A 56101-nucleotide genomic window follows, 5' to 3' on the forward strand; every position below is an offset into this window, starting at 1 on the left:
GCTGTGCGCCGATTTGTGGACGAGTTGCGCGGGAACGTCGTGATTCCCGGCGGTGCCCACCGGCATGTCAGGGGGCGCGCGGACCGCCGTACACTCCCCAGGGTGACCGTCACCGCAACTTCCGTGGACCAGCCGGACCGGCTCCAGCCGCCCCCGGCACAGAGCGCGCGCGCCCGTCTGCCGCGCCGCCTGGTCCCGGCCCTCGTGTCCGCGCTGAGCGGCGTGCTCCTCTACGTCAGCTTCCCGCCCCGCACCCTGTGGTGGCTGGCCCTGCCCGCCTTCGCGGGCTTCGCCTGGGCGCTGCGTGGCCGGACCTGGAAGACGGCGCTCGGCCTCGGCTACCTCTTCGGCCTCGGGTTCCTGCTGCCGCTGCTGGTGTGGACCGGCGTGGAGGTGGGCCCCGGCCCCTGGCTCGCTCTGGTCGTCATCGAGGCGGTCTACGTCGCCCTGGTCGGCGTGGGCGTCAACGCCGTGTCGCGGCTGCCCGCGTGGCCGGTGTGGGCCGCGGCGGTGTGGATCGCCGGAGAGGCGGTACGCGCGCGCATGCCCTTCGGCGGCTTCCCCTGGGGCAAGGTCGCCTTCGGACAGGCGGACGGCGTCTTCCTGCCGCTCGCCGCGGTGGGCGGCACCCCGGTGCTCGGCTTCGGCGTCGTCCTGTGCGGCTTCGGCCTCTACGAGGCCGTCCGGCTGATCCTGCGCCGCCGCGACGGCGAGGTACGGCGGTCCGCCGCAGCCGTAGCGCTGCTCAGCGTGGCGGTGCCCGTGGCGGGCGCGGTCGGCGCGCGTGCGCTGGTCAGCGACAAGGCCGAGGCGGGGACGGCGACGGTCGCCGTGATCCAGGGCAACGTGCCCCGTTCCGGGCTCGAGTTCAACGCTCAGCGGCGCGCCGTGCTCGACTACCACGCCCGCGAAACCCTGAAGCTCGCCGCCGATGTCGCGGCGGGCAAGGCGCCGCGCCCCGACTTCGTGCTCTGGCCGGAGAACTCCTCCGACATCGACCCCTTCGCCGCCCCCGACGCGGCCGCCGTCATCCAGGGCGCCGCCGAGGCGATCGACGCGCCCATCTCGGTCGGGTCGGTCGTCGAGCGGGACGGGAAGCTGCTCAACGAGCAGATCCTGTGGGACCCGGTCAAGGGCCCCCTCCAGACCTACGACAAGCGCCAGGTGCAGCCCTTCGGGGAGTACCTCCCGATGCGCCCGCTCATCGGCGCGATCAACGGCGAGTGGACCAGCATGGTCCGCCAGGACTTCAGCCGGGGCGACAAGCCGGGCGTCTTCGGCTTCGGCCGCGTCAAGGTCGGCCTCGCCACCTGCTACGAGGCCGCCTTCGACTGGGCCGTGCGGGACACCGTCACCCACGGCGCCCAGATGATCTCCGTGCCGAGCAACAACGCCACCTTCGACCGCAGCGAGATGACCTACCAGCAGCTCGCCATGTCCCGCGTCCGCGCCGTCGAGCACAGCCGGACCGTGACCGTGCCCGTGACCAGCGGCGTCAGCGCGGTGATCATGCCGGACGGGCGGGTCGCGCGGCACACCGGAATGTTCGTCCCCGCCCACATCGACATGAAGGTGCCGCTGCGCACCTCCGAGACACCCGCGACCCGGCTCGGCATCCTGCCCGAGCTGGCGCTGCTGCTGGTCGCGGCGGGCGGCCTCGGCTGGGCCGGTACGGCCGTGGTGCGCGGTCGGCGCGCCGGTGGCGCGTAGCCGTACGACCGGCCGTACGCCCCTGACCCCGGCGAACGGCCCGCACGCGGCCCCTTAGGGTCGGGTCCATGGCTACACCTGAATTCATCACCGAGCTCCGGGCCACGGCGGGCACCCAGCTGCTCTGGCTCCCCGGCGTCACCGCGATCGTCTTCGACGACGAGGGCCGGGTGCTCCTGGGCCGCCGTACCGACACCCGCAAGTGGTCGGTGGTCGGTGGCATCCCGGAGCCGGGGGAGCAGCCGGCCGCGTGCGCGGTGCGGGAGGTCTTCGAGGAGACTGCCGTGCACTGCGTGCCCGAGCGGGTCGTCCTGGTCCAGGCTCTGCAGCCCGTCACCTACGGCAATGGTGACGTGTGCCAGTACATGGACATCACCTTCCGCTGCCGGGCCGTGGGCGGCGAGGCGCGGGTCAACGACGACGAGTCGCTGGACGTGGACTGGTTCACGGTGGACGCGCTGCCGGAGCTGAACGAGTTCTCGCTGCTCCGGATCAAGCAGGCACTGTCCGAGACACCCACATGGTTCGACCCTATGACTCTCGGCTGAAGTATGGGTTCTCGCCCTATGTGGTGAGCTGGGGGCGCGTCACTAGGGTCGGGACATGATCTCGCCCAGCCCTCAGCCCAGCACCCCGTCAGCCCTGGACCTCGCCGGCCGGGTCGCCCTCGTCACCGGGGCCGCCGGAGGCATCGGCAGCGCCTGCGCGCTCCGGCTGGCGGCGGCCGGGGCCGAGGTGCGTGCCGTCGACCTGGACGGGCCGGGCCTGGCCGAGCTGGCCCGGCGGGCCGAGGGCCTCGCGGGCAGCGTCGTACCGCATGAGCTGGACCTCACCGACCTCGACGCCGCCGAGCGCGCCGCCGCCGGGACCGACGTACTGGTGAACAACGCCGGGCTGCAACTGGTGCGGCCGCTGGAGGAGTTCCCGCCCGAGGTCTTCCACACCGTGCTGACCGTGATGCTGGAGGCGCCCTTCCGGCTCATCCGTGGCGCGCTTCCACATATGTACGCGCAGGGCTGGGGGCGCATCGTCAATGTGTCCTCCGTCCATGGTCTGCGCGCCTCCGCTTATAAGTCGGCCTATGTGGCTGCCAAACATGGGCTGGAGGGCCTGTCCAAGACGGCCGCGTTGGAGGGCGCCCCACATGGTGTGACGTCCAACTGCGTCAACCCGGCCTATGTGCGCACCCCACTGGTGGAGAAGCAGATCGCCGACCAGGCCGAGGCGCACGGCATCCCCGAGGAACGCGTCCTCTCCGAGGTCCTGCTCAAGGACAGCGCCCTGCGCCGGCTCATCGAACCCGAGGAGGTCGCCGAGGCCGTCGCCTATCTGTGCGGACCGCAGGCGTCCTTCGTCACCGGCACCTCGCTGGTGCTGGACGGCGGATGGACGGCCCATTGAACCGGCGTCCGACCGGCCCTCGTGGAGTTGTCCACAGGGCTGACGGGCCGGGCCCGCGATGAGCGATCCTGTGGCCATGTCTCCCGATCAACTCCAGTCGGCCGCGCGCCCCGCCACCGGGGCCGCCGCGGCGGGGGCCGTCGCCTGTGCGGAGGCCCCGTACCTCGAACTCCTCGCCCGCGACGCCTCTCCGGAGGCGTACGAGCGTCCTGTCCTCCTCGCCCGGGCCGAGCGCGAGTCCGTCGAACGCGTCGCGGCGCTCGAACACGCCAAGTTCCTCGCGCTGCGCGTCCGCGCGGAGCTGGAGGGGCGGCGCCGCAGGGAGGCCGAGCTGTCCGCCCTCTTCGAGACCGCCCACGACCTGGCCGGGCTCAGGGATGTGGACGCGGTCCTCCGGGCCATCGTGCAGCGCGCCCGTTCCCTGCTCGCCACCGACATCGCCTACCTCAGCCTCAACGACCCGGCGCGCGGCGACACCTACATGCTGGTCACCGAGGGCTCCGTCTCGGCCCGCTTCCAGCAACTGCGCCTCGGCATGGGCGAGGGGCTCGGCGGACTCGTCGCCCAGACGGCCCGGCCGTACGTCACCGACGACTACTTCCAGGACGCCCGCTTCCAGCACACCGACACCATCGATGTCGCGGTGCGCGACGAGGGCCTGTTCGCCATCGTCGGCGTTCCGCTGACGCTCGGGCCGCAGGTCATCGGCGTGCTGTTCGCCGCCGACCGGCGCGCACGGGTCTTCGAACGCGAACAGATCGCCCTGCTCGGCTCCTTCGCCGCCCTCGCCGCGGCCGCCATCGACACCACCAACCTGCTCACCGAGACCCGGTCCGCCCTCGCCGGACTCGAGCGCGCCAGCGAGGTCATCCAGGACCGCAGCGCCGTCATAGAGCGCGCCTCCGAGGTGCACGACCGGCTCGCCGAACTCGTCCTGCGCGGCGGCGGAGTGCACGACGTGGCCGACGCCGTCTCCGAAGTCCTCGACGGTGCGGTCCAGTTCACCGAGACCGGCACCACCCCGGCCGAGGCGCTGAAGGCGTCCCGCGCCGAGGGGCACGCCGTGCGCCACGGACCCGACTGGATCGCGGCCGTGGCCGCGGGGGAGGAGGTGTTCGGCGCGCTGGTCCTGCACGGCCACCCCGACCTCGACCCGGTCGACCAGCGCACCCTGGAACGCGCCGCGATGGTCACCTCCCTCCTCCTGCTCGCCCGCCGCTCCGCCGCCGAGGCCGAACGGCGCGTGCGCGGCGAACTGCTGGACGACCTCCTCGACGCCCACGACCGCGACCCGCGCCTGCTCCGCGAACGCGCCGTCAGGCTGGACGCCGACCTGGACGCCACCCACACCGTCCTCGCCACCCGCCTCGACGCGGCCTCGGCCGACGCCGACGAGGAGGCCGCCGCCCGGCGCCGTCTCTGGTCCGCCGCGTCCCACCTCGCCGCCACCCGGCACGGCCTGGCCGCCACCCGCGACGGCGGCACCGTCCTGCTGCTCCCGCTCGACAGCGGCGACACCGCCACGGAACTGGCCCGCCGCACCGCCCGCGAACTCGGCATCGCCGTCCATCAGCCGGTCACCGTCGGCGCCTCCGCCCCCGTCACCGGGCTGGCCGCCCGCCCCGACAAGGTGGCCGCCGCCTACACCGAGGGCCGCCGCTGCCTGGACGCGCTGCAACTGCTCGGCCGGGCCGGGGACGGCGCGGCCGCCGAGGACTTCGGCTTCCTCGGGCTGCTGCTCGCCGGCGACCGGGACATCGCCGGCTTCGTGGAACGCACCATCGGCCCCGTCGTGGCATACGACGCGCAGCGCGGCACCGACCTGCTGCGCACCCTTGACGCCTACTTCGCGGCCGCGATGAGCCCGGCCCGCACCAAGGACGTGCTCCATGTCCATGTGAACACCGTCGCCCAGCGGCTGGAGCGGGTGGCCCGCCTGCTGGGCGCGGACTGGCAGACACCGTCCCGCGTACTGGAGATCCAACTCGCCCTGCGCCTGCACGGGCTGGCGGCACCGGGACGCCGCTGACCGGCACCCGCGCGGGTGCCGGTCAGCGCACCGGGCCGGTCAGCGCACCGGGCCGGTCAGCGCACCGGGCCGGTCAGCGCACCGGGCCGGTCAGCGCACCGGGCCGGTCAGCGCACCGAGCCGGTCAGGGAGCCGGGGCCTTGGCCACCGTGTCCACCGGGCCGGACGGGGTGCCGTCCGCCGTCACATCGGCGAGGTCCCGGTTCCGGGTCTCGCGGGCGACGCCCACGGCGACCAGGGTCAGCAGGACGGCGGCGATGACGTACAGGGCGATCGGGGTGGCGCTGTCGTACTTCGCGAGCAGAGCGGTGGCGATCAGCGGAGCGGGCGCACCGGCCGCCACGGAGGAGAACTGGGCGCCGATCGAGGCACCCGAGTAGCGCATCCGGGTGGCGAACATCTCCGCGAAGAACGCCGCCTGGGGTGCGTACATGGCGCCGTTGAGGATCAGCCCGACGCTGACGGCCAGCACCAGGCTGCCGAAGGAGCCGGCGTCCACCAGCGCGAAGAAGGGGAAGATCCACAGGCCCATCCCGGCCGCCCCGAACAGGTACACCGGCCGCCGCCCCACCCGGTCCGACAGCGCGCCCCAGGCCGGGATCACCACGAAGTGGACGGCGGAGCCGATGAGTACGGCGTTGAGCGCGGTCTGCTTGGAGATATCGGCGGCGGTGGTGGCGTAGACGAGGATGAAGGCGGTGATGACGTAGTAGCTGATGTTCTCCGCCATGCGGGCGCCCATGGCGATGAGCACCTCGCGCCAGTGGTGGCGCAGCACGGACACCAGTGGCAGCTTCTCCGGCGCCTCGCCCCGCCGGGCCTCGGCCCGCGCCAACGCCTGCTTGAACACGGGCGATTCATCGACGGAGAGGCGTATCCACAACCCCACGACGACCAGCACCCCGGAGAGCAGGAAGGGGATGCGCCAGCCCCAGGCGACGAACGCGTCGTCCGAGAGCACTGCGGTCAGCAGGGACAGCACCCCTGTGGCGAGCAACTGCCCGGCGGGCGCGCCGGTCTGCGGCCACGAGGCCCAGAAGCCCCGCCTGCGTGCGTCCCCGTGCTCGGACACCAGCAGCACGGCGCCGCCCCACTCACCGCCCAGGGCGAACCCCTGCACCAGCCGCAGCACGGTGAGCAGCACCGGCGCGGCGGTGCCGATCGTGGCGTGGGTGGGCAGCAGACCGATGGCGAAGGTCGCGCTCCCCATCAGCAGCAGGCTCAGCACCAGCAGCTTCTTGCGCCCCAGCCGGTCACCGAAGTGTCCGAACACCAGCGCCCCGAGCGGCCGCGCCGCGAACCCCGCCGCGTACGTCACGAACGCCAGCAGCGTCCCCACCAGCGGATCGGAGTCCGGAAAGAACAGCTTGTTGAACACCAGGGCCGCCGCCGACCCGTACAGAAAGAAGTCGTACCACTCGATGGTGGTGCCGATGAGGCTGGCGGCGACGATGCGGGGGAGCTTCGCCGGGGGTGGGGGAGCGGTGGACTCGGGTGCCATGTGCGCCACTTCCTTGTGTGCGGTGGGGACGGGTGTCGGCACACCGTAGGAAGGGGCAGGTCAGGGGCACATGTGGTGGGGCAACATAGTTCGGCACGGGAGTGTGGGTCTCCGTGGCATCCGGCCATGGAGACTGCGCGAAAACCCGTTGGCATACGAGGGCGACCCCCTGCTACGTTTCCGGAGGCCGTGCGAGAGATCGAGGAGGTGGTACCCGTGAACGCAGTATCGACATGGGTGCTCCCCTCCTCCGGGGTCACGGTCGGGCGGTAGACAGGTCGTCCGGGAGCGCCGTCTCAGTGCACTCCCGAAAGGCACGACCATGCATTTCACTTCCGAGCAGCGCCTCGACGACAACCTCCTCGAACGCGAATTCGCCCTCGGTGACATCCCTGGCATCCTGTGGACACCGGCATCGGTCTCCGCGTCCGCACCCGCGCCGCTGATCCTGCTCGGCCACCCTCCCCTGGGTCTCCGCGGGATGTACCCCCGACTGGTGGCCCGGGCCCGGAGTTCCGCGGCGGAGGGCTTCGCCACAGCCACCATCGAACTCCCCGGCAGCGGCGACCGGCCCCGCCTGCCCGCCGTCGAGCAGGCCCGTGCCGACCTGCGCCGTGCGATGGAGGCCGGCGAGGCGGTCAGTGACGAGATCGTCGACGCACTCGTCCTCCCGCTGGTCGACAAGGCGGTCCCCGAATGGCAGGCCGCCCTGGACTCCCTGCTGTCGCTGCCCGAGATCGGCGGCCCGGTCGGTTACTCGGGCGGAGTGATGTCCATCGGCATCCGGCTGGCGGTGGTCGAGCCTCGTGTCGCGGCCGCTGTCCTGTTCGCCGGGAGTCTCGTGCCTCGCGCCATGTTCGAAGAGGCCCGGCAGGTCACCGTTCCCCTGCACGTCCTGCTGCAGTGGGACGACGAGGGGAACGACCGGCAGGCGGCCCTGGACCTCTTCGACGCCTTCGGCTCCAAGGAGAAGACACTGCACGCCAATATGGGCGGGCACACCGGAGTCCCCCAGTTCGCGGGGGACGCGGCCGCGCAGTTCTTCACCCGCCATCTGAAGTGAGGCCGGGCCGTCAGACCGGCAGCGGACGGTAGCCGAGGTCGGTCGGCAAGCCGCTCACCCAGGACAGGGCCCCGCCCTCCACATCACGTGACCCTGCCGGGAATCCGGCAGGGTCACGTGATGCCTGAAGCAGAACATGGTTCATCAGCATGGCGTGGCGGCTTCGAAGTGCCGTAGTACCGGGTCACACTCTGTTCGCGCCTACTCTGCGTGACCATCGCGCTCCCGGCGCACACCGCATGTCGCCAAAGGGCTCAGCCGCGCGTGGGCGCCGTCCATCCCGTACTTGTCCGTACCGAGAGGAGCCGTCTGGTGTTCATCGACAAAGAGACAGCTGCGTGTCCGTTTGATTTCAGTGACGCACTTGAGTTCGATCCCGCGCTCACCGACCTGATGGGGCGGGATTCCCCTGTCCGTGTCAGGCTTCCCTACGGCGATACCGAGGCGTGGATCGTCACCGGCTTCGACGCCGTCAAACGGGTGACCACCGATCCCCGGCTCAGCCGGGCTGCGATCATCGGCCACGACTACCCCCGGCTGACGCCGGAGCCCATCGTCTCGCCCGAGTCGATCAACGTCATGGACCCGCCGCACAGCAGCCGCGTCCGCCAACTTGCCTCGCAGGCGTTCACCCAGCAGCAGGCCGATGAGATGCGGCCCCGTATCGTCCGGCTCGCGGACCGTCTTCTGGACCAGATGGAAGAACAGGGGCCGCCGGCCGACGTGGTGGGGCTGCTGGCCGATCCGCTTCCCCAGCACACCGTCCTGGACCTTCTCGGCGTCCCGCGCGAGGACTGGCCGCGCCTGCAGGAGTCCGTGCTCCGGCTGCTGGTCGTCGGTGCCGGCAACAAGGAGGCCGCCGCGGAAGCGAAGGCAGACCTCACGGTCTACTTCGGCGAACTCGTCGAACTGCGCCGGAAGTCGCCGGGCGAGGACCTCATCAGTCTGATGGCCGAGGCCCGGTACGGCGACGACTGTCTCAGCGACAGGGAACTGGCGGTCACCGCCCTGACGCTGGCACTCAGCGGTCAGGACACGGCGACCTGTCAGATCAGCAACATCATCTATCTCCTCCTCACTCGTCCCGAGCTGGCGGACCACCTCAGGCGCCGGCCCGCGGACCTGACCGGGGTTCTGAACGAGATGCTCCGCTACATCCCGTTCCGCAACGGGGTCGGAATCCCCCGGCTGGCTCTGGAGGACGTGGAGCTGGACGGTGCCCGAATCCGGGCAGGGGACTTCGTTCATGTGTCCTACCTGGCGGCCAACCGTGACCCGGAGCGCTACCCGAACCCGGACGTCATCGATGTCGGCCGGCCGAACCGTCCCCACATGACGTTCGGCTGGGGCGGGCACAGGTGCATCGCGGTACCCCTGGCCATGACGGAACTCGAAGTCGCCGTCGGGCGACTCCTGGAGCGTTTCCCCGGACTGCGGCTGGCCGTGCCGCCGGAGGAAGTGCGCTGGGACACCGAGACGATCCGTCGGTTTCCCCTGAAGCTGCCCGTGGCTTGGTGACCCACCCGCCTCAGCAGGAACCGCCGCCGGGAGCGTCAAACCCCCTGTCGGCGCGGAGGACTTGGGTCCGCAAGAGGGGTGGGCAGGGTCCTTGCATCGATGTAGAAGACCGGCATGAAACCATTTCGCGGCATCCATGCCGCCCTCGTGCTCACGGTGCTGGGCGTTCTCGCCTCGCTGCTGTCGCTCTCCTCCGCCGGGCCGGCCACGGCGGAGCAGACTTCTATGCGGGCGGCCGACCCGAGTGTCATCCGGGTCGGCGGCACCTACATCTCGGTGCAGTCCACCGGCGGCGGGATCGCGGTGCGGCAGGCGTCCTCCACCGCCGGGCTCGCCTCCGCGCCGGCCCGGCAGGTGTGGTCGGACACTCAGGGGCGCGGGGAGGTGTGGGCGCCGGAGCTGACCACGGACGGCGGGCGCTACTACATCTACTTCACCGCCGGACGGGGCGCCGCCCACCGGATGTTCGTCATCAGCTCCGCGAGCCCGGACAGCGGCTACGGCGGTGAGACCCGGCTGGCGCTCCCGGACGACAAGTGGGCCATCGACGGCACCCTGTTCACCTTCAACGGGCAGCGCTGGTTCGTCTGGTCGGGCTGGGCCGGCGACACCAACGTCGAGCAGAACCTCTACATCGCCCGGATGAGCAGCCCGACCACGCCGACCGGGGCCCGCTCCATCATCTCCCAGCCACGGGAGAGCTGGGAGCGCGTGGTCGGCAACCCGTTCATCAACGAGGCGCCCGAGGCGATCCGGGACCCGGGCGGCCAACTGCACATCGTCTACTCGGCGAACGGTAGCTGGAGCGACCAGTACTGCCTGGCCGACCTGCGCCTGCGGGCCGGCGGCGACCCGACGTACGTGTGGGACTGGTACAAGTCCAACGGCTGCCTCTTCGGCTCCAACCGCTCGACGATGATGGCCGGCTGGGACCCCACGCTGTACGTCAACGGCCCCGGACACCACACCTTCGTACTGCTGAACGGGGACATCGGCACCAGCCCGCCGGCCGGGCCGCGCTTCCCGTCGATGTTCCACGCCGTACCCAAGGGCACGCCGTACTCCTGGGACAACCGCTACTGGTACACCGGATCGTTCGCCTGGTGGGGCGACACCACATATCGCCGCGCCAACGTTCCCGGACCCACCGCGGACACCGGCTGGGGCCTGAAGTTCTTCGAGTAGACCGATCCCGAGCTCCGGGACCCGGCGACGCCGGGCCCCGGACCCGTTCAGCTCACCGACGCGGTGGCCCGCTCAGTGGCCTCGGCCGTACCCCCGCGGTGCAGCAGGTCCCGCTCGATCTGCTCAAGCGTCCGCCCCCGCGTCTCCGGCAGGAGCTTCTTGACGAAGACGCCGGATGCGAGGGTCGTGACGGCGAAGATCACGAAGTTGGCCCCCGCTCCCCAGGCATGGAGGAGGGACGGGAAGACCAGCGCCACGGTCATGTTGAAGAGCCAGTTGAACACGACGCACACACCGACCGCCCCCGCGCGGATGCGGGTGGGGAACAGCTCGGGCAGCATCACCCACTGCACCGGCCCCCAGGAGGTGGCGAACGCGGCCACATAGAGGGCGACACCGAAGAGCGTGAGCGGGGCGAGCAGTGACCCGTGGCCCAGCGGCGTGAGGTTCACCGCGGCCAGGACGACCATGCCCGCGCACATGCCGGCCGAGCCCCACAGCAGCAGGGGCCGACGCCCGCGGCGGTCGATCAGGCGCATCGCCGGGAGGGTCATCAGCATGTTGACCACGCCGATGCCGACGTTGGCGAGGATCGCGCCGTCGTCGCCGAACCCGATGCTCGTCAGCAGCGTCGGGGCGTAATAGATGATCGTGTTGATGCCGCCGAAGTTCTGGAAGAACACCAGCAGGAGACCGACGACGAGCATGGGACGCAGCCGGGAGGAGAGCAGGTCACGCAGTGTCAGCCGCCGCGTATCGGCGCGCTCCTCGGCCAGCGTCTTCTCGATGTCGAGCAGCTCGTCGCGGGCGGCCTCGCCGTCGCCGCGCAGGCGGGTCAGCACCTCGCGGGCGTCGTCCCGGCGGCCCCGCCCCACCAGCCACCGCGGACTCTCCGGCTGCGTGAGGATGCCGAGGGCGAGGACCGCCGCCGGCAGCACACCGAGCCCGATCATCCAGCGCCACGCGTGCGCGGGAGCCAGGGCGTAGTCGGTGAGGTAGGCCAGGAAGATGCCCACGGTCACCAGGAGCTGCATGAGGGACGCGAGACCGCCGCGCACCTCCACCGGCGCCAGCTCGGTCAGATAGAGCGGGACGACGACCGAGGCGATGCCGACGCCGACGCCGATGACCACCCGCGCGCCGATGAGGAGCGACGCCTCCGAGGCGAAGGCCGCGCCGACCGTGCCCACGATGAAGACGAGCGCGGCGCCCAGGATCAGCCGGCGCCTGCCCCAGGCGTCGGAGAGCTTTCCGGCCAGCGCTGCGCCCGCCATCGCGCCCACCAGGAGGCCCGACACGACCAGGCCCTCCAGCAGCGGCGTGAGGGCGATGTCCTGGCGGATGAAGAGCATCGCACCGGAGATCACCCCCGTGTCGTACCCCCACAGGATGCCGCCGAGGGCGCCGAACACCCAGATCAGGGCGTTCCGCAGCCGTGGCCGCCGCTTCGGTGCCGCCTCGGGCTCCGGCGCGCGGCTCATGACGCCGCGTCCGCGGCCGTCGCGGCCGACGGGACCGCCGCGATGCGCGGGTCCTCCGGCTGCGGGGCGAGGTGGATCTTCTGTCCGGTGCCGGCGCGGAAGAGGCGCACGGCCTCGTCGAAGTCCTCCAGCGGCAGGACGTCGCTGACGAGCGGGTCCAGGTCCAGTCCGCCGGCGAGGATCTCCACGGCGGGCTGGAAGCCGTTGTGCACCGCCATGGAACCGATGATGTCGATCTCGCGGTTGTAGACCATGTACGGCGAGAAGGAGGCGCGCCTTGCCGGGTCGGCGACGCCGAACTGGAGGAAGGTGCCGCCCTTGCGGACTCGGCCGAGACCGTCCTCGATGGCCGCTATGACGCCGGTCGCGTCGATGACGACCTCGAAACCGTCCTCCCGGCCCAGCTCGTCGGCGCCGGCGGCCGTGGCGTCGGCGCCCATGCGCCGGGCCAGCTCCAGGCGGCGGACATTGGGGTCGACTACGGACACGGAGGCCGCGCCGGCGTTGCCCACCAGGGCGGCCATCATCAGGCCCATGGTCCCGGCGCCGTAGACGAGGTAGTGCTCACCGGGGCGCCGAGGCAGTCGGCTCAGGCCGTGCACGGCGCAGGAGAGCGGCTCGACGAGCCCGGCCGCCGCCTCGGACAGTCCGTCGGGCAGGACGTGGCAGCGGGCCGCGGGGACGGCCACGTACTCGGCGAAACCGCCGTTGCGGGTCACGCCGACGGCCGTGTAGTGCTCGCAGAGGTTGCCGCGGCCGATCCGGCAGTAGTGGCAGGCGCCGCAAGGGGTGTTGGGGTCGACGGCGACCCGCTGGCCGACGGCCGGGAAGAGCACGTCCTTGCCGACCTCCACCACGACGCCCGTCAGCTCGTGGCCGGGGATGAGCGGGTAGGGGACGGACGGCAGCTCACCGCCCAGGATGTGCATGTCCGTCCCGCAGAGGCCGCAGGAGCTGACGCGGACGACCACCTCCGAGGAGCCGGGACTCGGATCGGGTATGACGGCAAGCTCGGCGCTTCCCGGCTGGGTGACCACGACAGCGCGCATGGCGCCTCCTCACAGCGGTGTGCGGACGGATGTCCGAAGACGCCGCGAAACCTAATCGCCACGTAAGCGTTTGCGCAAACGCTTACGTGTGACTTTTCATAGGTCACTGACGTCTCATGGACGGGCGAGCCGGACGGAGGAGCCGGACGGACGAGCACGCGGCGTGGGGCACACGAAGGAGAAACGATGCGGACGATGGCGGACGTGGCGAGACACGCGGGTGTCTCGGTGGCCACGGTCTCCCACGTGCTGAACGCCACCCGTCCGGTACGGCAGGAGACTCGTGACGCGGTGCTGCGCGCCATCGACGAACTGGGCTACATCCACAACACCCTGGCGAGATCCCTGGTCACCTCCCGCACCCGCTCCGTCGGCCTGGCCGTCTCGGCGATCAGCAACCCCTACTTCACCGAGATCCTCCAGGGAGTCGAGGCCGAAGCACTCGCCTCCGGCTACGGCCTGCTCATCGCCGACCCGCACGACGACCCCGCACACGAGCTGAGCGTGGTCCGCATGCTCCACGAACGCCGGGTGGACGGCGTGATCATCGCGCCCTCGGCCGAACCGTCGGCGCTGCTCGCGTACCTGGACCGGGCCGATGTCCCCGCCGTCTTCCTCGACCGGCTCGTCGACGAGGCCGAGGAACCGGCGTACGACCAGGTCTGCGCCGAGGGCACCGCGCCCGTGCGGGAACTGGTCGGGCACCTCGCCGCGCTCGGGCACCGCCGGATCGCCATGGTGGCGGGGCTCGCCGGGCTGAGCACCACGACCGAGCGGATCGAGGGGTACCGGCAGGGGCTCGGCGCGGCCGGTATCCCGTTCGACCCCGACCTGCTCGCACACGGGAACTCCGCGTCCGAAGGCGCCCGCCACGCGACCGGGCGCCTGCTGGCCGGACCCGCACGCCCCACGGCCGTGATCGCGGCGAACAACGCGATGACCATCGGCGCGCTCCAGGCACTCCGCGAGGCGCGCCTGCGCATCCCGGAGGATGTCGCGCTCGCCGGTTTCGACGACTTCGAGTGGGCCGACCTCTTCTCGCCCAGCCTCACCGCCGTCCGCCAGCCGAGCCGTGACCTCGGCAAACTGGCGCTGCGCCTCCTCCTGGACCGGCTGGACGCGCCGGACCGTCCCACGCGGACCGTCCGGCTGCCCTGCACCCTCGTCCACCGCACGTCCTGCGGCTGCCCGCCGGGCGCCGTCGCCCTTCCCGGCTGACGTACTCACCACCACGTCGCCCCGCCGCACCACGGCTCACCGAAAGGAAACAGCACAGTGATCGTCGTCGCCGGCGAGGCACTCATCGACCTCGTGCCCGCCCCCGTCACCTCCGACCCGGCGCCCGCCCTGCCGCCGCTCCTCCCGCAGCGCGGCGGCGGACCGTACAACGTCGCCGTCGCGCTGGGACGCCTCGGTTCGCCGACGTCGTTCTGCTCGCGCGTATCCACGGACGCGTTCGGTACCGCCCTGCTCGCGGGGCTGCGGGACGCCGGTGCCGGCACGGAGCTGGTCCAGCGGGGCCCCGAGCCCACCACGCTGGCCGTCGCCGACGTGGGCAGCGACGGGTCGGCCGGCTACGGCTTCTACACCGAGGGCACGGCCGACCGGTTGTTCGCCCTCCCGCCCGCGCTGCCGGACGGCGTCACCGCCCTCTCCGTCGGCACCTGCTCGCTGGTGCTGGAGCCGGGCGCGAGCGCGTACGAGGCGCTGCTGCGGCGGGAGTCGGCGGGCGGGGTCTTCACCGCCCTCGACCCCAACATCAGGGCCGGTCTGATCACGGACGCCGACGCCTACCGCAAGCGGTTCCTGTCCTGGCTGCCGTACGTCGCCCTGCTGAAACTGTCGGTGGAGGACGCCCGGTGGCTCGCGGACACCGGCTCCGACGAGGACCTCGACGTCCACCTCTCCGCGTGGCTGGAGCAAGGTCCGGCGGCGATCGTCCTGACCCGGGGCGGCGACGGACTGAGCGTGTGGAGCCGGGGCGCCGGCCGGGTGAGCGTGCCGGGCACGCCGGTCACGGTGGTCGACACGATCGGGGCGGGCGACACGGTCAACGCGGCGCTGCTGCACCGGCTGCGGGAGATCGACGCGCTGAGCCACGAGACCGTCGCGGGTCTGGGCGCCGAGGTCTGGCGTGACGTGCTCGGATTCGCGGCCCGTGCGGCGGCCCTGACCTGTTCCCGGTCCGGCGCCGAACCTCCGTACGCGTGGGAGCTGTCGGCCTGACGGGAGCGGACGCGCGGGACCTCGAACAAGGCTGCGCCGAAGCGCAGTTGCCGATTTCATGTCCGGCCGCGGGTCTGTTTATGATCTTGGTTGTGACTGTGCAGAGCCCCGGCAAGACGCCGTCCCGTAAGCAGCGACTCCAGGAGAAGCAGCGTCGTCAGCTGGCCGTGGTCGACACCGTCGACAAGGCCGAGGTGAAGGTGCGCAAGGCGGAGGCCGAGCTGGCCGTGGCCGTGGTGGAGGCGGTGGAGGTCTTCGGCGACGAGGACGCTGCCTCCCAGGGGCTCGACATGCCCGTGGAGACCATCCGCCGGTTCGTCGATCTCGCGGTGACCGCGAAGGCGGCGGCCGACGAGGCCGACGTGTAACTCCCCTGGTCGCACGACGAGGTGGGCGCCGCGTGATGTGCGGCGCCCACCTCGTCATTGTCTACGGCGGGGCTCCTCAGTCGCCCTTGTGACCGCGCCTGCGGTCCTGGGAGAGGTCGCTGCCGGCGACGGACCGGTCGTCCTCGCTGATGTTCTTGTCGTCCAGCAGCTGGCCCGCCTCGGAGCCGACACGCTTGCTCGTGTGGTGGCCGCGTTCGACGTCGGACAGGGCACTCGCTGCGACCGAGCGCTCTTCCGGCGTGGCGTTCGGGTCGCTCATGATGCGTGCGGCCTCTGATGCGTCCATCTTGCCCGTCATGATCGCTCACCTTCCGTGTCGGGGAGCGTCCTGCCCGCACCCCTCGGTTGGCAGCCTCACGGGCACGCGTCGGTGCTCGCGCGACTACGGCCGTATCCATGCTACCGAGAATCATCGGATATGCCGACAAATATGGACAGCGCGGGAGCTTGCTGATCAGGGCATCAGGCGGCGGGCCAGGTGGTCGGCGGTCGGGGCGCCGCCCGCCGAGGCGATGTCCCGCGGGCGGCCCTCGGCGACGATGCGGCCGCCGTCGTCACCCGCTCCCGGACCGAGGTCCATGACCCAGTCCGCGGCGGCGACCGTGCGCAGGTCGTGCTCCACCACGACGACCGTGTTCCCGGCGTCGACGAGGCGCTGGAGCTGTCCGATCAGCAGGTCCACGTCCGCCGGGTGCAGTCCCGTGGTCGGCTCGTCCAGCAGGTACAGGCTGTGGCCGCGCGGCGCCCGGTGCAGTTCGCTGACCAGCTTGATGCGCTGGGCCTCGCCGCCGGACAGCGTCGTGGCGCTCTGGCCCAGCGTCAGGTAGCCGAGGCCGATGTCGGAGAGCAGCTTGAGGATACGGGCGGCGGGCTGCACGTCGGCGAGGAACTCGTGCGCCTCCTCCACGCTCATCGCCAGCACGTCCGCGATGGTCCTGTCGCGGTAACGCACCATCAGCGTGCCGGGGTTGTAGCGGGCGCCCTCGCAGACCGGGCAGGGGGAGGTCTCCGTGGGCAGGAAGAGGAGTTCGATGCTGACGACTCCGTCGCCCAGGCAGTGCGGGCAGCGTCCCTGGGTCACGTTGAACGAGAACCGGCTCGCTGTGTAACCGAGTTCGCGCGCGGTCGGCTGGGCCGCGAACAGTTTGCGGACGCTGTCGAACAGACCGGTGTAGGTGGCGAGGTTCGAGCGCGGGGTGCGCCCGATGGGCTTCTGGTCCACGACCACCAGTCGGTCGATGTGCTCAAGTCCCGTACTGGACCGCACCGTCACCCGGTCCTCCGCCAGGTCCCAGGCCGGCACCCCGGCCTCCTCCTCGTCGGTGGTCTCCACCGAGGCGGGGTTGCGGGCGGCGTCCTCCGCGGTCTCATCGGCGTGCAGATGGTCGCGGACCGTCTCCGCGAGGGCGCGCCGGACCAGGGTCGACTTCCCGGACCCGGAGACGCCGGTGACCGCGGTCAGCGTGCCGAGCGGGAAACTCGCGTCCAGGTCACGGAGGTTGTGGCCGGTGACGCCGTTCAGGCGCAGCCACCCCTCCGGCCGGCGCGGCTCCTTTGGACCGGGGACGGCGGGTGCGTCCAGCGGGAGGTACCGGGCGGTGACCGAGTCCGGCGCCTCGTGCAGCCCTTCGGTGGGCCCGTTGTAGAGGACCTGCCCGCCGTGTCGCCCGGCCCCCGGTCCCATGTCCACGATCCAGTCGGCCGAACCGAGTACCTGCGCGTTGTGCTCCACCACGAACACGCTGTTCCCGGCACCCCGGAGCCGTCGCAGGGCGCTGAGCAGCAGCTCCGTGTCGGCGGCGTGCAGACCGGCGGAGGGCTCGTCCAGCACGTACAGCACCCCGAACAGACCGCTGCGGAGCTGGGTGGCCATGTGCAGCCGTTGCAGCTCGCCGCTGGAGAGGGTGGAGGTCGCGCGTGCGGTGGCGAGGTAGCCGAGGCCCAGGTCGGTCAGCGTGCCCAGCTGGTCCTGGAGCCCGCCGATCAGGGCGTGCGCGGCCTGCCTGCGCTCGGCCGGCAGCGCCAGGGTGTCGGGGTGGTCGCGCGCCGTCTCCAGGAAGGCCGAGAGCTGGCTCAGGGGCATCGAGGTGGCGACCGAGATGTCCTGCCCGGCGACGGTCACCGCCAGCGCCTCCGGATTGAGCCGCTTGCCGTGGCAGGTGGGGCAGATCTCCTCGGCCATGAAAGAGGCGGCTTTCGCCCGCAGATGGGCCGCCTTCGAGGTGGCGAATGTGTGCATCACCCATTTGCGAGGGCTCATATATGTGCCCTGGTATGAGCGCGCGACCCGGTGCGCGTCACGGATCGGGTGCACCGTGACCGTCGGTTGCTCGTCGGTGGTCAGCAGCCACTCGCGGCGGGCGGCGGGCAGCTCACGGAAGGGTACGTCGATGTCCACGCCCAGCTCGGCGAGGATGTCCCGGTAGTTCTTGCCCTGCCAGGCGCCCGGCCACGCGGCGATCGCGCCCTCCCGGATGCTCAGGGAGTCGTCGCCGACGAGTTTGCCCTCGTCGACGCTGTGCAGGCGGCCCAGACCGGAGCAGGTCGGGCACGCGCCCACCGCGGTGTTCGGCGAGAAGCTGTCGGAGTCCAGCGGCGCGGCATCACGCGGGAACGTTCCGGCGAGGTCCTCCGGGGTCCGGCCGGCCGGGTACGTACCGGCGCGGGAGTAGAGCATGCGCAGCACGTTCGAGACCCGGCTGACGGTGCCCACCGTCGAGCGGGTGCTGCCACCGCTGTGCTGCTGCCGGAGCGCCACGGCCGGCGGGAGGCCCGTGATCGAGCCCACCCTGGGTGCCGAGCCCTGGTCGATCAGCCTTCTGGCGTACGGCGCGACGGATTCCAGGTAGCGCTGCTGGGCCTCGGCGTAGATGGTGGCGAACGCGAGCGAGGATTTGCCGGACCCCGACACCCCGGTGAAGGCCACGACCTGGTCGCGGGGTACGTCCACATCGACGTGCCGCAGATTGTGTTCGTCGGCACCACGGACCCTGATCAGCCCGTCCTGACCGGCGTCCGGTGGTGCGGTGGGCGACGGTGCGGACGTCTGTCGTTGGGGTGGAGCCATGGGCAAAACCTAGCCTGACCGGCCCATCCGTGCCGCGAGGGCCTGGTGATCGGGTGACAGCGGGATGCCCGCGCCGGGCCCTCGGGGCATCCCGCCGTGCTGGTTGCACAACCGAGTTCAATGCCCATACGGTTCGAACGCCGGTGATCCGTAAGGGATTTGATGCTCGAAACGAAACACGGCAATGCAATGGTGAATGCTTTTTTACTCTTTCCTGGTTGTTATGGAGCGCGGAAACACGTGAAGACCAAAAGAACAACGGAACACGCGTCCGGGAAGCCTGTCGCGCGGCATCGGCTGCTCGGTCTGGCCGCCGCGGGCGTACTGACAGCGGGAGCCCTGACCGGCCTGGTGCCCACGACCGCACAGGCCGCGCCCGCCGAGCCGTCGGGGCCGGGCGCGCGACAGCACGCCTTCGCGGCCGCCGCCGCCAAGTACCACGTCCCCGCACAGGTGTTGCTCGCCGTGGCCTACCAGGAGTCGGCGTGGGACGCCCACGCCGGCCGGATGAGCACCAGCGGCGGATACGGCCCGATGCACCTCACCGACGTCACTGCGGCGATGCTGGCCTCCGGACCCGCCGGTGCGGTCGGCCGGGCCGACCTCGCCGCGATGGCGAAGGACCCCGCCCTGCACACCCTGCGGGCGGCGGCCAGGCTCACCGGGCTGTCCCCGGCCGAGCTGCGTGAGGACCCCGCCGCCAACATCGCGGGCGGCGCCGCACTGCTCGCCTCCTACCAGAAGACCGTCAGCGGCGGCCTGCCGTCGGACCCCGGCCAGTGGTACGGCGCGGTGGCCCGTTACAGCGGCTCCTCGCAGAAGCGGACCGCCACGGCCTTCGCCGACCGCGTCTACACCACCATCCGTACCGGGGCCGCGCGCACCACCCTCGACGGACAGCGCGTGTCCATGGGCGCCGACGGCAACGTCCGCCCCGTGAAGGGGCAGTCGACCGGCGCCGCGACGACCACCGCCACCGAGTGCCCGTCGGACGTCACCTGCACCTTCGTACCGGCGGCGGCGTCCAACGGCCAGGTCTCCAACCGGCCCGCCAATGGCATCCGGATCGACACGATCGTCATCCACGACACCGAGTCGTCGTACCAGTCCGCCATCTCGACGTTCCAGAATCCGGGCGGCAGTTCCGCGCACTACGTCATGCGGTCCTCGGACGGCGCGGTGACGCAGATGGTGCCCACCAAGGACGTCGCCTACCACGCGGGCAACTACTCGACGAACCTGCACTCCATCGGCATCGAGCACGAGGGCTACGCCGCGCACGGCGGCACCTGGTACACCGAGGCGCAGTACCAGGCCACCGCCTCCCTGGTGCGGTACCTCGCCGGCCGCTTCGGCATACCGCTGGACCGTGAGCACATCATCGGCCACGACGATGTCGCCGGCCCCAGCTCCAGCCTGATCGCGGGCATGCACTGGGACCCGGGCACCGCCTGGGACTGGGAGTACTTCATGAGCCTGCTCGGCGCCCCGGTGACGGGGGAGCACGGGGTCGGCCCGGTCGGCTCGGCGGTGACGATCACCCCCGGATTCACCGGCAACCAGCAGACCGTGCAGATCTGCCCCGGCGACGACCCCACCGGCGCCACCCCCTCCTGCGTCCGGCAGCAGCAGGCGGCCAACTTCGTCTATCTGCGCACCGCGCCCGGCGACACCGCCCCGCTCTTCGGCGACCAGGCCATCCACAAGGGCGCGGCCGGCACCGACCGGATCAGCGACTGGGGCTCCACCGCCCAGGCGGGCCAGCAGTTCGTGGTGGCCGGCATCGACGGTGACTGGACCGCCATCTGGTTCAGCGGCACGAAGGTCTGGTTCCACAACCCGGCCGGCGCCAACACCACGCCCGCGCCCGGCGTGACCCTGGTATCCGCCGCGGGCACCACGCCTGTCGCCGTCTACGGCTCCAGCTACCCCGACCCGGCGGAGTACCCCGCCGGGCTGTCCCCCTCGACGCAGACGGCGCTCAGCTACTACACCGTCCCCGCCGGTCAGGCGTACGTGGCCACCCGGCCGCCGGTCAACACCGACGACTACTTCTCCTCCGGGGCGGTCGTCATCGGCGCCAAGAAGATGTACACCATCCAGTACAACCACCGTGTCGCACTGGTCTACTCCTCGGCCGTGACCGCGAGCGGAGTCTGACCTCAGCCCGTACCCAGCCGCTTTCCGGCCGCCCGCCACGCACGCGTCGTGCCCCGCGGTTCGTACCGTCTCAGCGGCTGGGTGCGGGCCACCAGGGCGCGCAGGCCGGTCAGGGAGTCGCCGGTGTCGCCGTGTGCGCGAGCCTGGACGAGTACGTTGCCGAGGGCGGCCGCCTCGGCGGGACCGGCGACGACCGGGAGTCCGCAGGCGTCGGCGGTGAGCCGGCACAGCAGCTCGTTGCGCGCACCGCCGCCGACGACGCGGACGACGTCCACCGTGCGTCCGGACAGCCGCTGGGCGTCCGCGATGGCCCGGTGGTGGGCCAGGGCGAGGGAGTCCAGGACACAGCGGACGGTCGCCGCCCGGTTCTCGGGCGCGGGCTGTCCGGTGCCCCGGCAGGCCGCCGCGATACGGTCCGGCATCCGGCCGGGGGCCAGGAACTCCGGGTCGCCCGCGTCCACGACCGACCGGAGCGGTTCCGCTGCCGCCGCCGCGTCGAGGAGCGGGCCGAGGTCCGGCTCACCCCATGCGCGCAGGCACTCCTGGAGGAGCCACAGGCCCATGATGTTGCGCAGAAAGCGGACGGTGGAGTCCACGCCCAGCTCGTTGGTGAAGTTCGCCAGCCTGCTCGCCTCGGTGAGGACGGGGGCGTCGAGTTCGAGCCCCGCCAGGGACCAGGTGCCGGTGCAGATGTACGCGAACCGCTCCCCGGCGGCGGCCGGGACCGCGGCGACGGCGGACGCCGTGTCATGAGAGGCGACCGTGGTCACGGGCACCGGGCCGGTCAGCCTCGTCTCCTCCAGTACGGCGGGCAGCAGCAGCCCGGCCGGGGTGCCCGGTCGGCGCAGCGGGGGAAAGAGCGCGAGGCCGATGCCGACCCGGCCCGCCACCTCGCGCGACCAGGTTCGGGTGCGCGGGTCGATCAGCTGGGTGGTGGAGGCGTTGGTCAGCTCGGTGCCGCGCGTGCCCGTCAGCCAGTACGCCAGCAGATCCGGGATCAGCAACACCTGTTTCGCGGACTGGAGTTGAGCGCTGTTCCGGGCCGCGACAAGCTGGTAGAGCGTGTTGAACGGGGCGTGCTGGAGCCCGGTGCGCGCGTACAGCTCCGGCGCCGGGACCTTGGCCCACACCTGCTCGGCGACGCCCTCGGTACGGGTGTCCCGGTAGTGCACCGGGTTGCCCAGGAGGGCGCCGTCGGCGTCCAGCAGGCCGTGGTCGACGGCCCAGGAGTCGATGCCGACCGAGGTGAGCCGTGCCTCGCGCCCCGCCGCTCGCAGTCCGTCGAGGACACCCGCGTACAGGCCGAGGATGTCCCAGTGCAGTCCGCCGGGCAGCCGTACCGGGCGGTTCGGGAAGCGGTGGACCTCCGTGAGGCGGAGGGTGCCCGGTCCGACCCGGCCGACCATGACACGCCCGCTGGAGGCGCCGAGGTCGACGGCGGCGTACGCGTTCCCGGCGGTCATCGCAGGAACGCGGCCGCCACACCCGCGTCGACCGGGATGTGGGTACCCGTCGTGTGGGTCAGGTCCCCGCCGGTCAGGGCGAACACGGCGTTGGCCACATGTGCGGGCAGCACCTCGCGCCCCAGCAGGGTGCGGCGGGCGTAGAACGCGCCCAGCTCGTCCTCCGGGATGCCGTAGGTCGCCGCGCGCTGCGCGCCCCAGCCGCCGGCGAAGATGCCGGAGCCGCGCACCACACCGTCCGGGTTGACCCCGTTCACCCGGATGCCGTGTTTACCCAGCTCCGCCGCCAGAAGGCGCACCTGATGAGCTTGGTCGGCCTTGGCGGCGGAGTAGGCGATGTTGTCCGGGCCCGCGAACACCGCGTTCTTGGAGGCGATGTAGACGATGTCGCCGCCGAGACCCTGCTCGGTCATCACCCGTGCCGCCTCGCGGGACACCAGGAAGGAGCCGCGGGCCATGATGGCGTGCTGGAGGTCCCAGTCCCGCGCCGTCGTCTCCAGCAGCGGCCTGGACACCGAGATCCCGGCGCAGTTGACGACCAGGTCCACCCCGCCGAAGGCCAGCACCGCACTGCGGAAGGCGTCGGCGATCTGCTCCTCGCTCGTCACGTCCACCGTGACCGGGACCGCCCTGTGCGGGCCGCCCAGCTCTTCGGCCACCGCCTCCGCGCCCCTGATGTCGGCCACCACCACACAGGCGCCCTCGGCGGCCAGCCGGTGCGCGATCGCCCGCCCGATGCCGGAGCCCGCGCCCGTCACCAGCGCGATCCGGGTGGCCAGCGGACGCGGCTCCGGCATCCGCCGCAGCTTGGCCTCCTCCAGCTCCCAGTACTCGATCCGGAACTTCTCCCGCTCCTCGATGGGCGCGTACGTCGACACGGCCTCGGCCCCGCGCATCACGTTCACGGCGTTGCGGTAGAACTCGCCCGCCACCCGCGCCGTCTGCTTGTCCCGGCCGAAGGAGAACATGCCGACACCCGGAATCAGCACGATCGCCGGGTCCGCGCCGCGCATCGTGGGGGAGTCGGGGCCCGCGTGGCGCGCGTAGTAGGCCGCGTACTCGTCGCGGTAGGCGGTGTGCGACTCCCGTAGGCGGGCACGTACTTCGTCCAGCGGGGCGGTCGGGGGCAGGTCGAGGACCAGGGGGCGCACCTTCGTGCGCAGGAAGTGGTCCGGGCATGAGGTGCCGAGCGCGGCCAGCCTCGGGTGCTCGGCGCGGGACAGGAACTCCAGGATCTCGGGGGAGTCGTCGAAGTGGCCCACCTGCGGCCGGTCCTGGGACGCGATGGCTCGGACGGTGGGGGCCAGCGCGGCCGCCCGCTCCCGGCGCGCGGCCGGTTCCAGCGGGGCGTGCTCCGCGAGGAGGTGTCCGAAGGGCTCCGCCTTGCCACGCGCGGCCAGGAACGCTTCGGCGGTGCGGATGATGTGCAGGCTGTTGCGCTCGCACTCCGCGGAGGTGTCGCCCCAGGCGGTGATGCCGTGCCCGCCGAGAATCACCCCGATCGCCCGCGGATTGGCCTCCTTGACGCGGGCGATGTCGAGCCCGAGCTGAAAACCGGGCCGCCGCCAGGGCACCCACACCACCTGCTCGCCGAAACACTCGGCGGTCAGCTTCTCCCCGTCCGCCGCGCAGGCGAGCGCGATACCGGAGTCCGGATGGAGATGGTCCACGTGAGCGGCGTCCACCAGGGCGTGCATGGCGGTGTCGATGGACGGCGCGGCACCGCCCTTGCCGTGCAGGCAGTAGTCGAAGGCCGCGACCATCCCGTCCTCGCCCGCCACCCCCGGATAGACGCCGGCGAGCGCCCGCAGCCGGTCCGGGCGCAGCACGGCGAGGCCCTCGGCCGTGAGGGTGCCGAGGTCGCCGCCCGAGCCCTTGACCCACATCAGGCCGATGTCGTCGCCGGTCACCGGGTCGACGGCCGTGCCCTTGGCGGAGGCGTTGCCGCCCGCGTAGTTGGTGTTGCGCGGATCGGCGCCCAAACGGTGCGCCCGCGCCAGGAGTTCGCCCACCACATCGGCCTGCCGCGTCATGCGCCCCACCCCGCCTGCTCGCCGCCGACCCGTTCCTTCACGATCCGTTCCGGCCAGCCCGAGCGCCGGTAGGCGGCCATCGGGTCGGGATCGAGGCCCGCCTCCGCGCGCACCTCGGCGAGCAGCGGCCGTACGTCCGTGTCGAACGCGTCCATCAGGACGCCGTTGGCGGCCAGTACGTCCCCGGACCGCTGGGCGTCGGCCAGGGCTTCGGCGTCGACCAACAGGGCCTTGGTGGTGGCCTCTTGGACGTTCATCACCGAGCGGATGATCGCGGGGATCTTCGGCTCGATGTTGTGGCACTGGTCGAGCATGAACGCCACGTCCGGGGTGAGACCGCCGCCGCGCACCACCTCGTACATGATGCGGAACAACTGGAAGGGATCGGCGGCGCCCGCCATCAGGTCGTCGTCCGCGTAGAAGCGGGAGTTGAAGTCGAAACCGCCGAGCCGACCCTCCCTCAGCAGCGTGGCGACGATGAACTCGATGTTGGTGCCGGGCGCGTGGTGCCCGGTGTCCACCACGACCTGTGCCTTCGGGCCGAGTTTGAGGCAGTGCGCGTAGGCGGTGCCCCAGTCGGGCACGTCGGTGGCGTAGAAGGCGGGCTCGAAGAGCTTGTACTCCAGCAGCATCCGGTGGCCGTCGCCCAGGCGGTCGTAGACCGTGCGCAGGGCCTCGGCGAGCCGGTCCTGACGGGTCCTGAGGTCGTCCTGGCCCGGGTAGTTGGTGCCGTCGGAGAACCAGAGCTTGAGGTCCCTCGACCCGGTCGCCTCCATGATCTCGACGCAGTCGAGCAGGTGCCGGACCGCCTTGCGGCGCACCGCCGGGTCCGGGTTGGTGACCGAGCCCAGCCTGTAGTCGTCGTCCTGGAACACGTTCGCGTTGATCGTCCCGATCCGCAGGCCCAACCGCGTGGCGTGGGCGGCCAGTTCGCCGTAGTCGGTCACGCGGTCCCACGGGATGTGCAGGGCGACGGCCGGCGCCACACCGGTGTGCGCGTGCACACGGGCGGCGTCGTCCAGCTTCTCGAAGGGGGTGCGGGGTACGCCGGGCTGCGCGAAGACCTTGAAACGCGTGCCGGAGTTGCCGTACGCCCAGGACGGGGTCTCGACGGCCTGGGTGCTCAGCGCCGCCTTCACTGCCTTCCGCGAGCGAGGCTCGTCCTTACTGGTCATTGCGCAGCCCTTCTGGAGGATGGTGGTTCAGCCGGCGAAGCGGTGGGTGCCCGAGCCCGCCGCGAAGACGGCGCAGCCGTCCTCCCGGCGCAGCAACGCGGCGCTGCCGCCGACGACTTGGGCCCTCTCACGGGCCTCGGGTATCCACACCTCGGCGGTGGTGTTGGGCGGTACGTCCACGGTGAGACGGAAACCTTGGGCGTCCGTCGTCCAGTCCGTGGAGATCGGGCCGTACACGGAGTCGAAACGGCCGTGTGCCTCGGTCACACCACCGCCCGGCCGGGGCCGCACCAGGATCTTGCGGAAGCCGGGCGCGGCGGGGGCGATCCCGGCGAGGTGGGCGTACATCCACTCGCCGACCGAGCCGTACGCGTAGTGGTTGAAGGAGTTCATCCCGGCGTCCTGGAAGCTGCCGTCCGGCTTGATGGAGTCCCAGCGCTCCCACATCGTGGTGGCACCTCGGTCGATCTGATAGCCCCAGCCGGGGTACGAGCGCTGGGCCAGCAGCCGGTGGGCGACCTCGGCGTGCCCGGTGTCGGTGAGGACGGGCAGCAGCCTCGGGGTGCCGAGGAAGCCCGTGGACAGATGCCAGTCCCGCGCCTCGATCAGCTCGACCAGGCGGGCGGCGGCGGGCGCGCGGTCGGCCTCGGCGAGCAGGTCCATGGACAGCGCCAGGACGTACGCCGTCTGCGTGTCGCCCTTCACCCGCCCGCCCCCGGTGACGTACGCGGCCCGGAACGCGTCCCGGACATGTCCGAAGAGCGCCCGGTACGGTTCCGGGTCCTTGCCCAGCGCCTCGGCCGCCCGCGCCACCAGGTCGGCACTGTGCGCGAAGTACGCGGTGCCGATGACGTCCTTCGGGGTCTCGTCCTGGAGGTTCAGCCAGTCCCCGTACCCCTCGTCGGGCCGCAGGTACCCGGTGCTGTGCGCCTTCAGGTAGTCGAGCCACTTGACCATCGACGCCCAGGCCCGCTCCAGCACCCGCACGTCCCCGTACATCCGGTACAGCGCCCACGGCACGGTCACCCCGGCGTCTCCCCAGCCCGCCGCGCCGGCGCCGACGTCCATGCGCGGGGCCACGTTCGGGAAGGCGCCGTCCGCCGACTGGCCGTCGCGCAGGTCGTCCAGCCACTTGGTGAGGAACCGCGCCGACTCCATGGTGTAGGCGGCCGTCGGCGCGAAGACGTTGATGTCACCGGTCCAGCCGAGCCGCTCGTCACGGGCCGGGGTGTCCGTGGGGATGGACAGGAAGTTGCCGCGCTGCCCCCAAGTGATGTTGCTGTGCAGCTGGTTGAGCATGGGGACATCGGTCTTGAAGGACATGGTGAACGGGGCCGAGGTATGCAGTACCCGGCCGGTGACCGCGTCGAGCGGCGGCCTGCCGGGAAAGCCGGTGACCTCGACGTACCGGAACCCGTGGAAGGTGAAGCGCGGTTCGAAGGTCTCGGTGCCGCCGCCCTTGAGTACGAACGTGTCCGTGGCCCGCGCCGTGCGCAGGTTCGCGGTGTACAGCGTGCCGTCGGGGTTCAGCACCTCCGCGTGCCGCAGCCGCACCGAGGTGCCCGCCTCGCCCCGGACGCGCAGACGGACCGCGCCCACCATGTTCTGGCCCAGGTCGAAGACGAACACGCCGGGCCGCGGCTCGGTCACCTTCTTGGCGGCCACCTCACGCTCCACCCTGACGGGACCGTCGACCTGGGCGACCAGACGGGCCGCCACCTTGGCGACCTCGTCCACGGGCGTCCACCCGGCGTCGTCGAAACCGGCCCGCGTCCACCCCGGCGTCTCCAGGCGGGCGTCGTAGTCCTCGCCCGACATCAGATCCGCGCTCGTGACCGGCCCGGTGGCCGCACGCCAACCGGAGCCCGACAGCAGCCGGTCCGTCGAACCGTCGGTGTAGGTCACCTCCAACTGGCCGATGAAGGCAGGCCGTTCGCCGTACTGGTGAGACCCGAACCAGGCGACGTTGCCCGCGTACCAGCCCGCCGCGAGGGTCACTGCCAGGGCGTTGGCGCCGGAGGTGAGCCCGTCCGTCACGTCGTACGTCTGGTACTGGACCCGCTCGCGGTAGTCGGTCCAGCCGGGCGCGAGGCGGTCCTCGCCCACGCGGGCGCCGTTGAGATGGGCGTCGTAGAGGCCGAGCGCCGAGGAGTACAGGCGCGCCCGTGCGACGGTCTTCCCGGCCGGGAGGCGGAACTCGTGGCGCAACTGCGCGGCGGGGGACCAGGCGGCCGTCACCTTGCCCCAAGGGCCCTGCCCCCACGGCGCGATGACCTTGGCCGCCGCCCACGCGCCGTCGTCGTAATCGACCGAACGCCAGTCGCCCGAGGGCTCCTTGTCCACGGTCTTCCAGGACGCGTCGGTCACGACGGTGCGCACGCCGGACGGGGTGGTCAGCTCGACCAGGCCGAGGAGACCTGCCGGCCCCTCGCTCGCGTTGGTCGCGGCGACGGCGAACACCGCGACTCCAGGCTCCAGTCGGGTCTCCACCACGACCGGGCGCTTCCAGTTCTCCGCAGGACCGTCCGGCTCGGTGTGGGCGAGCTGTACGCCGTTCACGTGGGCGGTGAACCCGTCGTCGGCCGTCATGACCAGGCGGGCCCGCGTCACCCCGGCGGGGACCTCGACGCGGCCCCGGAACCAGCGAGTCGCCGCCGGAGCGCTGCTCGCGGGGTCGCCCTCGGGGAACCAGATCCAGGAAGCACCCTCCAGAGAAGGCGCGCCAACCAGCTTTGCCGGAGCGGCGATCCAGCGTGCCGTCCAGTCGGAGGCCGCGGTGAGGCCCGTCTCCCACCAGGCGGGCTCGCTCCACGCGCCGACGCGTCCCGCGCCGTCCCAGACCCGGACCTGCCAGTGATAGCGCGTCCGCGACCTCAACTCCGGCCCCGCGTAGGGGACAAGGACCGAGTCGGCGGACTTGACCTTGCCGCTGTCCCACACGTCGGGCGCGGTCAGGCGGTCCGGCCGGGTGGCGACCCGGACCTGATAGGCGCTCTGTGTCTGGTCGTGCCCCTCGGGCGCCAGCGGCCAACTGAGCCTTGGCCGGGGCGTGTCGAGGCCCAGGGGATTGCTCACGTACTCCACGGTCGGCCGGGAGACCCGGATGGTGCGATGCCCGGCGCGCGGTGCGGCCTGGGCGCCGGTGGCCCCTGTGGCCATGGTGGCGGCGAGGGCGGTACCTGCGGTGGTGCCCAACAGTCGTCTTCTGCTGATCACGTTCGGCTCCGTAACGACTCGGCAATGAATCGTTTCACGAGAGGCGAAGCTAGAGGTGCCGGCAGGCCCCGTCAAGGGCACCGTGCGTTCTTCGGCGTTTTCAAGTCCCGCCCATTGACTGGGTAGTTGACGCGGGTTTAGCTTCCCTGCACATTCCCTGAAACCTTTCACGACCGACCGATCGGTGTGACCCATGCCAGAGCCTCCCGTCCTGGCCGCGCAGGGCCTGAGCAAGTCCTTCGGCGCCGTGCGCGCGCTGCGGAACGTCTCCCTGGAGCTGTACGCCGGTCAGGTCCATGCCCTCGCGGGCGAGAACGGCGCCGGAAAGTCCACCCTGATCAAGACCCTCGCCGGGGTGCACCGCCCCGACACCGGTGTCCTGTCGCTGCACGGCGAGCCGGTCGTCCTGCACGGCCCGGCCGACGCCCGCGACGCCGGGGTGGCCGTCATCCACCAGGAACCGACGCTCTTTCCGGACCTGTCCGTGGCCGAGAACATCTTCATGGGCCGCCAGCCCCGCCGCTCCCTGCGGCGCGTCGACCACGGGGCCATGAACGCGGCCGCCGGGGCGCTGTTCACCCGCCTCGCCGTGGACCTCGACCCCGAGCGGCCCGCGCGCGGCCTCTCCATCGCCGACCAGCAGCTCGTCGAGACGGCCAAGGCCCTTTCCTTCGACGCCCGCGTCCTCATCATGGACGAGCCGACCGCCGCCCTCACCGGCAGCGAGACGGCCCGCCTCTTCGGCGTCGTACGCGCCCTGCGCGACCAGGGCTGCGCCATCCTCTTCGTCTCGCACCGGCTGGAGGAGATCTTCGACCTCTGCCAGTACGTCACCACCCTCCGGGACGGCGAGGTGGTCGCCTGCGAGCCGGCCGGGGACCTCACCGAGGACGCCCTGGTGCGCCGCATGGTGGGCCGGGACCTCGGCGAGCTGTACCCGAAGCAACCGGCCGAGCCCGGTGAAGTAGCGCTCAGCGTACGGCGGTTGACCCGCGAAGGCGTTTTCACCGATGTGTCCTTCGAGGTGCGGCGGGGCGAGATCGTGGGCCTGGCCGGTCTGGTCGGGGCCGGGCGCAGCGAGGTCGCGCGAGCCGTCTTCGGCGTCGACAAGTGGGACGCCGGAACCGCCGAGGTGTGCGGCCGGCCACTGACCAACGGCTCCCCGAGCGCCGCCATGGCCGCCGGGCTCGTCCTGGTGCCCGAGGACCGGCGCGCCCAGGGCCTGGTGATGGACATGTCCATCGAGCGCAACATCGGCCTCACGGGGCTGCGTACGACCGTACGGGCCGGGCTGATGGACCGGGGTGCCGAGCGGAGCCGGGCCCTGGACTGGGCGGTGCGGCTGAAGGTCAAGTACGCCCGGATCGCGGACGCCGTGGGCACCCTGTCCGGCGGCAACCAACAGAAGGTCGTCCTCGCCAAGTGGCTCGCCACCGGGCCCAGGGTGCTGATCGTGGACGAACCCACCCGGGGCATCGACATCGGTACCAAGGCCGAGGTGCACCGGCTGCTGTCCGGGCTCGCCGCCGACGGCGTCGCCGTACTGATGATCTCCTCCGATCTGCCGGAGATCCTCGGTATGGCCGACCGTGTCCTCGTCATGCACGAGGGGCGGCTCACCGCCGAGCTGCCCCGCGCGGACGCGACCGAGGAATCCGTACTGGCGGCGGCCACCGGGAGGGCGCGATGACCGTCACCGGACACACCCCGGCGCCCGCCGTCGAGCCGGGCACGGCGGAGGCGACCCGACTGCTGGACCGCGTGTTCAAGCTCCGCGAACTCGCCATCCTGCTGGTCCTCCTGGTGATGATCGCCATCACCCAGGCGGGCAACCGGGAGTTCCTCTCCGAGCAGGGCATCAAGGACCTGCTGCTCAACGCGACGATCCTGGTGCTCGTCGCCTCCGGCCAGGCGCTGGTGGTCATCACCCGCAACGTCGACCTGTCCGTCGGCTCCGTGCTGGGCCTGACCGCCTTCGCCGCAGGGGAGCAGCTGCAAGGGGGCGGCAGCGCCCTGGTCGCGGTCCTGCTCGCCGTCGCCCTCGGTGCCGGGTGCGGGTTGCTGAACGGCGCCCTCGTCAGCCTCGGCCGGGTCCCGGCCCTCGTCGTCACTCTCGGCACCCTGTACATCGTCCGGGGCGCCGACTCCATCTGGGTCGGCTCCCGCCAGATCACCGCCTCCGACCTGCCCGACGGCTTCACCGACTTCGGCTCCGGCGGCCTGTCCGCCGTCCCCTACCTCGCCCTGATCGCCCTCGCCGTGCTCATCGCCACCGCCTACTACCTGCGCAACTTCGGCGGCGGCCGCGAACTGTACGCGCTCGGTTCCAACCCGGAGGCGGCACGCCTGGCCGGCATCCCCGTACGACGGCGCGTCCTCGCCGCCTACGTCGCCTGCGGAGCCCTCACCGGGCTGGCCGGCGCGCTCTATCTGGCCCGCTTCGGCAACGTCGACAGCTCCACCGGCAGCGGCTACGAACTCACCGTCGTCAGCGCCGTGGTGGTCGGCGGCGTCGCCTTCACCGGCGGCTCCGGCAGCGTGTACGGCGCGGCGCTCGGCGCCTTGCTGCTCACCACCGTGGGCAGCGTGCTGCCCGCCCTCGGTGTCAGCTCGGTATGGGTCCTCGCCATCAACGGCGTCCTGCTCGTCCTCGCCATCGCCGTCGACCGGATCGTGGCCCTGCGCGTGGCCCGCGCCCTGAAGAAACGGTCCGCGCTGCACCGGAGGGACATCCGCCATGACTGACTCGCCCCTCGCGCGCGCCGTCCGCTGGGACACCGTCGTCGGCGCCCTCCTGCTCGTCCTGCTCCTGCTGTCCTTCTCCTTCGTGGACGGCTTCGGCAACGCCCTCAACCTGTCGTTCCTGATCGGCAACACCCTGCCGGTCGCGCTGATCGCCCTGCCGATGACCCTGCTCGTGGTCTCCGGCGAGATCGACCTGTCGGTGGCCTCCACGGCCGGGTTGTCCGGAGCGGTGATGGGCGCCCTGTGGAACGCCGGAACGGCCATCGAGACGATCATCCCGCTGTGCCTGCTGCTCGGCGTGGTCTGCGGGCTGGTCAACGGTCTGCTGGTGACCCGGCTCGGGCTGCCGTCCCTGGCCGTCACCATCGGCACCATGGCCGCCTACCGGGGCATCGCGCAGATCGTCCTGGGCTCCGACGCGGTCACCGACTTCCCCGCCCAGTACCTCGACTTCGCCTCGGGCCGCATCGGCGGCACCTTCGTCCCGTACGCCCTGCCCCCTTTTCTCGTCCTGCTCGCCGTCGCCGTGCTCGTCCTGCACGCCACCCCCTTCGGGCGGTCCCTGTTCGCCATCGGTGCCAACGAGGAGGCGGCCCGGTTCGCCGGAGTGCGGGTCAGGCGGCACAAGCTGTGGCTGTTCACCGCCACCGGCCTGCTGGCCTCCGCCACCGGGATCTTCTGGGCCCTGCACTACGCCAGCGCCCGCTACGACAACGCCACCGGACTCGAACTCTCCGTCGTCGCCGCCGTGTTGCTCGGCGGGATCGGCTTCGACGGCGGCCGGGGCACCCTGGGCGGCGCCATCGCCGGGGTCTTCCTGCTCGGCGCCCTCCAGAACGTGATGAGCCTGCTCAACGTCTCCGCGCAGTCGCAGATCGTCGTCACCGGCGTCCTCCTCGTCGTCTCCGTGCTCGCCCCACGCCTCGCCCGCCGGATCGCCGCCGCACGGGCCGCCCGCGCCAACTCCGTCTTGCCGCACCCCTCCTGAAGGGACCCACCCCCGATGTCCACTCCCGGAATCCGCCAGGCGTGCGCCGCGCTCGCCGCCACCGTCTCGCTCGCCGTCGCCCTGACCGCCTGCGGCGGCACCACCAAGAAATCCGTGGCGGACGACGACGGCGGCGCGAAGCAGTCCCACGGCAAGGCCGACCCGAACGCCCCCACCAAGAAGGACCTGACCGTCGCCTTCCTGCCCAAGCAGGTCAACAACCCCTACTTCACCGTCGCCGACAAGGGCGGCGAACAGGCGCTGAAGGAACTCGGCTCCTCCTACAAGGAGGTCGGCCCGAGCAGCGCCACCGACACCTCCGGCCAGGTCTCCTACGTCAACACCCTCACCCAGCAGCAGGTCGACTCCATCGCCGTGTCCGCCCAGGACCCCGGCGCCCTGTGCACCGCGCTCAAGCAGGCCATGCAGAACGGCATCAAGGTCGTCACCTACGACTCCGACACCAACGCCGGCTGCCGCGACGTCTTCGTCTCCCAGGCGAGCGCCGAAGCCCTCGGCCGCTCCCAGGTCCAGCTGCTCGGCAAGCAGCTCGGCTACAAGGGGGAGATCGCGATCCTCTCCGCCGCGCAGACCGCCACCAACCAGAACACCTGGATCGGCTTCATGAAGGACGAGCTGAAGAAGCCCCGGTACAAGAACATGAAGCTGGTCACGACCGCCTACGGCAACGACGACGCCCAGCAGTCCTTCCAGCAGACCCAGGGCCTCCTCCAGGAACACCCGAAACTGGCCGGGATCATCTCCCCGACCACCGTCGGCATCAAGGCCGCCGCCCAGTACCTCTCCGGCTCCAAGTACAAGGGCAAGGTCCGCCTCACCGGCCTCGGCACCCCCGACGACATGCGCCGGTACGTCAAGAACGGCACCGTCGACGCCTTCGAACTCTGGGACCCCGCGAAGCTCGGCGCCCTCGCCGCGCACGCCGCCGTCGCCCTCTCCTCCGGGCAGATCACCGGACAGCGCGGCGAGACCTTCAAGGCCGGCGGCCTCGGCACCTTCACCATCGGCGACAAGGGCGTCGTCGACCTAGGCGCACCCACCGTCTTCGACGAGGGCAACATCGACCGGTACAGGTTCTGACCCGGGGTTCTGACCCGGCATAGGCTGGGCGCGGGGCGGGGGACTGCGGAACGGAGCACAGGCGCGCATGGCAGGCAGAGTCGGCATCAAGGACGTGGCCCGGCACGCGGGGGTCTCCGTAGGCACCGTCTCCAACGTCATCAACCGCCCCGGCTCGGTAACCGAGGAGACCCGGCTGCGCGTCCAGGCGGTCATCGACCGGCTCGGCTACGTCCGCAGCGAGAGCGCCCGCCAACTGCGGGCCGGACGCAGCCGCATCATCTCGCTGCTCGTCCTCGACATGGGCAACCCCTTCTTCGTGGACGTCGCCCGCGGTGCCGAACGGGCGGCGCGGGAGGCGGGGATCGGTGTCATGGTCTGCAACAGCGGCCAGAACCCCGCCGAGGAGGCCGACTACCTCTCCCTCTTCGCCGAACACCGGGTGCGCGGCGTCCTGTTGACCCCGGCCGATGCCACGGGCCGCAACATCGATGCCTTCCGCCGGCACCGCATCCCGTTCGTGCTGGTCGACCGGGTCGCCGAGGGCACCACCGAGTGCTCGGTCTCCGTGGACGACGTGACGGGCGGCGCCCTCGCCGTACGCCACCTCGTGGACACCGGGCACCGCTCGATCGCCTACGTCAGCGGCCCGCCCCAGCTCAAGCAGGTCAGGGACCGCCGCGAAGGTGCCCATCTCGCCCTCGTTCAGGCCGGGTTGGGCACCGAGGCGCTGCGCGAACTGCCCACCGAACGCCTGGACGTGGCCGCCGGCCGCGACGCGGGCGCCCGCCTGCTGGGCCTCGCCGAGCGCCCCACGGCGGTGTTCTGCGCCAACGACCTGCTGGCCCTCGGCGTCCTCCAGGCCCTCTACGCGGCCGGCGTCAAGGTCCCTCACGACATGGCGATCGTCGGCTACGACGACATCGAGTTCGCCGCCGCCTCGGCGGTCCCGCTCACCTCGGTGCGTCAGCCCGCCGTCACGATGGGTGCGCTGGCGACCGAACTCCTGCTGGAGGAAACGGAGTCGGAGAACTCCGGGGCACATGCGCACCGCCGGGTCGTGCTCCAACCGGAGCTGGTGGTACGGGGGTCGAGCCTGGTGGCCCGCTGAGCCGTTCAGCCCAGGTGACGGTAGTCCGGCAGCACCAGACCGGTGTGGGCGGCGCGGCCCTCGTCGCCGGTGAGGGAGGCGGCGTTCCGCAGGGCCGCGTTACGGGCGTCCAGCATCTCCTGGGTGGTGGGGGTCACGAAGGTGCCGCCGGTGGTGGCGAGGGCCTGGTTGGTCTCCACGAAGTCCCGCGTGAGGCGCTCGTACGCGGCGAACGCCTCGGTGTGGTCGGCCCGCGCGGCCAGTTCACCGGCGAGCACATAGGCGCCGACCAGGGAGACGCTGGAGCCCTGGCCCGACAGGAACGAGGTGGCGTGGGCCGCGTCGCCCGCGAGCGCCACGCGACCCGACGACCAGGTGGGCATGTGGATCTGGCTGACCACGTCGAAGAACAGGTCGTCCGCCTCCCGCATGGCTTGCACCAGCCGGGGGACGTGCCAGCTCTGCTCGGGGAACCGGGAGGCGACCAGCTCCCGCTGCGCCTCGGGGTCCCGGAAGGCGTCGTAGGGCGGCACCTCCTGGGTGAAGGTGAGGAAGCCGTGCATACGGTCGCTCGGCTCATGGGCGTACAGGACGGCGGCCCGGCCGGGGGCGTTCCAGATGACGCCCTCGCGCACCAGGCCGAAGTCGTTGGCCAGGGTGAAGCCGGCGAAGGTGTGGCCCAGGTAGCGGTGGAACTTCTCCTCGGGCCCGAAGACCAGACCGCGGGTGTTGGAGTGCAGTCCGTCCGCGCCTATGACCAGGTCGAAGGAGCGGCGGGTGCCGCTGTCGAAGACGACGTCCACCCGGTCCTCACGGTCGTCCAGGGTGGCGATGGAGTCGTTGAACAGGAACTCGACCCGGTCCCGGATCGGGGTCTGGAGCGCGTCGGCCAGGTCGCCGCGGCGCACTTCGAGGTCCTGGCCCTCGGTGCCGCCGGTGATGGACTCGGGGCGGATGGCGGCGATCAGGTCGCCGTCGGTGTCCACGAAGGAGAGCAGGCGCGAGTCGACGTGCGCCTCACGCAGTCGCGGCAGCAGGCCCATGCGGTCGACGACCTCACGGGCCGTACCCCGGATGTCGATGGCGTAGCCGCCGCCCCGGACGGCGGGGGCCTTCTCGACCACGGTGACCTCGAAGCCGTAGCGGTCGAGCCAGTAGGCGAGGGCGGGGCCGGCGATGCTGGCGCCGGAGACGAGGACTGTGCGGTGCGCGGAGTGGTTCACTGCGGGGTTCCTTCCGGGCGAAGATGCGTACCTTAGGTATCCTTTTGGGAGGCATGGGAGACTCCCGAAGTCCTCCCCGCCTGGAGCATATAGATACCTAACTCAGGTATGCAAATGGAGTCGATGTGAACGCAGAGTCCCCCGACGCCCCGTCGGCCGACGTACTCGCCGTGGTGCCACGACTGGCGCAACTGAGCAACGCCGTCAATCGCGGCCGGCTCACCGAGCGCGCCGCCGAGGCCGCCGGGCTGGCGCTGGACCGTCCGGCGGTGGCGGTGCTGATGACCCTGCACATGGCGGACCGGCCGCTGCGGATCGGTGAGATCGCGGAGCGGATGCAGGTCGTGGGCCCGCATGTGACGCGTCAGGTGCAGGGCCTGGAGCGGCGCGGCCTGGTACGCCGGGTGGCCGACCCTCACGACCGCCGCGCCAGCCTCATCGAGCCGACCCCCGAGGGCGCACAGGCGGCGAACCGCTACGCGACCTCCCTCGTCGGCTGGTTCTCCGAGGCCATCGCGGGCTGGTCCGACCAGGAACGCGCCGACCTGGGACGGCTGTTGGGGCGGCTGGTGGACGATGTGACGGCACACCTGGGCCGGTTGGACGAGGAGGAGGCTCCCGGGGTGGGGTGAGCCCTTGAGTTCAGGGGGGGACTCGCGAGGGAGTGACTCAGAGCGCGATCGCTCGGTACTTCAGCGCCTCATTGACGATCTGCTCCGCAGACGCCCCCGGGGAGTGGAAGACCAGTTCACCCACTTGGGGGTGAGGCGCGTTCGCTTGCAGGAGCCGCAGGTAGTAGTCGCTCTCAGGGTCTGCCAGCAGCAGCCTGCGAACGATTTCGGCGAGCTCACCCCTGGTGACGTCCGCGACCATCGGCCGAGCCGGCCTGGCCGCCTCCCGCGCGAAGTCCTCCAGGCTTCGGCTCCCGTCGTACTCTGCGAAATCGAGCGCCACGTACTCGTGCCCGGTCATCGCGTTGAAGCCCACGATTGCTTCGCCCGCTGCCACCAGGTCGGTTTCCAGCAGCTCGGCGATCCGCTCCACCTCGTCGCGCAACTCGTCCAGCCGCTTCCGGCCAACCGGCGGGGGCAGCAACTCCGGTCTCAGATCCACGGCTGAATTATCTTCCGGTCCGCGCCTTCCTTCCTTCCTTCCTTCCTTCCTTCCTTCCTTCCTTCTCCGGCCACTGCGGCTCCGGCGAAGCGGATCGCGACCGATCAGGGCGAAGGTCGTTACCGGGGGAGAGGGAAGGAGACCCCCGTCATGCCGACGAACGACCACCCCGCAGCCGAACTCGACCCCCGCTACAGCTCCGCGCTCAACCCCCGCCCCGGTGCCGCGGACGCCACCGCCACCCCGTGGGCCGAAGCCCAGCGGCAGTTGGAGGAGGCTGAGATCTTCTGGGTGTCCACCGTGCGCCCCGACGGCAGGCTGCACGTCACGCCCGTGATCGCCGCCTGGCATGACGGGGTGCTGTACTTCTCGACCGGGCCTGAAGAGCAGAAGGCGAAGAACCTCGCCCATGACGCGCACTGCGCACTCACCACCGGACGGAACTCACTCACCGAGGGGCTCGACCTCGTGGTGGAGGGCAGGGCGGAGCGGGTCGTCGATCCGGCGAAGGTGGAGGAGGTGATCGGGGCGTACGAGGCGAAGTACGGGCCGCACATCACCTCGCCCGAGGGCACCTTCCACGGGATCGGGGACGCGTTCCGGACGGGGGCGGCGGTGGTGTTCGCGGTGGCCCCGGAAACGGCGTACGGCTTCGGCCGGGACGACGGGGCCTACACGCACACGCGTTGGGCATTCTGAGGCACCCCCTTGCCGGGCTTCCGGTGTCATGATGACCGGCATCGGAGCGTGCCCCCGGCGGAGCGTCTGTTCGGACGGAGGCGTACGCAGATCACGATGCCCGTTGCGAGGAGAGCGCGTGGACGACCGGACGCACATGGAGCAGGCGAGCCCCGAGGTGCGGCAGCGTGTCCGGGCGAGCTTCGGCCGGCAGGGGCTGATGAGTCACCTCGGCGCGCGGATGTCCCACATCGCGCCGGGCCGTGTGCACATCGTGCTTCCCAGCCGGCCCGAAGTCACCCAGCAGCACGGCTACTTCCACGCGGGGGCCACCAGCGCCATCGCGGACAGCGCCGGGGGCTACGCGGCCTACACGCTGTTCCCCGAGGGCGCCGAGGTGCTCACCGTTGAGTACAAGATCAACCTGCTGGCGCCCGCCGTCGGCGACCACCTCGAGGCGGTCGGCACCGTCCTGAAGTCCGGACGCACCTTGACCGTCTGCCAGTTGGAGGTCTTCGCCGTGCGGGGCGATGCGGGGCAAAAGCTCGTCGCCCATGGGCAGCAGACGCTTATCCGCGTCAACGGGCCCGAGCGGTGAGTGGCCCCAAGCTTGTTCTTCAACCTCTGGCCCGGTCAGTCCAGCAAGGCGGTCGTGAACATCTCGTGGTGGGCCACAAGCCACTCCTGGATGCGGTCCCACCGTTGCCAGCCTCCGCGCTCGGACAGTACCTGTGTGTAGACAGGGTCGCCATCGGTCACTCGGTCGGCGACGAAGGCCCGGCAGGATGCCGTGGCCTGTTCGATGATGCCGGGTAGTTCAGCGCGTTCCCGCGGAGACAGGCCGTAGCTGTCGGCGAGGATTCGCAGTCGCGTCGGGGCATCCAGCCCGGCGGGGTGGAGGGCCGCCGCGGACGTGGGATCGAGCATGGGGACCCAGTAGCGGGCGGTCATGGCGACGTCCCACAGCGGTCGTCCGGGCGCTGCCAGGTCGAAATCGATCAGGGCCGTGGCACAGCCGTCGCGGAAGACGACGTTCTCCGGGCACACGTCGTTGTGGCACAGCATCGTTCCTCCCTCCGGGTCGGCCAGAGCCTGGGGCCATGCGGCGCGGGTGTCCACGGTGATGGCCGCGCTCGCGTCGTGCAGGCGTCGCAGCAGGCTTCCCACCGAACTCAGAGCGGTCTCCGTCATCACCCAGCGGGGAAACGGCGGCAGGGCAACGTCGCCGGGGATGTAGGTCAGTTGCTCGCGGCCGTCCGTGGTGAGCTGGAGCGGGGTCGGAGCCGCGTCGAAGCCGTGTTCTTCGAGTGCGCGGAGGTGGGCGTGGAGGGCACGCGCAGTAGGCGGCGCCGGGCGTTCGACCAGGGAACCGCGGCGGAAGACCGCGCCCGTGTTCATCATGCCGCCGTCGAGTGCTCCGCCCTGTGCCGCCCCGTCCTCAGGTGTCATGCCGATCACGCTATCGGGAGGTCGGCGGTGGTCGGGCCGGCTCCGAAACGCGCTGCGAACTTGGTGGCTCGGCCGAGTATTCAGCTGACGCTGAGGCGCCGGTCGCTCCTCCGCCGTCACGCCAGACGGTCGAGCCACTCCCGCAGGAGTCGCTGTTCCGCCGCGCTGAGCGCGGTCTGCTGGGGCAGGGCGGCACGGAGGGCGCGGGCCGCTCCCGCCGGGCCGGCGTCCCGCACCGCCGGCTCCGGGTCGGTCACGGCGTTGGCCATCGCCTCCCGCAGGGTGCTCAGCAGGGCGGGGCCGCGCGCTTCCTCGGGGAGGGACAGCCAGGTGAGGGCGGCGCCCCGCGCCGTGGCGTGGATGATCATCACCGCGAGGTCCTCGTCGACACGGAGCCAGCCGCCGAGGGCGAGACGGTGCACCCGCTCCTTCAGCAGCCGCATCCCGGTCTGGAACGCGGCTGACGTGGCCCGGCTGGGTTCGCTGTACATCAGCGTGTAGAGCGCGGGGTTGTTCAGGGCGAACTCGACCGCCAGGTCCCAGCCGGCGCGCAGGGCGTCCAGGGGGTCCTGTGGCTCCGCCTCCACGTGCTTGGCGGCCAGGAACGCGTTGAAGCCGTGCTCGGCCACCGCGTCCAGCAGGCCCTCCTTGTCACCGAAGAGCCGGTAGATCGCCGGTGGCTGCAAGCCCGCCGCGGCCGCGACGGCGCGGGTCGTCACTGCCTCCCGGCCCTCCCGCTCCAGCAGACCGATCGCGGCATCGATCACCCGCTGCCGGGTCTTCTCCCGGCCCCCGGCCTCGCCGGTCACCGTTTCCTCAGGGGCGCCACTCTGCATGTTCCAACGATACCGGCTGAGCGATTACCTCGAAAATATCAGTGTTACCGTTGAAGTGATTCCAACGGAATCAAAGATGACGAACCAAAGATCGGGGCACCTCGTGATCATCGTGACCGGAGCCACCGGGCAGCTCGGCCGCCAGGCCGTCGAGCGACTGCTGAACCGCGTATCCGCCGAGCGCATCGGCGTCAGCGTCCGCGACCCGGGGAAGGCCGAGGGCCTCGCGGCCCGGGGCGTCCGCGTACGGGCGGGCAGCTTCACCGACCCCGACAGCCTGGCCCACGCCTTCGAGGGCGCGACCCAGGTGCTCGTCGTCTCCGTCGACAAGTTCGGCGAGGAAGCCGTCCAGCGGCACCGGACCGCGATCGAAGCGGCCGTGAAGGCGGGAGCCCGGCGCGTGGTGTACACCAGCCACATGGGCGCGAGCCACACCTCTCACTTCCAGGCGTGCCGCGACCACGCCGCCACCGAGGACATCCTGCGGACCTGCGGCGTGCCGTACACCTCGCTGCGCAACGGCTTCTACGCCTCCAGCGCCGTCCAGTTCCTCGGCCCCGCCCTCGACTCCGGCCGGATCGCGCTCCCAGAGGACGGCCCCGTCAACTGGACCGCCCACGCCGACCTCGCCGAGGCCGCCGCCGCGATCCTGGCCGACGAGGGCGGCCACGACGGCCCCACCCCGCCACTCACGGCGCCCGAGGCCCTCACCTTCACGGATCTGGCACCCCTCGCCGCCGGTATCACCGGCCGCCCCTTCGCCCGCACCACCGTGCCCGACGACGCGTTCTGCCGGCATCTCACGGAGGCCGGTGTCCCGGCCGACCGGGTGGAGGGTCTGATGGGTATCTTCACCGCGGCCCGCACCGGCGAGTTCTCCGCGCAGGACCCGACCCTCTCGACCCTGATCGGCCGGGCGCCCGTCCGGATGGAGGCGGTGCTACGCGATCAGCTCGGCTCCGGCTGACCCGGCGGGCAGCACATGGTCGCCCACCCGGTCCGTGCTCAGGCACAGGGAGCACACCACCGCGTCGTGCGTGGTGCACGCCGTGACATCGGGCCGCTCGTACGGCTGGTGGCAGACATGGCAGTCGTACGGTGTGGCGCTCGGGTTGCCGTCGGCGTCCAGGAGGGGCTCGGGGATGCCGTCGTCCGCGCGCCGCAGGTAGTACGCGCCCTTGGTGGCCACGGCCATCAGCGGGGTGAGGACGAAGGCGATGACCGCGGCGGCGACGGGGGAGTACGGCTGAAGGGTGTCGCCGAAGGCGTGGAAGTACATGGCGATGGACAGTCCGGAGGCCGCGACGAAGGACACCACGCCCACGGGATTGACGGGGTGGAGCATGCCGCGGCGGAACTCCGGTACGAGCGGGGAGAGTTTGAGCAGGTACTTGTTGACGCCGATGTCCGTGGCGACGGTGACCACCCAGGCGATCGCGCAGTTGGAGTAGAAGCCCAGGATGCCGCCCAGGAAGCTGAACATGTCGGCCTCCATCAGGGCGAGCGCGAAGCCCAGATTGACCAGCACGAACACCATGCGGCCGGGATAGCGCCCGGTGAGCCGGGTGAAGGAGTTGGTCCAGGCGAGCGAGCCGGAGTAGGCGTTCGTCACGTTGATCTTGATCTGGCTGATCACGACCAGCACCACGGCCAGCGGCACCACCAGCCAGGACGGCATCATCGCGTCGAAGGCGCCCTTGAACTGCTGGATGGGCTCGGGCGCGACGGACGGGCCCACCGAGGCCAGGATGTAGACGGCGAGGAACACACCGATCGCCTGCTTCAGCGCGCCGAGCACCACCCAGCCGGGCCCGGCCATGACCACGGCGGTCCACCAACGGCGCTTGTTCGCCTCGGTCCTGGGCGGCATGAAGCGCAAGTAGTCGATCTGTTCGCCGATCTGCGCGATGAGGGAGAGACAGACGCCCGCGCCGAGGAGTACGGAGGCGGTGTTCACGCCGCCGTCGCCGTCGGTGCCCGCGTAGGAGAGGAAGCGGTCGAGCGTGCCCGGGTCGGTGACGACCAGGTACACCAGCGGACCCACCATCAGCACCAGCCACACCGGCGTCGTCCACACCTGGAGCTTGCTGAGTGCCTTCATGCCGTAGATCACCAGCGGGATCACCATCAGCGTGGACACCAAGTAGCCCAGCCACAGCGGGAGTCCGAGGCCGAGGCGCAGGCCCTGGGCCATGATCGAGCCCTCCAGCGCGAAGAAGATGAAGGTGAAGCTGGCGAAGATGACGCTGGTGAGGACCGAGCCGTAATAGCCGAAGCCCGAACCGCGTGTGATCAGGTCCAGGTCGATGTTGTAGCGGGCGCCGTAGTAGGCGAGCGGGAAGCCGGTGACGAAGATGACGACGGCGGCCACGGCGATCGCCACCAGCGCGTTGCCGGTGCCGTGTGCCAGGCCGATGCCGGCGCCGATCGAGAAGTCGGCCATGTAGGCGATGCCGCCGAGCGCCGTGGTGGCCACGACCATCGGGGTCCAGCGGCGGTAAGCGCGGGGCGCGTAGCGGAGGGTGTAGTCCTCCAGCGTCTCCCTGGTCGCCTGGCTCGTGGCGGGTTTCGCCGGGCTGCCTGCCTCTGCCTCTGCTGCTGCCGTCGGTCGTGACTCCGTCGCGCTCATGTCACGCCTCCCTCGGTGCGGGTGCCGGGTCCAAGCCCTCGTACCAGGGCTGGCGGGACAGGCTACGAAGCGCTTGTTTCCCCGAGGTCCCGCCTCCCGTGAACGGCCCGTTACGCGGGGCCGGGGGCGAGCGGATCGCCCGGCACGAGCACCCGGGTACGCGAGAGCGCGCCACCGGAAAGGCACCGCACCTTCACAGTGGGCGCCCGCTGGGGGGCCGCGCGGCGGGCATCCGTACAGAGCTGTCTGCCGGGGAGGAGCCCCCACCGTGGCCATCGTCGCGTTTCTACTGCTGCCGGTCGTGACCATGCTGCTGTACGGAATGGACCGTACCGAGGACTGGCTGACGCGGGCTCCCAGGCCGCCCCGCCACGCACGAGGGCGCCATCTGCGCCTGATCCACGGCGGCAGGAGGCAGGCGGCCCCGGCGGCCCAGGGCACACCCGAGACCGAGACCGAGGCCGCCTGAGCGCGTGGCGCGTACGAGCCTCAGCCGCGCGGGCCGCTGATCCGGTCCGGCTCGATGACATAGATCACGCGGACCTGGTCGCGGCCGCCGAACCAGGGGTAGGGACCGCCCAGGTACTTCCGCGCGAGCGTCTCGATGTGATCGACCGCACCCTCGGTGGTCACCCGCACCACCCGGCCGCGGATCTGCGTGTAGGAGGACGGGTCGGCGGGGTCGGAGACCGCGACGGCCACCCGCGGATCACGCGCGATGTTCCGCGTCTTCTGATGGGACTCCACGCTGTTGATCAGTACATGCTCGCCGTCGGTGTCGACCCATGTCTGGGTGAGCTGGGGCGAGCCGTCGGGCATCGTGGTGGCGATGTAGCAGGTGCTGGCGCGGCGCAACAGCGCCACCAGGTCCTCGCCGAGGGGAACGGGCACGGGGAGATCTCCGGTAGATCAGGGGGCGACGGGGTGAAGAAAACGCAGGTATGACGGAACGCACTCAGGGTAATCGGATCGATGCACCACCCATGTGACCGTGGATCAGAGGGAGACTCCAGATGCTGATGGCCCACCCCGCCGTCCTGCAGAACCTGATCGAGCAGTACGACGCGCTGCGCATCCTGCATGCGCAGGAGGGCGGCGCCGAGGTCCGGCGGCGTATGGACGACATCGCCTACACCCTCTGCGTGGCCACCGGTACCCGCGACATGGACGCGGCGCTCATCGCGGCCCGGCACCGCCTGCCCGGCGCGCGCCCCGAGGACGACTCCCTGCTGCCCGCCTGAACTGCCCCCGCACGCAAGGCTGTCCACCGGTCACCGGGGCGATTTGCGCTGAGTGTGGTGAATATGTGTGGAAATCTGTCGGGCGTTGCACGTGGCCGGTGGATGCGAGACCGTTGTCATCGGTAAACGTTCTCGATCGACAGAGAGGTGGTGGAGCGCACGCTTCGCGCTCCCGACTGTGATTTCTTCTCCGGGTACACCCGATAGTCCGCACGCCGGTGGTATCGGCGTCGACACGGCGTGGAACAGCGCGCCCTGTCCCGTGCTGGTGGTCGACGCCGACGGGACACTGGTCGAGACCAACGAGGCGGCATGCCGCCTGATACCGCTCAGTGCCGGTGACTCCATCACGGCGGCGGCCATGCCGCCCTGGCTGGCCGACGCCGACCGCGCCCTGCGCGCCACCGGAACGCCGGCGGACACCGTCTCGGGCGAAGTGGCCGGCCGCGGCTTCGAGGCGTATCCCTCGCCGTGCGACGACGGCACCGTGGTGTGGTGGCTGCTGGAGGACACCGACCGCCGCCTCGCCGAACAGGCCCTGCGCGGCGAACGTGAGCGCGCGGCACTGCTCGCCGAGGTCTCCAGCGCCCTGCTGTCGTCGCTGAACGTCGACCGGTGCCTGACGGTCACCGCGCGGATGGCCGCCGGTCACCTCGCGGACGCGGCGATCATCGTCGCCCCCGCCCAGGGCCGCCGCCACCCGCTGACGTACGCGCAGGCGGGCGGCGAGGTCACCCAGTCCATGCTCCAGATCGAGCCGCGCTCGGTCGCCGGGCTCGCGGAGGCCCTCCAGGGCTTCCCGCCGGTCCCCGCGCGCTGGATCGACCCGGACGAGCTGCCCGACTGGGCGGTGCCCGAAAGCTTCGACGGCCCGATCGGCTCGGTGATAGTCACCCCGCTGCCCGGACACGGCGTACCCGCCGGAGTGCTGATCCTGCTGCGCTCCAGCACGCACCAGGCGTTCACGGACGGCGAGGAGGTCTTCGCCCGGCTGTTCGCCGCCCGCGCCGGGGTGGCGCTCTCGGCCGCACGGCTGTACGCGGAACAGCGCTCGATCACCACCACCCTGATGCGCGAGCTGCTGCCCCCGCGCTTGGAGCGCGTGCACGGCGTGGAGTACGCCGGCGTCTACCGGGCGGCGGCCGACCACGAGCGCGTGGGCGGCGACTTCTACGACGTCCATCCCGGTGCGGACGCCGCCAAGGAGACCTTCGTCGTCCTCGGTGACGTGGCGGGCAAGGGCCTGGAGGCCGCCGTACTGACCGGCAAGATCCGCAGCGTCCTGCACGCCCTGCTGCCGCTGTCCGGCGACCACCAGCAGGTGCTGTCCCTGCTCAACGGCGCGCTGCTCAACTCCCACCAGACCCGGTTCGCCACACTGGTGCTGGCCTCCGTCACCCGCCGCTCCGGCCGGGTGCGGCTCCGGCTGACCAGCGCCGGACATCTGCCGCCGCTGATCATCAGAAGCGACGGCCGGGTGGAGGAGGCCGCCACCCAGGGGCAGTTGGTCGGTGCGATGCCCGAGGTCACCGCACGCAGCGCCCATGTGTCGCTGGCGCCGGGGGAGACCTGCCTGCTCTACACGGACGGGATCACCGAAGCCTCCGGCGGCCCGCTGGGTGACCAGTTCTTCGGCGAGGACCGACTGCGGGCCGCCCTCGGCCCGTGTGCCCGGATGCCCGCCGAGGCGGTGGTGGAACGGGTGCAGATGCTGGCCGCGCAGTGGCTGGGCGGTGGCCGGCACGACGACATGGCCAGCCTCGCCATCACCAACCCGGCCGGCGGCCACGGCGCCCTGCACGCCGTGAACAGCCGTCACGAGGAGCTGGCCGGGCACGGGGCGGGCCGCTGATGACGACCGGTACCGGCGTGGCGGTGGAGCCGCGTGCGGAACTGTCGGAGCGGCTGTGGACCGCCGTGATCGGCCAGGACGAATCGGCCGCCGTACGCGAGGTGTTCGCGGCGGCCGACGCGGGGGCGAGCAGCGAGGTCCTCCTGCTGGACGTGCTCGGCGGTGTGCAGCGCCGCGTCGGTACGGAATGGGCCGCCGGCCGGATCGGCGTCGCCGAGGAACACGCGGCCACCGCGATCGTCGACCGGGTCGTCGCCGCCCTCGCCCACCGGGTCCCGGCACCCGCCCGCGCGCCGGGCAGACCCCGGGTCACGGTGGCCTGCGTGGACGGCGAATGGCATGTGCTGCCCGCCCGGCTGCTCGCCGAGGTCCTCACCGGCCGCGGCTGGCAGGTGGACTTCCTCGGCGCCCACACCACCACCCTCCACCTGATCGCGCACCTGCACGCCACCAACCCCGTCGCCACGCTGCTGTCGGCCTCGCTGCCCCCGCATCTGCCCGGCGCGCACACCGCGGTGACGGCCGTGCAGTCCCTCGGCATCCCCGTCATGGTCGGCGGCGCGGCCTTCGGTACGGACGGCCGCTATGCCCGGCTGATCGGGGCCGACGCCTGGGCCCCCGACGCCCGCGCCGCCGCCGGACTCCTGGCCGACGGCCTGGTACGCCCCGAGCGGGCCCCCCGGCAGCAGGTCGACGACCTGCCCCACCTCGCGGACCAGGAGTACACCCTCGTCAAGGGCAACCGCTCCGCCCTGGTCCGGCAGTCCCTCGCCGCGCTGGACGAACGCTGGCCCGGCATGCGCGCGTACACCGAGGCGCAGCGCGACCGCACCGCCGAGGACCTCGCGCACATCGTGGACTTCCTGGCCACCGCCCTCTACGTCGACGACACCGCGCTGTTCACGGACTTCGTCGTCTGGAGCGCGGAGATCCTCCAGGCCCGCCGTGTGCCCGCGCACAGCCTGCGGATGGGACTGGACATCCTCGCGGGGGAGCTGCGTGACTTCCCCCGCGCCCTCGGCTTCCTCAAGTCGGCGGCCGAAGCCCTCCCCGCGACGCCCACCACCCGACCCGGCCCCGGCCCAGGAAAGACCGCATGACCCTCCACCAGCCCGTCGGCTTCTCCGTCACGGCCGAGGCCGCCGACCCGCACACCGTGCGGCTGACGCTCCAGGGAGTCCTGGACTTCGAGTCCGGCGACGAGTTCCTCCGTCTCGCCGGCGAGGCACTGGACGCGCACGCCCAGGAACACGGGCCGGCCCTGCGGCAACTGCACCTGAACTGCGCGGGTTTGCGCCTGCTGGACTCCAGCGGGCTGTCCGCCCTGCTCACGCTGCGGCGCCGTACCCACCCCGCGGGCATCACCCTGCGGCTGAGGCACCGGCCGACGCAGCTGATCCGGATGCTCGCGCTCACCGGCACCGCCGAGTACCTCACCGCCCCCGCGGACGGCTCCGCCGAACCCGTCGCGCCCGGCGGGGAGCGGGCCGACGAGGCCGAGTCCAGCTCGTCCTGAGCCTCAGTTCTCCGGCGCGGTCCGGTCCGTCGGGTGGCCCGAGGGCAGTTTCCACCACGCGGTGATCGTCTTGCCTCGTGGGGTGGGGGCGACGGCGGTGTGGTCGCTCAGCTTCTCGACCAGACCGAGACCCAGGCCGCCCCGGCCGTCCAGGGGCGGATTCAGGCGCGGGGAGGGCAGCGCTGGGCTGTCGTCGGTGATCTCCAGGATCAGCTGCCCCTCCTCGAGTCTGAGCACGAGCGACCAGGTGCCGTCGGGGGTGTGCCGGACGGCGTTGGTGACCAGCTCGCTCACGACGATCTGCACCGCCTCCGTGTCCGCGCCGGGACAGTGCGCATCCAGGTACGCCACCGCCAGCCGTCGGGCGTCGGCCGGCGACGATGCCTGGGAGTGTGCGGTGAACATGAGTCCCTTCCGGGCGGGCGTGCTTTCCCTGCGCGTGCCCCCGCCCGGACGGTGCACGCCGTCGGCCGGCACGGTACCGCTCACGGCCGCGCCTGACGCGGCCGCACGGACAGGGCGGCCCGGGCCGACTCCAGATCCGGATGCGGGGGCAGCAGACGATCGACCCCGGTGAGGTCGAGCAGCCGCCGTACGGTGCCGTCGCCGCCGAAGATGCCCACGCTGCGGCGCCGCGCCGTACGCAGCAGATGGTTGAGCAAGGACGAGTCGCAGAAGCCGACTTCGCGCAGGTCGAACACGAGCGGCCCCGAGCAGCGGCGCAGGGCCTCCTCGGTGGCGTCCTCCACCGTGCCCAGCTCCTCGGGGTCGAGGTGTCCCCGCAGTCCGATGACCCACAGCTCTCCGTCGGCCCGTGAGTACGTCACCGCCGGGGGGATCGCTTCCTCGAAGGTCTGACCACGGTTCACCATGAGGTCATCGTGCCGTACCCGGTCCGCTCGGTCACAGTCCAGGGGGCGGACGCGGGCTCAGGCGCCCGGGAAGATCACGCTCGGGCGCCGTGCACGTGCTCTATGCAACCCGCGTAGACGCGCGCATCATGGGAGCGCTCCGTCCGCTCCATCTCATCCCGCTCCACCCCATCTCAGGTTTGTCATGTACCTGCAATCAGGGAGGACCGCACGATGGCTTGTGGATCGACCAGCCTCTGGGCCGGTGAGACCAGTTGGTTCTGCTGCGGCAACTCATGGGGGCCCTGCGGCAGCGCCGGTGGCGGCGCCTGCGGCAACTGCCAGTCCAGCGCGCATCACGGCGCCTGGCCCAACGCCTCGGCAGCGTGTTTCAACATCACCCGGCCCGACCTCTGCGGCGAGAACATCCCCCGGCGCGGCTGCGGTTCGGTGATGAACGTCCGCCACCAGTGCTCCGGCGCCACGGTGTGCATCACCATCACCGACTGCGGCCCCCGGACCAAGGACTGGTGCGGCGAGGCCACCTGCTGCAACGGCGCCTGCCGCACCAACCGCGTGCTCGACCTGACCCCGGCCGCCTTCTCGGCGATCGGCAACCTCAGCTCCGGCAAGCTCCCCGTCTACATCTACGAGTGAGGAGGCCCGACATGAACGCAACGAACAACCCGGGTGTGCCGTCCGAGGGGCTGCGCCGGCGCCGCTTCCTCACCACCGCCGCCCTGGGCGGCGCGACCATCGTCGGTGCCAGTGCGCTCGGCGGACTCGACGCCGACGCGGCCTTCGCCGCCGAGCCGTCCCTCGACCCCGCCATCGCCAAGTCCTCCTTCGTGGAAGGGAGAATCGTCGGCATCACCGGCAGCGTGCTGGAGGTCGCGGGCTCCACCGGCGGCCACTCGCGGGTGCGGATGACCAACGTCACCAGCGTGTGGAAGGTACGGCCCACCACCGCCGAGGTCATCGAGGTCGGCGACGGGCTCTACGCGCGCGGAGTCCCCATGCCCGACGGCACGGTGGCCGCCGACGCGGTCTGGGTGAACATCGTCAACCTCGACACCCAGATCCGGGGCATCGCCAGGAACCGCGTCCACCTGGCCCACGGACAGCACGAGGTGGTCGGCAACATCCTCACCGACACCGGCGCGTCCTACGCCGGACGCGGACTGACCTCGGACCTGTCCCGGCTGCGCATCGGGCAGAGCGCGCAAGTCCTCGGCGCCTGGCGGCCGTCCGACGACTCCGTGGACGTCGTCCGTATCTCCGTCGGGCACTGAACCGGACGTCGGGAGAGGCACAGATGCTGTCACTGACCACGGGACTCCTCCCGCTCCTCCTCGCCGGGCTGCTCGGCTGGACCGGCGCGGTGAAGGCCCTCGGCGGGAACGTCGTCCGTACGGCGCCGAAGACCGCGCTGGCCCGCATGCTGAGCAGCAGCGAGCGGGCCGTCCTGGTGCTCCGAGCCACGGGGTGGGCCGAACTGCTCCTGTCCGTAGCCCTGTTGACGGCTCCTGGGAGCGCGCTGCCAGGAGGGGCCACCGCGGCCCTCGGGGCGGGGTTCCTCGGCTATCTCGGCTACGGCCGGGCGCGGGCCCCGGAATCGTCCTGCGGCTGCTCCGCGAGCGAGGACACGCCGGTCACCTGGCGCGCCTTCGCCCGCGCCGCGCTCGTCCTGGCCGGCGGAGTCACGGCGGCGGGGGCGCGGCGCACCTGGTGGGGTGCGCTCGCGGACCGGCCGGTCGCCTCGGCCGTCCTGCTGGCCGTGGGCGCCCTGGTGCTGTTCGCCCTCTCGGCGGACCTGGACCGGTGGTGGCTGCTGCCCCTGCGCCGCACCCGGCTGCGCGTGTTCGGCCACCCGCTGACCGGCGGGGGCGGCGCACCACGGGTCCCGGTGGCCGCCAGCGTCGAACTGCTGGAGAACTCCCTGGCCTGGCACACCACTTCACCCGTGGTCCGGTCGGCGCTGCTGGACCACTGGGAGAGCGACGGCTGGCGCATCCTGCACTACTCCGGCGTCCACGGCGAGGGTGACGCGGCCCGCCCGGTGGCGGTCCTGTTCGCCCTGGACGCCACCGCCGGCCGTGACACGCCCGGCGATCCGGTGATCCGCGTCAGCTATGTCGACGCGGACACGGGGGCGCCGGTGGCCGCCGGGGAGCTGCACGCGGCCCCGGCGCGCCGCTCGCTGCGGCTCGTCGACTGAAAGCACCGGCCCGGTGCGGCCGCCGTGTGGGTTCGGCGGTCACACCGGGCCGGTGCGCGATGAGCGAGGCCGTCAGCGGCCGTGCCAGTCCAGGCACACCACCAGCGCGTCGTCGTCCGGCGCCGGGGTGCCGCGGTGGCCGACCAGCTCGCGCAGCACCGCTCCGGGCACCTCCGAGGCCGGGAGCAGCCGGGTGGACTGGATGGCCCGCGTCAGCGCGGCGTCCCCGTACGCCTCACCCTTGGGCGACGCGACCGCGTACACGCCGTCGCTGACGAACACCAGCCGGTCGCCCGGCTCGACCTGGAACTGCTGCGTGACGTAGTCGGTCTCCTCGAACATGCCGAGCGGCAGCTGTGCGTCGAAGCCGATGCGCTCCACCGCCCCGTCGCGCAGTCGCAGCATCTGCGGGCAGCCCGCGTCCACCACCCTGGTGTGCCCGGTGGCGAGGTCGAAGTCGAGCATCAGCACCGACAGATAGCGGTGCCCCTGGTACTGGGCGTACACCGCGTGGTCGGCCAGGGCCGCCTGGTCGGCGAGCGGGATGCCGGCCCGGCGGGCGTTGCGCAGGGCGTTGACCGCGAGGTTCGTGAGCAGCGCGGCCTCTATGCCCTCGCCCATGCCGTTGGAGACGTACAGGGTGAGCTGGTCATCGGTGGACGACCAGTCGTAGTTGTCGCCGTGTATGGCGTACGCGGGCTCCAGCTGGGCGCCGAGGTCGAACTCGGGCAGCGAGCAGGAGCGGCCGGGCAGCAGCTGCCACTGCATCTCGGCGGCCAGGGTGAGCCGGTCCTGTCGCCGGGCCTGGAGGTACAGGTCGGTCTCGCGGTCGGCGACCAGTACCTCGTGTCCCAGCACCTGGGCGATCGCGGCCAGCTCGGGCAGCGCCGCGCGGGTCTCCTCGGTGTCGGGCAGGGTCACCGTGAGCACCCCCAGACGGTCCCCGTGCACGGTGACGGGCAACTGCACCCGCACCCTGTCGTCCACGACGCTCTCCAGGAAGGGTTCCTGCGCGCCGAAGGCACGGCCCGCGGCGCTGTTGCGCAGGGAGACCGGGGGCAGCGCGTGGGCCGGTGTGGTGACCGGCTGGAGCACGGTGAGGCTGTAATCGGCCAGGAGGAACTCCACGGACTCGGCCGCGTAGTGCCCGGCCAGCTCCCGGCGGACGACGTCGGCCAGGGCGTAGGGAGCCGCCGTGCGCAGCGCCCTTTCGACAGCCATGAATCTGTTCACGATCGTAGGTATGCCAATCTCTCACCCGTAAGAACGCCACGCCCGCCCCGCGATGGGCCGAGTGGTGGACGTCGCGTGCCGTCTTCTTGGATATTCCGGACCGTCTAGCCTGCTAGTAGGCTGTGGGTCGTCCCCGTACCTGCGAGAGTGTGACTGTGACGAACTTCCACCCCCGCCCAGAACCCGTCGAGGTCGCGCGTGTGACCTCGACGGCCGCGGAACTGCTGGAAGTCCTGTGGGGTCGGGCCTCCACAGCACCCGCCTCCGCGTCCCAGTTGCGCGTGCTGCTCATTCTGGAGCACCAGGAGGGCATCAACCTGCGCACCCTCGCGGACCATCTCGCCTCCACCCCGCCCTCGACCAGCCGCCTGTGCGACCGGCTCCAGGCCGCGGGATTCGTCGAGCGCGAGCTGAGCCGCACGGACCGGCGCGAGGTGCGCCTGTACCTCAGCAACCGGGGCCGGGCCTTCCTGACGGACCTGCGCGCCCGGCGCGAGGAGACGTTGCGTTCGGTGCTGGAGCAGATGTCGTCCGGGGACCGCAGCGCCCTGCTCACCGGGCTCGAGGCGTTCTGCGCGGTGGCGTCGGAACAGATACACGGGTACGACGAGTCCTCCGGCACCCGGACCGCCTGAGCGAGCCGGTCCGCAGCCGCCAGGGCTGCCGTGAATCGTGGCCGGTGACCGGCGAACGGAGCGGCCTCCGCCGACCGGAACATCCCAGATCCTTCCCCTCCGGCGATGACACCGATACTTTCTTGCTTCATGGTCATAGTTGTCAAACGGCAAGTGTTTCACCGGACGGTCATGAGATCGACGCCACAGGGATACACCTCCACCCCCGCGGTCCGCCGCGTGTAGCAACCCCATGAGGAGCGGCCGCGATGACCGACCGGCACTGGCTGTTCGGCGACCAGCTCGGCCCCCACTTCCGCACCCCCGGCCCGGACGGCCCCGCCCAGGACGCCCCCGTGGTGCTGATCGAAGCGCGCTCGGTGTTCCGCCGCCGCCGCTTCCACCGGGCCAAGGCCCACCTGATGCTCTCCGCGATGCGCCACCGGGCCGCCGAACTCGGCGCCCGCGCCCGCTACGTCCGCGCCGAGACCTACCGCGCCGGCCTGCGCGAGGCGGCCGGCGACGCCCCGGTCACCGTCCACCACCCGACCTCGCGGGCCGCCCTCGGCCTGGTCCGTTCCCTGGACCAGGTGCGCGTGCTGCCCGCCAGGGGCTTCCTGTTCCCGCACGACGCCTTCCGCGCCTGGGCCGACGGGCGCGACGGCCGGCGGCTGCGCCAGGAGGACTTCTACCACTGGGTACGCCGTGAGCTGGACCTCCTCATGGACGGCGGCGAACCCGCCGGCGGCCGCTGGAACCACGACCACGACAACCGCGAACCCCCGCCCAGAGGCGCCCGCACCCTCGACGCGCCCAGGCCCTACCGGCCCCGCGAGGACGACATCGACGACGAGGTCCGCGCCGACCTGGACCGCTGGGAGCGCGACGACGGCATCCGCTTCGTCGGCCGCGACGGCCCGCGCCGCTTCCCCGCCACCCGCCGCGAGGCGCTGGCCGCGCTGCGCCGCTTCACCGGGCACCGGCTCGCCGGGTTCGGCCCGCACGAGGACGCCATGCTCGCCGCCGACCCGGTGATGAGCCACAGCCTCCTCTCCTCCTCCCTCAACCTCGGCCTGCTCGACCCGGCCGAGGTGGTCACCGCGGCCGAGGACGCCTGGCGCGCCGGTGACGTGCCCGTGTCCAGTGCCGAGGGGTTCGTGCGGCAGGTCGCGGGCTGGCGCGAGTACGTGTGGCAGCTCTACTGGTACTTCGGGGAGGACTACCGGAACCGCAACGCCCTGCGAGCCCACACCCCGTTGCCCGACTGGTTCCTCGAACTCGACGCCGACGCCGTCACCGCCCGCTGCCTGTCCACCGCGCTCGCCCAGGTGCGCGACACCGGCTGGACCCACCACATCCCGCGCCTGATGCTGCTCGGCAGCCACGCCCTCCAGCGGGGCTGGGAGCCGCGCGCGGTCACCGACTGGTTCCACCGCTGCTTCGTCGACGGCTACGACTGGGTGATGCTGCCCAACGTCGTCGGCATGTCCCAGTACGCCGACGGCGGCCGGATGACCACCAAGCCGTACACCTCCGGTGGTGCCTACATCCACCGCATGAGCGACTTCTGTGGTGGCTGCGCCTACCAGCCCGGTGACCGCACCGGTGAGCGCGCCTGTCCGTTCACCACCGGCTACTGGTCCTTCACGCACCGCCACCGCGACCTGCTCGCCGCGAACAACCGCACCTCCCGCGCCGTACAGGGCCTGGACCGACTCGGCGACCTGGAGGAGGTCCTGCGCACCGAACGGGACCGGGGCGACGCGCCACCCTGACGGCGACCCCCGTACAACGCCGCGCGCCGCCGCCCACGGGGGGCAGCGGCGCGCCGGCGGTGGTACGGGGGTTCAGCTGACCTTGGCGCCCTTGGCGGCCGCCTCCTTCTCGGAGTGGGCGCCGCCGGTGGCGAGCGTGCCCCGCGCGCTCTCCAGGTGCGCCCGCACGAACCACTGGAACTGCTCCAGGTCGCGCAGCTGCCCGATCAGCAGGTCCTCGGTCGCGGGGTCGATCTCGCCCGCCTCCTTGACCGCGGCCCGCACGCCTTCGTTCACACCGGTGTAGACCATGTCGAGCGCGCCCAGGTGCGCGATGGCGTCGCCCCGGCCGATGGAATAGTCGTCCCAGGTCCGCTCGGACACCAGGGAGCCCGGCGTGCCCTGGGCGACACCGCCGAGGGCGGCGATCCGCTCGGCCACGTCATCGGCCATGTCACGGACCCGGTCGACCTGCGGGTCGATCATCTCGTGCACGGCGATGAAGTGCGGTCCGACGACGTTCCAGTGCACGTGCTTCAGCGTGAGGTGGAGGTCGTTGAGCGCGTGCAGACGGAGGCGGAGCAGACCGATGAGCTTGCCGGCCGCCTCACGTTCGAGGCCCGGAACGGTGTACTTCGGGGTCAGATCCTTGGTCCGGCTGGTCATGATTCACCTCTGTCATGGCGGTGATAAGTCCTTGCCTGAGCACGTGTGCCCCGGTCCGACCCTCTCAGACGTGCCCGTCCCCCGCCCGCCGTGCTGCTCCGACCAAGCCGGGCGCCGAGCGGCTACGGATTCCCCGTGACGACCATGACGATCCCGTACGACGGCCCGGAGGGAAGGCGCCCCACGTGAGAGTCCACAGCGACGGTCCGGACGAGACAGCGCACCACCAGGGCGGCGAGGGAACACAGGGCCCCGAGGACGCCCTGGTCGTGCGGTACACCCCGGAGTCTCCGCAGGCCGCCGTCCTCACCCTGCACGGCGGCCGGGCCCAGGACGTCTCCGTCAGCCGGCCCTGGCATCTCGCCGCGCTGCGCATGCGCCCCGTCCTGCGTGCCGTCGCCACCGGGCTGCCGCCGGACGGCATCCTCCTCGGCGAGGTGCGCTACCGGCAGCGCGGCTGGAACGACGGAGCCGCCGCCGACGACGTACTGCGCGCCCTGACCGAACTGCGCGACCGGTTCGGGCCGTTGCCCGTCGTCCTGGTCGGCCACTCCATGGGCGGGCGCGCCGCCCTCCACGCGGCCGCCCACCCCGCCGTGCGCGGCGTCCTGGCCCTCGCGCCCTGGCTGCCCGCCACCGAACCCGCCGTCCACCTGCGCGGACAGCGGCTCGTGGTGCTGCACGGCGACGCCGACCGGATCACCGGCGCGGACGACTCCGTGAACTTCGTGCTGCGGGCCCGCACGGCCGGTGCCCACGCCGGAATGGTCATGATCACCGGCGCCGAGCACGCCATGCTGCGCCGCCTGCCCACCTGGCACCGGCTCGCCACCGAGATCGTGGCCGACCTGCTGAGCGACCACCCCGCGAAGGACGGCACGGTCGCCGAGGCCACCGCGCCCGGCGCCCCGGCCTTTCTGCGCCGCTGACCGATTCCGCGCGGGACCGTGAACAGGCGGGAGGGGCAGCTGCTGGGCCTGCTGGAGATCGTCCCGGAAGAGACCGGTCCGCCCGTGGGCGTCACCGGTAACGTCCTCAATCGGTAACTGCGCGAGCAGGACGCGGAGCTGACCGCCTACGTTCGTGACCGCGACGCCGCGCTCATCGCCGTCCACGAGGAGCCCACCGCATGACCGCAGACACGCCCGCCACCGCGCCGGCCTCCGGCGCCGGTACGGACACCGCCAAGGTCGACTTCTAATTCGACCCGGCCTGCCCGAATCGCTGTTGGCCGCCGCCGACAGCGACACCTATGACGAGGAACTGCGCAAGAGCCACCACGAGGGCATGGACCCGGTCGGCGAGGACGTGGGCACGCCCACCATCCACATCGACGGCGTCGCCTTCTCCGGCCCGGTGCTGGGCTCCATCCCGCGCGGCGAGGAAGCCGCCCGGATCTTCGACGGAGCCCGCGCCCTGGCCAACTACCCGGACTTCTTCGAGCTGAAGAGGACCCGGACGGGCAGTCTCCGCTTCGACTGAGACGCGCTCCGACGCACGCGGCGGGCCCGTCGGCCTTCGGCGGACCCGCCGCGTCATCTCCGGGGAGGCTATGTGCCGCTCATCGAGGCCACGGCCTGGTTGACGGCCGGTTCGCCGAAGGACTGGCGGCAGTGCAGCAGCAGTTCGCGCAGGGCCGGGCTCTTGGTGGGCGCGGAG

51 protein-coding genes and 1 pseudogene (1 of these 52 running past the window's edge) are annotated in these 56101 nt (G+C 71.6%); 32 read left to right on the top strand and 20 right to left on the bottom strand.

Features of this window, described 5'->3' with window-relative positions; all coding sequences use genetic code 11:
- Positions 1-102 precede the first annotated feature (102 nt).
- From lnt to ACIGA3_RS15015, 4 genes are all read left to right on the top strand, one after another.
- Positions 103-1710: an apolipoprotein N-acyltransferase gene (gene lnt, locus ACIGA3_RS15000; protein WP_399714877.1), complete on the top strand. Its 1608-nt coding sequence runs from the start codon at positions 103-105 to the stop codon at positions 1708-1710.
- A 68-nt stretch (positions 1711-1778) separates the two neighbouring features.
- Entirely contained in the window at positions 1779-2258 is a 480-nt protein-coding gene (locus tag ACIGA3_RS15005; protein ID WP_399714879.1) for an NUDIX hydrolase, read from the top strand.
- 55 nt (positions 2259-2313) lie between these two features.
- Positions 2314-3111, top strand: coding sequence for a 3-hydroxybutyrate dehydrogenase (locus ACIGA3_RS15010; protein ID WP_399714881.1), 798 nt, complete (start codon positions 2314-2316; stop codon positions 3109-3111).
- A gap of 76 nt (positions 3112-3187) precedes the next feature.
- Positions 3188-5140 carry a helix-turn-helix domain-containing protein gene (locus ACIGA3_RS15015; protein WP_399714884.1) on the top strand — a complete coding sequence of 651 codons (1953 nt, stop codon included), beginning with the start codon at positions 3188-3190 and terminating at the stop codon, positions 5138-5140.
- Between the two features lie 124 nt (positions 5141-5264).
- On the opposite strand, the gene ACIGA3_RS15020 is transcribed toward ACIGA3_RS15015, so the two are convergent.
- Entirely contained in the window at positions 5265-6641 is a 1377-nt protein-coding gene (locus tag ACIGA3_RS15020) for an MFS transporter (protein WP_399714886.1), read from the bottom strand.
- Between the two features lie 322 nt (positions 6642-6963).
- On the opposite strand from ACIGA3_RS15020, the gene ACIGA3_RS15025 reads away from it, so the two are divergent.
- From ACIGA3_RS15025 to ACIGA3_RS15035, 3 genes are all read left to right on the top strand, one after another.
- Positions 6964-7704 carry a dienelactone hydrolase family protein gene (locus ACIGA3_RS15025; protein ID WP_399714888.1) on the top strand — a complete coding sequence of 247 codons (741 nt, stop codon included), beginning with the start codon at positions 6964-6966 and terminating at the stop codon, positions 7702-7704.
- A gap of 312 nt (positions 7705-8016) precedes the next feature.
- Positions 8017-9222 carry a cytochrome P450 gene (locus tag ACIGA3_RS15030; protein ID WP_399714890.1) on the top strand — a complete coding sequence of 402 codons (1206 nt, stop codon included), beginning with the start codon at positions 8017-8019 and terminating at the stop codon, positions 9220-9222.
- Between the two features lie 114 nt (positions 9223-9336).
- The gene (locus ACIGA3_RS15035) at positions 9337-10407 is read left to right on the top strand and encodes a glycoside hydrolase family 43 protein (RefSeq protein ID WP_399714893.1); all 1071 of its coding nucleotides are present in this window, start codon (positions 9337-9339) and stop codon (positions 10405-10407) included.
- A 47-nt stretch (positions 10408-10454) separates the two neighbouring features.
- Here the strand turns inward: ACIGA3_RS15035 and ACIGA3_RS15040 are convergent, their stop codons facing one another.
- Together ACIGA3_RS15040 and ACIGA3_RS15045 are read right to left on the bottom strand one after the other, a co-directional pair.
- Positions 10455-11888 (bottom strand): sugar porter family MFS transporter, encoded by a 1434-nt coding sequence (locus ACIGA3_RS15040; protein ID WP_399714896.1) that lies wholly within the window; start codon positions 11886-11888, stop codon positions 10455-10457.
- A complete protein-coding gene (locus tag ACIGA3_RS15045; RefSeq protein WP_399714897.1) occupies positions 11885-12937 on the bottom strand; it encodes a zinc-dependent alcohol dehydrogenase family protein in 1053 nt (350 codons plus the stop codon). The genes ACIGA3_RS15040 and ACIGA3_RS15045 overlap by 4 nt, the downstream gene beginning before the upstream one ends.
- Before the next feature lie 186 nt (positions 12938-13123).
- On the opposite strand from ACIGA3_RS15045, the gene ACIGA3_RS15050 reads away from it, so the two are divergent.
- The 3 genes from ACIGA3_RS15050 to ACIGA3_RS15060 all read left to right on the top strand — a co-directional run bounded on the left by ACIGA3_RS15050 (position 13124) and on the right by ACIGA3_RS15060 (position 15531).
- The gene (locus ACIGA3_RS15050) at positions 13124-14155 is read left to right on the top strand and encodes a LacI family DNA-binding transcriptional regulator (RefSeq protein WP_399714900.1); all 1032 of its coding nucleotides are present in this window, start codon (positions 13124-13126) and stop codon (positions 14153-14155) included.
- 57 nt (positions 14156-14212) lie between these two features.
- The gene (locus tag ACIGA3_RS15055) at positions 14213-15163 is read left to right on the top strand and encodes a carbohydrate kinase (protein ID WP_399714903.1); all 951 of its coding nucleotides are present in this window, start codon (positions 14213-14215) and stop codon (positions 15161-15163) included.
- 92 nt (positions 15164-15255) lie between these two features.
- Positions 15256-15531, top strand: coding sequence for a hypothetical protein (locus tag ACIGA3_RS15060; RefSeq protein WP_399714906.1), 276 nt, complete (start codon positions 15256-15258; stop codon positions 15529-15531).
- 76 nt (positions 15532-15607) lie between these two features.
- Here ACIGA3_RS15060 and ACIGA3_RS15065 read toward each other — a convergent pair whose 3' ends face one another.
- Positions 15608-15850 (bottom strand): hypothetical protein, encoded by a 243-nt coding sequence (locus tag ACIGA3_RS15065; protein WP_399714908.1) that lies wholly within the window; start codon positions 15848-15850, stop codon positions 15608-15610.
- 156 nt (positions 15851-16006) lie between these two features.
- Entirely contained in the window at positions 16007-18619 is a 2613-nt protein-coding gene (locus tag ACIGA3_RS15070; protein WP_399714910.1) for an ABC transporter, read from the bottom strand.
- 297 nt (positions 18620-18916) lie between these two features.
- On the opposite strand from ACIGA3_RS15070, the gene ACIGA3_RS15075 reads away from it, so the two are divergent.
- Entirely contained in the window at positions 18917-20779 is a 1863-nt protein-coding gene (locus tag ACIGA3_RS15075; protein WP_399715416.1) for an N-acetylmuramoyl-L-alanine amidase, read from the top strand.
- Positions 20780-20781: 2 nt separating this feature from the next.
- Here the strand turns inward: ACIGA3_RS15075 and ACIGA3_RS15080 are convergent, their stop codons facing one another.
- Genes ACIGA3_RS15080 through ACIGA3_RS15095 form a run of 4 tightly spaced genes read right to left on the bottom strand, consistent with a single transcriptional unit; the run spans position 20782 to position 28666 of the window.
- On the bottom strand, positions 20782-22242 hold the full coding sequence (locus tag ACIGA3_RS15080; RefSeq protein ID WP_399714913.1) for a rhamnulokinase family protein: 1461 nt from the start codon (positions 22240-22242) through the stop codon (positions 20782-20784).
- Positions 22239-24275, bottom strand: a complete 2037-nt coding sequence (locus ACIGA3_RS15085; protein WP_399714916.1) for a bifunctional aldolase/short-chain dehydrogenase — start codon at positions 24273-24275, stop codon at positions 22239-22241. The genes ACIGA3_RS15080 and ACIGA3_RS15085 overlap by 4 nt, the downstream gene beginning before the upstream one ends.
- Positions 24272-25450 (bottom strand): L-rhamnose isomerase, encoded by a 1179-nt coding sequence (gene rhaI / locus ACIGA3_RS15090; RefSeq protein ID WP_399714919.1) that lies wholly within the window; start codon positions 25448-25450, stop codon positions 24272-24274. Before rhaI ends, ACIGA3_RS15085 begins: the two co-directional genes overlap by 4 nt.
- Positions 25451-25477: 27 nt before the next feature.
- Complete coding sequence (locus ACIGA3_RS15095; RefSeq protein WP_399714922.1) at positions 25478-28666, bottom strand: alpha-L-rhamnosidase; 3189 nt, start codon at positions 28664-28666, stop codon at positions 25478-25480.
- A gap of 193 nt (positions 28667-28859) precedes the next feature.
- Here ACIGA3_RS15095 and ACIGA3_RS15100 point away from each other — a divergent pair, with 193 nt between their 5' ends.
- The 5 genes from ACIGA3_RS15100 to ACIGA3_RS15120 all read left to right on the top strand — a co-directional run bounded on the left by ACIGA3_RS15100 (position 28860) and on the right by ACIGA3_RS15120 (position 34590).
- Positions 28860-30356 carry a sugar ABC transporter ATP-binding protein gene (locus tag ACIGA3_RS15100; protein WP_399714924.1) on the top strand — a complete coding sequence of 499 codons (1497 nt, stop codon included), beginning with the start codon at positions 28860-28862 and terminating at the stop codon, positions 30354-30356.
- A complete protein-coding gene (locus tag ACIGA3_RS15105; protein ID WP_399714927.1) occupies positions 30353-31411 on the top strand; it encodes an ABC transporter permease in 1059 nt (352 codons plus the stop codon). Before ACIGA3_RS15100 ends, ACIGA3_RS15105 begins: the two co-directional genes overlap by 4 nt.
- Positions 31404-32399: an ABC transporter permease gene (locus tag ACIGA3_RS15110; RefSeq protein WP_399714930.1), complete on the top strand. Its 996-nt coding sequence runs from the start codon at positions 31404-31406 to the stop codon at positions 32397-32399. Before ACIGA3_RS15105 ends, ACIGA3_RS15110 begins: the two co-directional genes overlap by 8 nt.
- A gap of 15 nt (positions 32400-32414) precedes the next feature.
- Complete coding sequence (gene rhaS, locus ACIGA3_RS15115; protein WP_399714932.1) at positions 32415-33500, top strand: rhamnose ABC transporter substrate-binding protein; 1086 nt, start codon at positions 32415-32417, stop codon at positions 33498-33500.
- A gap of 67 nt (positions 33501-33567) precedes the next feature.
- The gene (locus ACIGA3_RS15120) at positions 33568-34590 is read left to right on the top strand and encodes a LacI family DNA-binding transcriptional regulator (RefSeq protein WP_399714934.1); all 1023 of its coding nucleotides are present in this window, start codon (positions 33568-33570) and stop codon (positions 34588-34590) included.
- A gap of 5 nt (positions 34591-34595) precedes the next feature.
- Here ACIGA3_RS15120 and ACIGA3_RS15125 read toward each other — a convergent pair whose 3' ends face one another.
- Positions 34596-35792 (bottom strand): FAD-dependent monooxygenase, encoded by a 1197-nt coding sequence (locus tag ACIGA3_RS15125; protein ID WP_399714937.1) that lies wholly within the window; start codon positions 35790-35792, stop codon positions 34596-34598.
- 125 nt (positions 35793-35917) lie between these two features.
- Between ACIGA3_RS15125 and ACIGA3_RS15130 the strand changes: the two genes are divergently transcribed.
- The gene (locus tag ACIGA3_RS15130; RefSeq protein ID WP_399714940.1) at positions 35918-36424 is read left to right on the top strand and encodes a MarR family winged helix-turn-helix transcriptional regulator; all 507 of its coding nucleotides are present in this window, start codon (positions 35918-35920) and stop codon (positions 36422-36424) included.
- 37 nt (positions 36425-36461) lie between these two features.
- Here the strand turns inward: ACIGA3_RS15130 and ACIGA3_RS15135 are convergent, their stop codons facing one another.
- Entirely contained in the window at positions 36462-36905 is a 444-nt protein-coding gene (locus ACIGA3_RS15135) for a hypothetical protein (RefSeq protein WP_399714943.1), read from the bottom strand.
- 150 nt (positions 36906-37055) lie between these two features.
- Between ACIGA3_RS15135 and ACIGA3_RS15140 the strand changes: the two genes are divergently transcribed.
- Entirely contained in the window at positions 37056-37604 is a 549-nt protein-coding gene (locus tag ACIGA3_RS15140; protein ID WP_399714946.1) for a pyridoxamine 5'-phosphate oxidase family protein, read from the top strand.
- Positions 37605-37740: 136 nt separating this feature from the next.
- Complete coding sequence (locus tag ACIGA3_RS15145) at positions 37741-38181, top strand: PaaI family thioesterase (RefSeq protein WP_399715419.1); 441 nt, start codon at positions 37741-37743, stop codon at positions 38179-38181.
- A 35-nt stretch (positions 38182-38216) separates the two neighbouring features.
- Here the strand turns inward: ACIGA3_RS15145 and ACIGA3_RS15150 are convergent, their stop codons facing one another.
- Both ACIGA3_RS15150 and ACIGA3_RS15155 read right to left on the bottom strand, forming a co-directional pair.
- Positions 38217-39032, bottom strand: a complete 816-nt coding sequence (locus ACIGA3_RS15150) for an aminoglycoside phosphotransferase family protein (protein ID WP_399715421.1) — start codon at positions 39030-39032, stop codon at positions 38217-38219.
- Between the two features lie 116 nt (positions 39033-39148).
- Positions 39149-39868, bottom strand: coding sequence for a TetR/AcrR family transcriptional regulator (locus ACIGA3_RS15155; RefSeq protein WP_399714949.1), 720 nt, complete (start codon positions 39866-39868; stop codon positions 39149-39151).
- Between the two features lie 103 nt (positions 39869-39971).
- Here ACIGA3_RS15155 and ACIGA3_RS15160 point away from each other — a divergent pair, with 103 nt between their 5' ends.
- Positions 39972-40835: an NAD(P)H-binding protein gene (locus tag ACIGA3_RS15160; protein WP_399715423.1), complete on the top strand. Its 864-nt coding sequence runs from the start codon at positions 39972-39974 to the stop codon at positions 40833-40835.
- Here the strand turns inward: ACIGA3_RS15160 and ACIGA3_RS15165 are convergent.
- Positions 40809-42497 carry a purine-cytosine permease family protein gene (locus tag ACIGA3_RS15165; protein WP_399714951.1) on the bottom strand — a complete coding sequence of 563 codons (1689 nt, stop codon included), beginning with the start codon at positions 42495-42497 and terminating at the stop codon, positions 40809-40811. The two genes, ACIGA3_RS15160 and ACIGA3_RS15165, sit on opposite strands and share 27 nt — an antisense overlap.
- Before the next feature lie 268 nt (positions 42498-42765).
- Between ACIGA3_RS15165 and ACIGA3_RS15170 the strand changes: the two genes are divergently transcribed.
- Complete coding sequence (locus ACIGA3_RS15170; RefSeq protein WP_399714953.1) at positions 42766-42966, top strand: hypothetical protein; 201 nt, start codon at positions 42766-42768, stop codon at positions 42964-42966.
- Between the two features lie 20 nt (positions 42967-42986).
- Here ACIGA3_RS15170 and ACIGA3_RS15175 read toward each other — a convergent pair whose 3' ends face one another.
- Positions 42987-43388, bottom strand: a complete 402-nt coding sequence (locus ACIGA3_RS15175) for a PPOX class F420-dependent oxidoreductase (RefSeq protein WP_399714956.1) — start codon at positions 43386-43388, stop codon at positions 42987-42989.
- Between the two features lie 122 nt (positions 43389-43510).
- Between ACIGA3_RS15175 and ACIGA3_RS15180 the strand changes: the two genes are divergently transcribed.
- The 4 genes from ACIGA3_RS15180 (at position 43511) to ACIGA3_RS15195 (ending at position 47106) form a co-directional block, all read left to right on the top strand.
- Complete coding sequence (locus ACIGA3_RS15180; protein ID WP_399714958.1) at positions 43511-43738, top strand: DUF5133 domain-containing protein; 228 nt, start codon at positions 43511-43513, stop codon at positions 43736-43738.
- A gap of 223 nt (positions 43739-43961) precedes the next feature.
- Positions 43962-45590, top strand: a complete 1629-nt coding sequence (locus ACIGA3_RS15185; RefSeq protein WP_399715425.1) for a SpoIIE family protein phosphatase — start codon at positions 43962-43964, stop codon at positions 45588-45590.
- Positions 45590-46690, top strand: coding sequence for a B12-binding domain-containing protein (locus tag ACIGA3_RS15190; RefSeq protein ID WP_399714961.1), 1101 nt, complete (start codon positions 45590-45592; stop codon positions 46688-46690). The genes ACIGA3_RS15185 and ACIGA3_RS15190 overlap by 1 nt, the downstream gene beginning before the upstream one ends.
- The gene (locus tag ACIGA3_RS15195; protein WP_399714963.1) at positions 46687-47106 is read left to right on the top strand and encodes an STAS domain-containing protein; all 420 of its coding nucleotides are present in this window, start codon (positions 46687-46689) and stop codon (positions 47104-47106) included. The genes ACIGA3_RS15190 and ACIGA3_RS15195 overlap by 4 nt, the downstream gene beginning before the upstream one ends.
- A 3-nt stretch (positions 47107-47109) precedes the next feature.
- Here ACIGA3_RS15195 and ACIGA3_RS15200 read toward each other — a convergent pair whose 3' ends face one another.
- On the bottom strand, positions 47110-47511 hold the full coding sequence (locus ACIGA3_RS15200) for an ATP-binding protein (RefSeq protein WP_399714966.1): 402 nt from the start codon (positions 47509-47511) through the stop codon (positions 47110-47112).
- Between the two features lie 80 nt (positions 47512-47591).
- Positions 47592-47978, bottom strand: a complete 387-nt coding sequence (locus tag ACIGA3_RS15205) for an STAS domain-containing protein (protein ID WP_399714969.1) — start codon at positions 47976-47978, stop codon at positions 47592-47594.
- Positions 47979-48191: 213 nt separating this feature from the next.
- On the opposite strand from ACIGA3_RS15205, the gene ACIGA3_RS15210 reads away from it, so the two are divergent.
- From ACIGA3_RS15210 to ACIGA3_RS15220, 3 genes are read left to right on the top strand one after another with little or no spacing between them, the layout of a single operon-like run.
- Positions 48192-48614 carry a septal ring lytic transglycosylase RlpA family protein gene (locus tag ACIGA3_RS15210; RefSeq protein WP_217464128.1) on the top strand — a complete coding sequence of 141 codons (423 nt, stop codon included), beginning with the start codon at positions 48192-48194 and terminating at the stop codon, positions 48612-48614.
- An 11-nt stretch (positions 48615-48625) separates the two neighbouring features.
- Positions 48626-49249, top strand: coding sequence for a cell wall protein (locus tag ACIGA3_RS15215; protein WP_399714972.1), 624 nt, complete (start codon positions 48626-48628; stop codon positions 49247-49249).
- A 23-nt stretch (positions 49250-49272) separates the two neighbouring features.
- The gene (locus tag ACIGA3_RS15220; protein ID WP_399714974.1) at positions 49273-50175 is read left to right on the top strand and encodes a MauE/DoxX family redox-associated membrane protein; all 903 of its coding nucleotides are present in this window, start codon (positions 49273-49275) and stop codon (positions 50173-50175) included.
- 72 nt (positions 50176-50247) lie between these two features.
- On the opposite strand, the gene ACIGA3_RS15225 is transcribed toward ACIGA3_RS15220, so the two are convergent.
- Positions 50248-51396, bottom strand: coding sequence for a PP2C family protein-serine/threonine phosphatase (locus ACIGA3_RS15225; RefSeq protein WP_399714977.1), 1149 nt, complete (start codon positions 51394-51396; stop codon positions 50248-50250).
- 161 nt (positions 51397-51557) lie between these two features.
- On the opposite strand from ACIGA3_RS15225, the gene ACIGA3_RS15230 reads away from it, so the two are divergent.
- Both ACIGA3_RS15230 and ACIGA3_RS15235 read left to right on the top strand, forming a co-directional pair.
- The gene (locus ACIGA3_RS15230; RefSeq protein ID WP_399714980.1) at positions 51558-52043 is read left to right on the top strand and encodes a MarR family winged helix-turn-helix transcriptional regulator; all 486 of its coding nucleotides are present in this window, start codon (positions 51558-51560) and stop codon (positions 52041-52043) included.
- 248 nt (positions 52044-52291) lie between these two features.
- A complete protein-coding gene (locus ACIGA3_RS15235; RefSeq protein ID WP_399714983.1) occupies positions 52292-53797 on the top strand; it encodes a cryptochrome/photolyase family protein in 1506 nt (501 codons plus the stop codon).
- Between the two features lie 72 nt (positions 53798-53869).
- Here ACIGA3_RS15235 and ACIGA3_RS15240 read toward each other — a convergent pair whose 3' ends face one another.
- A complete protein-coding gene (locus ACIGA3_RS15240) occupies positions 53870-54442 on the bottom strand; it encodes a Dps family protein (RefSeq protein ID WP_399714985.1) in 573 nt (190 codons plus the stop codon).
- A gap of 185 nt (positions 54443-54627) precedes the next feature.
- Here ACIGA3_RS15240 and ACIGA3_RS15245 point away from each other — a divergent pair, with 185 nt between their 5' ends.
- Together ACIGA3_RS15245 and ACIGA3_RS15250 are read left to right on the top strand one after the other, a co-directional pair.
- Positions 54628-55371, top strand: a complete 744-nt coding sequence (locus tag ACIGA3_RS15245; protein ID WP_399714988.1) for an alpha/beta fold hydrolase — start codon at positions 54628-54630, stop codon at positions 55369-55371.
- Positions 55372-55639: 268 nt separating this feature from the next.
- A pseudogene (locus ACIGA3_RS15250) lies at positions 55640-55924 on the top strand (disulfide bond formation protein DsbA); the annotation flags it as partial.
- Positions 55925-55992: 68 nt separating this feature from the next.
- Here ACIGA3_RS15250 and ACIGA3_RS15255 read toward each other — a convergent pair.
- Positions 55993-56101, bottom strand: partial view of a LysR family transcriptional regulator gene (locus ACIGA3_RS15255; protein ID WP_399714990.1) — the end only. 806 nt of this gene lie beyond the right edge of the window; the window shows 109 of its 915 coding nt (coding positions 807-915); the start codon falls outside the window, past its right edge; the stop codon is at positions 55993-55995.

The sequence above is a fragment of the Streptomyces sp. NPDC085596 genome, from assembly GCF_044541565.1.
Classification (GTDB): Bacteria; Actinomycetota; Actinomycetes; order Streptomycetales; family Streptomycetaceae; genus Streptomyces.

Excerpts from the sequence above, each read along its gene's own strand:
- ACIGA3_RS15005 (WP_399714879.1), top strand. The coding sequence starts at position 1,779 with ATGGCTACACCTGAATTCATCACCGAGCTCCGGGCCACGGCGGGCACC.
- ACIGA3_RS15010 (WP_399714881.1), top strand. The coding sequence starts at position 2,314 with ATGATCTCGCCCAGCCCTCAGCCCAGCACCCCGTCAGCCCTGGACCTC.
- ACIGA3_RS15015 (WP_399714884.1), top strand. The coding sequence starts at position 3,188 with ATGTCTCCCGATCAACTCCAGTCGGCCGCGCGCCCCGCCACCGGGGCC.
- ACIGA3_RS15020 (WP_399714886.1), bottom strand. The coding sequence starts at position 6,641 with ATGGCACCCGAGTCCACCGCTCCCCCACCCCCGGCGAAGCTCCCCCGC.
- ACIGA3_RS15025 (WP_399714888.1), top strand. The coding sequence starts at position 6,964 with ATGCATTTCACTTCCGAGCAGCGCCTCGACGACAACCTCCTCGAACGC.
- ACIGA3_RS15035 (WP_399714893.1), top strand. The coding sequence starts at position 9,337 with ATGAAACCATTTCGCGGCATCCATGCCGCCCTCGTGCTCACGGTGCTG.
- ACIGA3_RS15040 (WP_399714896.1), bottom strand. The coding sequence starts at position 11,888 with ATGAGCCGCGCGCCGGAGCCCGAGGCGGCACCGAAGCGGCGGCCACGG.
- ACIGA3_RS15045 (WP_399714897.1), bottom strand. The coding sequence starts at position 12,937 with ATGCGCGCTGTCGTGGTCACCCAGCCGGGAAGCGCCGAGCTTGCCGTC.
- ACIGA3_RS15050 (WP_399714900.1), top strand. The coding sequence starts at position 13,124 with ATGCGGACGATGGCGGACGTGGCGAGACACGCGGGTGTCTCGGTGGCC.
- ACIGA3_RS15065 (WP_399714908.1), bottom strand. The coding sequence starts at position 15,850 with ATGACGGGCAAGATGGACGCATCAGAGGCCGCACGCATCATGAGCGAC.
- ACIGA3_RS15070 (WP_399714910.1), bottom strand. The coding sequence starts at position 18,619 with ATGGCTCCACCCCAACGACAGACGTCCGCACCGTCGCCCACCGCACCA.
- ACIGA3_RS15080 (WP_399714913.1), bottom strand. The coding sequence starts at position 22,242 with ATGACCGCCGGGAACGCGTACGCCGCCGTCGACCTCGGCGCCTCCAGC.
- ACIGA3_RS15085 (WP_399714916.1), bottom strand. The coding sequence starts at position 24,275 with ATGACGCGGCAGGCCGATGTGGTGGGCGAACTCCTGGCGCGGGCGCAC.
- rhaI (WP_399714919.1), bottom strand. The coding sequence starts at position 25,450 with ATGACCAGTAAGGACGAGCCTCGCTCGCGGAAGGCAGTGAAGGCGGCG.
- ACIGA3_RS15100 (WP_399714924.1), top strand. The coding sequence starts at position 28,860 with ATGCCAGAGCCTCCCGTCCTGGCCGCGCAGGGCCTGAGCAAGTCCTTC.
- ACIGA3_RS15105 (WP_399714927.1), top strand. The coding sequence starts at position 30,353 with ATGACCGTCACCGGACACACCCCGGCGCCCGCCGTCGAGCCGGGCACG.
- ACIGA3_RS15110 (WP_399714930.1), top strand. The coding sequence starts at position 31,404 with ATGACTGACTCGCCCCTCGCGCGCGCCGTCCGCTGGGACACCGTCGTC.
- rhaS (WP_399714932.1), top strand. The coding sequence starts at position 32,415 with ATGTCCACTCCCGGAATCCGCCAGGCGTGCGCCGCGCTCGCCGCCACC.
- ACIGA3_RS15120 (WP_399714934.1), top strand. The coding sequence starts at position 33,568 with ATGGCAGGCAGAGTCGGCATCAAGGACGTGGCCCGGCACGCGGGGGTC.
- ACIGA3_RS15140 (WP_399714946.1), top strand. The coding sequence starts at position 37,056 with ATGCCGACGAACGACCACCCCGCAGCCGAACTCGACCCCCGCTACAGC.
- ACIGA3_RS15145 (WP_399715419.1), top strand. The coding sequence starts at position 37,741 with ATGGAGCAGGCGAGCCCCGAGGTGCGGCAGCGTGTCCGGGCGAGCTTC.
- ACIGA3_RS15150 (WP_399715421.1), bottom strand. The coding sequence starts at position 39,032 with ATGACACCTGAGGACGGGGCGGCACAGGGCGGAGCACTCGACGGCGGC.
- ACIGA3_RS15155 (WP_399714949.1), bottom strand. The coding sequence starts at position 39,868 with ATGCAGAGTGGCGCCCCTGAGGAAACGGTGACCGGCGAGGCCGGGGGC.
- ACIGA3_RS15165 (WP_399714951.1), bottom strand. The coding sequence starts at position 42,497 with ATGAGCGCGACGGAGTCACGACCGACGGCAGCAGCAGAGGCAGAGGCA.
- ACIGA3_RS15180 (WP_399714958.1), top strand. The coding sequence starts at position 43,511 with ATGCTGATGGCCCACCCCGCCGTCCTGCAGAACCTGATCGAGCAGTAC.
- ACIGA3_RS15190 (WP_399714961.1), top strand. The coding sequence starts at position 45,590 with ATGACGACCGGTACCGGCGTGGCGGTGGAGCCGCGTGCGGAACTGTCG.
- ACIGA3_RS15195 (WP_399714963.1), top strand. The coding sequence starts at position 46,687 with ATGACCCTCCACCAGCCCGTCGGCTTCTCCGTCACGGCCGAGGCCGCC.
- ACIGA3_RS15200 (WP_399714966.1), bottom strand. The coding sequence starts at position 47,511 with ATGTTCACCGCACACTCCCAGGCATCGTCGCCGGCCGACGCCCGACGG.
- ACIGA3_RS15205 (WP_399714969.1), bottom strand. The coding sequence starts at position 47,978 with ATGGTGAACCGTGGTCAGACCTTCGAGGAAGCGATCCCCCCGGCGGTG.
- ACIGA3_RS15210 (WP_217464128.1), top strand. The coding sequence starts at position 48,192 with ATGGCTTGTGGATCGACCAGCCTCTGGGCCGGTGAGACCAGTTGGTTC.
- ACIGA3_RS15215 (WP_399714972.1), top strand. The coding sequence starts at position 48,626 with ATGAACGCAACGAACAACCCGGGTGTGCCGTCCGAGGGGCTGCGCCGG.
- ACIGA3_RS15220 (WP_399714974.1), top strand. The coding sequence starts at position 49,273 with ATGCTGTCACTGACCACGGGACTCCTCCCGCTCCTCCTCGCCGGGCTG.
- ACIGA3_RS15225 (WP_399714977.1), bottom strand. The coding sequence starts at position 51,396 with ATGGCTGTCGAAAGGGCGCTGCGCACGGCGGCTCCCTACGCCCTGGCC.
- ACIGA3_RS15235 (WP_399714983.1), top strand. The coding sequence starts at position 52,292 with ATGACCGACCGGCACTGGCTGTTCGGCGACCAGCTCGGCCCCCACTTC.
- ACIGA3_RS15240 (WP_399714985.1), bottom strand. The coding sequence starts at position 54,442 with ATGACCAGCCGGACCAAGGATCTGACCCCGAAGTACACCGTTCCGGGC.